Origin of the sequence: Salinarimonas sp. (assembly GCF_046292825.1) — a bacterium.
Classification (GTDB): Bacteria; Pseudomonadota; Alphaproteobacteria; order Rhizobiales; family Beijerinckiaceae; genus Salinarimonas.
The window spans coordinates 55,968-107,608 of record NZ_JBKBQG010000005.1 but is presented as its reverse complement, the minus strand read 5'-3'; the positions used below and the strand labels follow the sequence as shown (position 1 = coordinate 107,608).

Genomic DNA, 51,641 nt, shown 5'->3' with positions numbered 1-51,641 from the left:
GTTGAGCGTAGATGGGAAGCTCATGTCGTCCGCTGCGACCTTGCCCTCGATGAACCTCTCGATGGCAGCTTGATCGTAGCTCAGGCCGCATGCCTCCTCCGAGCCGAGCATGTTGCCCAGTTCGGTGGCGAGTTGCATCGATCGGAAATCGCTAGCGGCGGCTGGCGTCGCGATCGCGAGCGCTGCAGCAAGAACAAGACGCATTTCAAGCCCTCCCAAATTGCGTCTTCGATCAAGCCACATGAAGTCGCCTGCGGCAAGGCTCGTGTTCCAAGACACGGTGCCGAGAGCGGCTTTGCTCAAGGAGCCGACGATGATCCCGAACGAATGGATGCCTGCGGTCCCGATGGTCCGCATTCACTGGCATTGGACCGCCGGCAACCTCGTCCCGAGTGACGGCGACCGGCGCGCCTATCACTTCCTGATTGACGGGAGCGGCGCCGTCGTGCGGGGCGTGCCGTCGATCGCGGCGAACAGCGGCGCGCTCAAGGCCGGCTATGCGGCGCACACGCGCGCCGCGAACACGGGCGCGATCGGCGTCGCCGTATGCGGCATGGCCGGCGCCGTCGAGTCGCCCTTCAACGCCGGCCGCGCGCCGATCAACGCCGAGCAGATCGAGACGCTCATCGCCGTCTCGCGCGTCCTCGGCCAGCGATACCGCATCCCGGTCTCGCGCCGTACCATGCTCTCGCACGCCGAGGTGCAGCCGACCCTCGGCATCGCGCAGAGCGGCAAGTGGGATTTCACGCGGCTGCCGTCGCTCCCCGATCTGCGCGGCGCGCACGCGATCGGCGACTATCTGCGCGCGCGCATCGGAGAGACCGTCCCCATGACCGAGCCCGCCCCCCCGCTGCCGCCGCAGCCCGCTGCGCCCTTGCCCGTGCCCGCCGGCGCGAAGGGCGTCGTCAACGCGCCGTCGACCCTCAACGTCCGGCGCGAGCCGAACGTCAATTCCGAGCGGATCGGGGGCCTGCCGAACGGCACGCGCATCGAGATCATCGGCGCCCAGGCACCCTGGCTGCAGATGCGCTCGCCGGCCGGCCACGTCGGATGGGTCCACGGGACCTATGTCGACATCGTCGACGGGCCTCCGGCGACCGAGCCGACGACGCCGAGCCCCCTGCGCGCGGCGGCGCAGCGCCTGCGCGATCTCGCCGACGAGCTCGAGGCGTCGATCGCCTGATGCCGCCTCACCTGGCCTTCGTCCTGTTCTGGCCTGCGGTCCTCGCCGGCACCGCCCGCCTGCTTCTCTCGCCGGCGTCATGGAGGCTCACATGCCCGCCGCCCTCTTCGCCGCCCTCGCTCCCGCGATCCTCGGCGCCCTCGCGTTCCTCGCCCTCGTCGTGATCGCGCTGGTCTCTCTGCTGGCGCCGGCGCTCGCGCAGGACGGGACGACCGTCGACCTGTCGCCCCTGATCCTCGGCCTGATGCCCTATGTGTCGGAGGTCGTGATCGCGCTCGTCGGCCTCGTCGTCGTGCCCCTGCTCCTGCGCGCCCTGCGCTGGGTCGGTCTCGAGATAGACCGCGAGCGCCGCGACGCCCTCAACGCCGCGCTCGAGCGCGCGGTCGCGTTCGGCATGTCGAAGGCCGAGGAGCACGCCCTGCGCATGGGCGGCCGCGCCGTCGACGTGAAGCATCACGCGGCGGCGGCCGCGCTCCGCTACGCGATGGACTCGACGCCGGCGGCGATCGCGCATTTCGGCCTCACGCCCGAGCGCCTGCGCGAAATGATCGAGGCGCGCTTCGCCCTGACGCCCTTCGAGAAGCAGCTCGTCGAGGAGACGCGCGAGGAGCGGCGGGCGTGACGGTCTGGGGCGAGATCCTGGCGCTGATCGCGGCCGCCGTCCGCGACTTCTTCCTCCGCCGAGGCGAGCAGGATCAGCGCCGGGCTGACGCACAGGATCTCGGCGCAGCCCGCGCCGAGATCGCGACCCGGAAGACGATCAAGGAGACCCGCGATGCCGTCGAGGCCGCTCGCAATCGTGACCGCATTGACGACGCTGATCTTGCTCTCCGCATGCGGGAGCGTGCACGTCTCGCCGAGGCCCGTCGTCTCGGGGGAGGGGGCTGAGATCGCCCGCGCCCTCGCGCGCGTCTGCCCGGCGACGACGGACGCCGTCCGCACGCCGGCCGACATCGAGGACGCGGCCGTCGCGATCGAGACGATCGCCCATCCCGGCGTCCGCGTCCTCGCGCAGGAGGTGGACCGCTTCAACGACGAGAGCGACGCCTGTCGCGGAAGGGCAGCGCGTAGATGACCGTTCCGGGGGTACTGCAGTCGGAGCCGGTGACCTGGGGTATGGTGTCCCTCGTCGTCGGCATCATTACGATCGCGATCGCGATAGTGCTCTACATCGTGCGCATGCGCGATCTCGAGCGGACCGCGCGGACCGCCGACGTCGCCGCCCTGCGCACCGAGCTGATGGTCGAACTCGGGAAGGCGAAGACGGCGGCCTATGGGGCTCGGGACGACCTGCGAGCGTTCGAGCTGCGCGTCGCGCAGCAATATGTGTCCCACGAGCTGCTGACGAGCGTCCGCGGGGACATCGGAACTGTGCGAGAGGAGGTGCGAGGCGTGCGGGACCTTCTTGTAGAGGTGATCCGCGAGCAGAGGCCCGCGCCGCGGGCGGGAGGCCGCCGCGAGGCAGGATGAGGCCGGCGAAAAAGCCCGCCGGGTTCTACCCGGCGGGCAAGTCCGGGGTTTTCACAGCACCAAGCCAAGGTGCGCCTGCCAATTAGAGCTGCCTGGTTAATGGCGAATGAATCACGACACACGCAATCGTGCACCTGACGCATATCAGCCGCTGTGATCTGCGCCGCCTTCTCTTGTTCGGAGGGCCTGAGTGTCTCTGCGGCGCCCTTTGCGGCTGAGCCCCTGCGCGAAAGAGACAGCTGCAATCGGGTTCGAAAAAGTCAACGGTGTGGACCGAGCACCGCCGACGACACGGCGAACCTGCCACCTTCCATTCTTGGGCTTCACTAAGATGCATCTACGCATGTAAAGCCCCGCTCGGCTATGGGGGCAATAACCTAGTTCTTGCGGAGGCTGTTCCCAGGGCAAACATCGAGGTCATGGTCTCAAACTCGTCTGAGGACGGCTGCATCAGCCCTTCCGCATCAGTCGACGTAGAAGATCGCGTCGCGGTCCCTCTTGTGCTGGTCAGCCAGCTAGACGAGTGCCGCCAGCGCTGCCCGCCGTGCCTCGCTCGGCAGATCGGCGAGGATCGACGAGGCGAGGGCGATCTCGTCGAAAGCCGTCCTCTGCTCTCGATCGAGCGGCTGCGTCCGCAGCTCGGCGAACGCGTCGAAGAGCATGAGGTCGATGTTGCGGGAGCGGATCATGAGCATGCGCGACGTTGCAGCTCGTCCACTCAAGCCGCGCGGAAACGCAGCGCGAACAAAGCCCCATCGTGTGTGGGGGATCGGCTGTATCGGGCCTCCGCTACCACCGAAAACCCACTCTCGCATGTCCTGACGTCGCGCGCCGACGGCGCCCGCGCTCCAGCGTCAGGGCCGTTCCGTCTCCCGCGGCGAGGCGGACGCCTCCTCGTCCGCGAGGCTGCGCCGAACGTGTTCGGCATAGCTCGGGATGGCGACGATCTCGACGATGATCGCCGCGAAGACGAGGAGTGCGATCGGATCCATGACGGTCTCCGGGGTTGGGGGCTGCCTGCCGGTCTCCTTGGCCGGGCCGGTCTCCTGGGCCGGGCGAGAAGCGCGGAGAACGCCGAACGGCCGCAGACGTTCACCTGCGGAAGCGGCCACCCCCTGCCGCAGCGTCGCACGGGCGATCGCTTTACCCCGTCGGCTCCCGCGACTAAGCTTCCCCCGTCTTGCGCAGAAAGGCGGATCGGCATGTCTTGGATCGCGTCGTCGCATATGGCCCGCAGGGGCGTGGCCGGAGGTAAGCCGAACGATTGCCACAGGCTCGGCGAGGCCGATCAGGGCACCTTCCACTACGTCTACGGGCCCTATTCCACGCCGGTGCTGCGCGTGCGCCCGGGCGACGTGATCGAGGTCGAGACGCTCGACGCCTTCGGCGGCGCGGTGAAGACGGAGAGCGATCTGCCCTCCAAGGTCCTGAACATGCCCTACGTCAACCCGCAGAACGGGCCGATCGCGGTCGAAGGCGCGCAGAAGGGCGACGTGCTCTGCGTGCACCTCCGCTCGATCCTGCCGCGCGGGCCGCAGCCGGCGGGCACCACCGCGCTCATCCCCGAATTCGGCGGCCTCGTCGCCACCCCGCAGACGGCGATGCTCAACAAGCCGATCCCCGAGCGCGTGAAGAAGATGGAGGTGACGCCCGAGGGCGTGCGCTTCTCCGACACGATCACGCTGCCCTACGAGCCCTTCGTCGGCACGATCGGCGTGAGCCCCGAGATCGAGGCGGTGTCCTCCCTGCAGCCCGATTACTGGGGCGGCAACATGGACCTGCCGGACGCCGCGCCCGGCGCGGTGCTCTACTTCCCCGTCCAGCGCGAGGGCGCGCATCTCTTCATCGGCGATTGCCACGGCCGCCAGGGCGATGGCGAATTGTGCGGCGTCGCCGTCGAGATGCCCGCGACCGTCGTCTTCCAGGTGGATCTGATCAAAGGCTGGTCGATCCCCGGCGTGCGCCTCGAGACGGACGACTTCATCATGGCGATCGGCAGTGCCCGCCCGATGGAGGACGCCGCGCGCATGGCCTATCGCGACCTCATCCGCTGGATGGTGGAGGATTACGGCTTCGAGGAATCGGAGGCCTATTTCCTCTGCACCCAGGCCGGCCGGGTGCGCGTCGGCAACATGGTCGATCCGAAATACACGCTCGGCGCCTCCATGCGGAAGGCGTGGCTCGGCTGAGCGCGGCACGTCGAGGGGGAATTCGCGATGGATCTCGGTCTTGCGGGCCTGAAGGCCCTCGTCACCGGCGGCACGAAGGGCATCGGGCGCCAATGCGCGGAGATCCTCGCGGCGGAGGGCGCGCACGTGGCCGTGTGCGCGCGCACGCAAGCGGGCGTCGACGAGACGGTGGCGAGCCTCGAGGCGAAGGGTGTCACCGCCTTCGGCCGCGCCTTCGACGTCGCCGACAAGGACGCGCTCGAGGCCTGGGTCGCCGATGCGGCGCAGGCGCTCGGCGGCGTCGACATCGTGATCGGCAACGTCTCGGCGCTCGACGTCGGCGAGGGCGAGAGCTCGTGGGAGGCGGAGTTCCGCACCGACATGATGCACTCCGTGCGTCTCGTGAACGCCGCGCTGCCGCATCTCGAGCGATCGAGCGCCGCCTCGATCACGCTGATCTCCAGCGTCTCGGGGCGCGAGGTGGATTTCACGGGGGCCGCCTACGGCGTGTTCAAGGCGGCGCTCGTGCGCTACGCCCAGGACCTCGCCTTCAAGCTCGCGCCGAAGGCGATCCGCGCCAACACCGTCTCGCCCGGCAACACCTATTTCGAGGGCGGCATCTGGCAGTGGATCGAGACGAACAATGCCGAGCTCTTCGCCAAGGCGCTCGCGCTCAACCCGACGGGGCGGATGGCCAAGCCCGAGGAGATCGCCCGCGGCGTCGTCTTCCTCGCGAGCCCGGCCTCGAGCTTCACGACGGGCACCAACCTCGTCATCGACGGCGCCCTCACCCGCGGCGTCCAGCTCTGAGCGCCTGTAAAGTCATCTCCTCTTCCTCGACGCCGTCATTCCGGGGCGCGAAGCGAGCCCGGAACCCAGACTCCCGACGTCGGACGAGCAGCCTGTAGGCTGCGTCCCGATGCATATCCATTGCCCTGACCGGCCGAGCGAGCGCGCATGCGCGCTCGACCAACCGTTGGGGTTCTGGATTCCGGGCTCGCTGCGCGCCCCGGAATGACGGGGCGGGGATGGACCGATCTCCTCCGAGCGCCGCTCGGACTAGGCTCACCCCGTCCCGTCGCCGCGCAGGAAATCCGCGAAGGCCGCTTCGTAATCCGGGTGCCAGCGCGACAGAGCCGGTCGGTTCTCGACGATGTCGCCCGCGGCCCAGGCGATCCGCTTCTCGTCGAGGGCGCGATCGACCTCGTTGTCGGGGCACAGAACGTAGAAATCCCCCGCCGCGATCCGCTCGATCATGAAGGCGACCGTCTCCTCGGGCGTCCAGGCGCCTGCGGGCTTCTCGGTGCGTCCGCGCGCGGTCAGATCGGTGAACACGAAGCCGGGGACGAGGAGATGCGCGCCGATGCGGCAGCCGGGCGTCCGCCGCAGCTCGTGCGCGAGCTGCTCCGCGAAGACCTTCACCCCCGCCTTCGAGATGTTGTAGGCGGGGTCGCCCGGGGGCGTGGTGATGCCCTGCTTCGAGCCCGTGACGACGATCAGGCCGTCGCGACCGCCCGCGATCATCGCCGGCGCGAAGGCCCTCACCGTGTCGATCACGCCCCAGAGGTTCACCGCGAGAACCCGCTCCCAGGCCGCGCGATCGCCGAACAGCGCGCTCCCCGGCTGAATGCCGGCATTGGCCATGAGGAGATCGACCCCGCCGAAGCGGCGTCCCACCTCCTGCGCCAGCGCGTCGAGATCGGCCGGGCGGGTCACGTCGAGAACGCGGGCGAGCACGTCTCCGGGTTCGCGGGCCGCCTCCCGCAGGGCCGCCTCGGCCGCGGCGATCTTGTCCGCATCGGCATCGACGATCGCGACGCGCATCCCGCTCTGCGCGAAGGCGCGCGCGGCGGCGAGGCCGATGCCGCCCGCACCGCCGGTCACGAGGGCGACGCGGCCTTGCGTCATCACGGGATGGGTCATGCGCCTGTCCTCCTCGAGCGCCGATCGCGATCGCCGCTCAGTCTGGCGCGGACGGTGGCGACATCAAGGCCCGCCCGCTTTCGCCCCGCCGCCCTTTCCCCGCCGCGCCCGGTCGCATAAATCACGGGGCATGAGCGACGAGCCGCGAATCGCAGACCAGCCCGAGCCCGACACCGCCCCCGGCTTCGCCGAGGATTCGGAGGGCACGCGCGCCGCCTTCGATTTCGAGACGCCGGCGGAACTCGCGGCGGGGATGGGCGTGATCCGCCGGTTCTGGCAGACGCTTCCGGGCGCGCCGGGCGTCTACCGGATGATCGATGCCGCCGGCGAGGTGCTCTATGTCGGCAAGGCGAAGAACCTCAAGAGCCGGGTCGGCTCCTACGCCCGCGGCTACGCGCATTCGAACCGCATCGCGCGGATGATCGCCGAGACGGCGGCGATGGAATTCGTCACGACGCAGACCGAGACCGAGGCGCTGCTGCTCGAGACGAACCTGATCAAGCAGCTCAAGCCGCGCTACAACGTGCTTTTGCGCGACGACAAGTCGCTTCCCTACATCCTGGTGACCGAGGACGCCGCGCGTGCGCCCCAGCTCGTCAAGCATCGCGGCGCGCGCAACCGCAAGGGCGCCTATTTCGGCCCCTTCGCGAGCGTCTGGGCCGTCAACCGCACCATGACGGCGCTCCAGCGCGCCTTCCTCTTGCGCACCTGCTCGGACAGCTATTTCGACAACCGCACGCGGCCCTGCCTGCTCTTCCAGATCAAGCGCTGCGCCGGCCCCTGCACCGGCGAGATCGCGGCCGACGCCTATGCCGCGCTCGCGCGCGAGGCGAGCGATTTCCTCGCCGGGCGCTCGGTCGCGGTGAAGGAGCGGCTCGCGGCCGAGATGCAGGATGCGGCGGCGGCCTGGGAGTTCGAGCGCGCCGCGCGCTATCGCGACCGCCTGGCCGCGCTCTCGGCCATCCAGGGCGCGCAGGGCATCAACGTGCAGGGCGTCGAGGAAGCGGACGTCATCGCCATCGACGAGCAGGCGGGCGCCTTCTGCGTGGAGGTGTTCTTCTTCCGCAATTTCCAGAACTGGGGCAACCGCGCCTATTTCCCCAAGGCCGACCGGTCGATCTCGGTGCCGGACGTGCTCGCCTCCTTCGTGACCCTGTTCTACGCCGACAAGCCGCCGCCGCGCCTCCTCCTCCTCTCGCACGAGATCGAGGAGGCGGACCTCGTCGCCAAGGCGCTGAGCATTCGCGCCGGCCACAAGGTCGAGGTGCTCGCGCCCAAGCGCGGCGAGAAGCGCGCCATGGTCGAGAGCGCCTTGCGCAACGCCCGCGAGGCGCTCGGCCGGCGCCTCGCCGAACGCTCGTCGCAGACGAAGCTGATGGACGCGCTCGCCCAGGGCTTCGGGCTCGCGAAGAGCCCGCGGCGGGTCGAGGTCTACGACAATTCGCACATCATGGGCACGAACGCGGTCGGCGCGATGATCGTGGCGGGCCTCTCGGGCTTCATGCGCCAGCACTACCGCACCTTCAACATCAAGTCCGAGGAGCTGACGCCGGGCGACGATTTCGGGATGATGAAGGAGGTCTTGGGCCGCCGCTTCGCCCGCCTCGTCAAGGAGCACCCGGACCGCGCCGCGCGCCAAGTGCCCGCGGCCGACGCGGAGATCCCCGCGGCCGCGCAGGAGATCGAGGACGCGCATCTCGCCGACGAGCCGGACACCGACGAGGCGGAGGAGGCCGTGCTGGAGGCCGCCGCGGCGGACGAGGAATTCCCCGCCTGGCCCGATCTCGTGCTGATCGACGGCGGCCAGGGCCAGGTCGCGGCCGCGCGCGCGGCGCTCGCGGAGATCGGCGTCACCGACGTGCCGGTGGTCGGCATCGCCAAGGGGCGCGATCGCGACGCGGGGCGCGAGACCTTCTTCGTCGAGGGCCGCGCGCCCTTCAAGCTGCCGCCGCGCGACCCGGCGCTCTATTTCATCCAGCGGCTGCGCGACGAGGCCCACCGCTTCGCCATCGGCGCCCACCGCGCCAAGCGCAAGCGCGCGATGGCGGCGAACCCCCTCGACGAGATCGCCGGCATCGGCCCCGCCCGCAAACGCGCCCTCCTCCACCATTTCGGCACCGTGAAGGCGATCTCGCGCGCCGCGCTCGAGGATCTGATGAAGACGCCCGGAGTGAACGCCGCGACCGCGAAGGCGGTGTACGACCATTTTCAGGGCGGGGGGTGAGGGTGATCACGACGGCGCCGCATTCGCACGTGCATTGACGCGCCCGCACCGGACGTGCTCTCTCCACCGCAGGAGACCCCCGCGGCAGGCTTCATGGCTCGATCGAATTTCTACTCCTTCCCGAACCTCCTGACCTACGGGCGCTGCCTTGCGGTGCCGCTCGTCGTCGTGCTCCTGTTCTGGCCGGACGAGCACTGGGCGCGCTGGTGGGCGCTCGGGATCTATGTGGCGGCGGCGATCACGGATTATTTCGACGGCTATCTCGCCCGCGCCTGGGATCAGCAATCCGCGCTCGGGCGCATGCTCGATCCGATCGCCGACAAGCTCCTCGTCGCCGCCGTGCTCCTGATGCTGGTCGCGGACGCGACGATCTACGGCTGGCACATCTGGGCGGCGATCATCATCTTGCTGCGCGAGATCCTGGTCTCGGGCCTGCGCGAGTTCCTGGCCGAGCTGAAGGTCTCGGTTCCGGTCTCGAAAGTGGCCAAATACAAGACGACGCTGCAGCTCGTGGCGCTCGGCTTCCTGGTCGCGGGGCCGGCGGGGAACGTGGTGTTCCCGTGGACGACGCTCGTCGGGCTCGTTCTGTTGTGGATCGCGGCGGTGCTGACGCTCTACACGGGCTACGACTACATGCGCGCAGGCATGCGCTATCTCGTCGACGAGGAATGAGGCCATGGCGGTGCGGCTCGTCTATTTCGCCTGGGTGCGCGAGCGGATCGGCAAGACCGACGAGACGGTGGACCTGCCCGGCGACGTGCGCACGGTGGCCGACCTCATCGCCCATCTGAAGACGCGCGGCGAGGAATACGCCTACGCCTTCGAGAACGCGCGCGTGATCCGCGTCGCGATCGACCAGGTCCACGTCAAGCACGAGGCCGAGATCGGGGACGCGCGCGAGATCGCCTTCTTCCCGCCGATGACGGGGGGCTGAGCGATGGCGGTCGCTCCGGTGGTGCGCATCCAGGCGCAAGCCTTCGACCTCGCGGCGGAGATCCGCGCGATGGCGGAGGGCCGGCGCGACATCGGCGGGATCGTCTCCTTCACCGGCCTGTGCCGCGACGAGGGCGGGCGGCTCGCGGCGCTCGAGCTCGAGCATTATCCCGGCATGGCCGAGCGCGAGATCGGCCGCGTCGCGGAGGAGGCCGCCGCGCGCTGGCCGCTGATGGGGCTCCTCGCGATCCACCGTTACGGCCTGATCCGCCCGGGCGAGGACATCGTCCTCGTGATCGCCGCCGCCGCCCATCGCCGCGCGGCCTTCGAGGCGGCGGACTACCTCATGGACTTCCTCAAGACCCGCGCCCCCTTCTGGAAGCGCGAGCACCTCGCCGACGGGACGATCGGCGGCTGGGTCGAGGCGAAGGCGCAGGACGACGCCGACGCCGCCCGCTGGGGGTGACCGGGCGGACCCTCGGCGCAGAGGCTCCCGTGTCGCGATGTCCTCAGAACGGCAGCCGCTCGCGGCCGCCCCCCTCCTCGACGAGGACCAACCGCTCGCCGATCGCGAGGGCGCCCGGCGCCTCGACCTCGGCATAGATCCCGCAATCGGAATGGCCGTAGGCCTGGAGGAGCGTCTTCGGGATGGCGAGGTCGCGCTGCCCCGTATCCGGATCGACATTGGTCGCGGCACACCGCACCGTGCGCTCGCGGATGCGCAGGCGCAGGCCGGACGGCGCCTCGAGCGCCCTGCCGACCAGATCGAGCTCGGCGAAAGGGGCGAGCCCGTCGAGCTCCACGTTCATGCGAAAGCGCCGCGGATCGACCGGCGCGCCGAGCCGTTCTTCGAGCGCCGCGAGGCTCGCGCGGTTGAGAATCGAGACGTAGGGGTGCGGCGCGTCCGTGAAGCGGAAGCCCTCCGGCGCGACGAGCACGCGCGGCGGCCCGCGCAGCGCGTCGCCGAGGAAGCCGATCAGAAAGCCTTCGATCTCGGCCCGGCCCTCGGGGGTCGCGAGATCGCCCTCGGCCACGACGCGCCCGCCCTCCGACAGGACGAGCGTTCCGGTCTCGTCGTCGTAGCGCGTCGCGAGGCGCGCCAGGGCCTCGATGCGGGCGAGCGTGAGATAGACGACCTTCGGCCGATGGACCGGCGCGGCCGGATCGAAGCCCGTCGGCCCGTTCTCGACGGCGAACAGCCGATCGCCCGGGAAATAGGCGCCCGCCGCGAGGTCGACGCGCTGGAGCGGCTCCGGGGTGAAGCTCTTGACCGGGTGGCGGTTGAGGGCGGCGACGCGCATCGGGGCCTCGGCGAGTGCGGGAGGATGTCTTCGTAAAGAGTGGTTACCCTCCTGTCGCAAGAGCCGCCCCGCTCCGCAAGGGGGCGGCGGCGATCGAGGCCGAACCGGCGCCCTCAGCGCGCGAACGGCGCCCGCCCCTCGGCGAAACCCGGATCGACGAGATCGAGCCGCCGCTCGACCCGATCGAGCCGCTGGTCCATGCGGTCGAGTTTCTGGAGCACGACGGCGTTCTGTTGCTCGATGACGCCGATCCGCTGCTCGATGACGCCCACGCGCCCGGTGAGCTCGTCCAAACGCGCGCCGATCCTGTCGACGCGCTCGTCGAATTGGCGCAGATAGCGAAGCACCGGATTGTCCGGCTCGTTCATCGCTCGTCTCCCCGGTAGGAAGCCCGCCCCTCGGCGAAACCGGGATCGACGAGATCGAGCCGCCGCTCGACCCGGTCGAGCCGACCATCCATCCGGTCGAGCTTCTGGAGCACGACGGCGTTCTGCTGCTCGATGACGCCGATCCGCTGCTCGAGCACGCCGACGCGCCCGGTGAGCTCGCTCACGCGCTCGCCGATCACGCGGACCTCGCCGCGGATCTCGCGCAGCATCGGGATGATCAGGCTCTGAACTTCGCTCACATGCGCTCCCCCCGCTCGGCGGCCCGGGGAGAACGTTAGCGGAACTGCGTCGCCTTGTCGACGAAAAAGAGCGCGGACATTGACGTCCGCGCTCCATAGAACTCACAGATGTGCGGGCCGATCAGGCCGCCTGGGCCTGCTGCTGCTCCGCCGGGAGCGCCGCCTTGGCCTTCTCGACGAGGGCCGCGAAGGCCGCGGGCTCGTGGATGGCGATGTCGGACAAAACCTTGCGATCGACGACGATGCCGGCCTTGTTGAGGCCGTCGATGAAGCGCGAATAGGTCAGGCCGTGCTCGCGGACCGCGGCATTGAGCCGCTGGATCCAGAGCGCGCGGAAGGTGCGCTTCTTCGCCTTGCGATCGCGATAGGCGTATTGCATCGCGCGATCGACGGCCGCCTTGGCGGCGCGGATCGTGTTCTTGCGGCGGCCGTAGAAGCCCTTGGCGGCCTTCAGGACCTTCTTGTGCTTGGCGTGCGAGGTGACGCCGCGCTTGACGCGAGCCATGGTCTAGATCTCCGTGATTTCGGTACCGGCGAGCGCGACGGCTCAGGAATAGGGCAGGAAGTAGCGCTTGACGAACTTCGCATCGCCCTCGAACATCACGGCGGTGCCGCGCTGATTGCGGATCTGCTTGTTCGAACGCTTGATCATCCCGTGCTGCTTGCCCTGCTGCGTACGGATGACCTTGCCGGTCCCGGAGATCTTGAAGCGCTTCTTGGCGCCCGATTTGGTCTTCATCTTGGGCATTTCGCTCTTCTCCTGATCGCGCGTCGCCAGCGGAGGCTCTCGCCCCCCTGATGCACGCCTTGTTGCTGCTGCGAGCAAATCGACCCGCCACGGCAGCCCTTGAAAAGCCGGGCGGACCGGTCGAGGCCGGGCTTATGACAGAAGCCCGCCCGATTGGCAAGGCCGCGCGAGGGGCTCGGGAACCCGCGGGCGGGCCGTCTCCTTGACCTCGCAGCACCCACCACGCGAGGAGAACGCCGATGACAGACACCGATCGCGACCGCGAGCGCCCCGCCAAGGAGCCGACCCACGCCCCCGGCGAGGACGCCCTGCCGGGGCGCGGGCCGGGTCCCAAGCCCTATCCCGTGAACGATCCGCGCTTCGGCGATCCCGCCGCGCAGCCCGGCGCGGAGCCAGACCTCGTCCCCGGCAAGCCCGCGGGCAACCCGCCGACCTTCTGAGGCCGTTGCGCGCGCCTCCTCGCGATGGCATGCAGGCACGGCAGGCGAGGCATTGCAGGAGGCGCGCGTGACGAGACCCGCCCGGCCGGGGCGCGATGCGTTCGCGACCTTCCGGCCGATCCAGACCCGCTGGGCCGACAACGACGTCTACCGGCACGTCAACAACGTCGTCTATTACGGCTATTTCGACACGGCCGTGAACGGCTGGCTGATCGAGAAGGACCTGCTCGTGCCCGGCGAGAGCCCGGTCTACGGGATCGTCGTCGAGACCGGCTGCACCTTCTTCGAGAGCGTCGCCTTTCCGCAGGCGCTCGAGGCGGGCATCGCGGTCGCGCGGCTCGGCGAGACCTCCGTCACCTACGCGATCGGGATCTTTCGCGCGGGCGGGGCGCTCGCCTGCGCGGCCGGGCGCTTCACGCACGTCTATGTCGACGGCGCGACGCAGCGCCCGACGCGCATTCCCGAGCCGGTGCGCGCGGCGCTCGAGGGGCTCGCCGTTCCCTGATCAGCGCTCGTCCTCGGCGGCGCGCCGCGCCGCCTCGCGGATCTCGCGGGCGATCATCGCGGCGACGTTGCGGTCGAGCGGCGGGCGGTTCATGGAAGGCGTGCCCGACAGGCCCGGCGGCGGCATGCCGGGAAGGCCCGAGAGGCCGGAGATCATGCCGAGCGAGAGCGGCGAGAAGCTCGGCCGCTCGATGATCACCCCCTCCTCGAGCGCCGCCTCGCGCTCCCACTCGTCGAGGCACAGCCGGCACAGCTCGGCGAGCAGCATCATGTCCTCGTTCGAGAGGTCGGACAGGTTCAGCCGCTGCATGATGTGATCCATCATGCCGGCGAGCTTCTGGTCCTCGGTGAGGTCCGCGCGCGGGGCGTAGAGCGCCTCCGCCTCGTGCATGACGACGTTCAGCGTCCCTTCCTCGACGCCGAGCCGGCTCGCGGTCTCCGTCAGGAGACGGTCGAATTCCGAGCCCGGCCCGCGCGTCGAAGCGCCGCCGCCATGCGCGTTCCCGCCGACCTGCCCGACGCCGTGCGCGTGATTGTGGCCGTGACCGTGTCCGATGCCGTTCGCCATGGCTCGTCTCTCCTTCTCGTCTCGTCCGAAACTCAATCGCGCGCGCGCGCGCCGCAGCAGCTCCCCGCGGGCCGCGCGGTCCGCTCCTCCGAGGCGGGCTGCGGCGCCGAGCGCGCGTCGTTCGCGGCCGGCGCGAGGCCTGTGAGCATGTGGCTCTGCGCGCGCGCATGGAGCGCGGCCGCGTCCTCGACCGGCGCCTGCGCGGCCGATGCCAGGGCTCCCTCGTAGAGGGCTTCGAGCTCCGCGCGGTCGTAGCCGAAGATGCGGCGCAGAGACTCGTCGGCGATCTGGGGCCGATCGCGGATATGCGCGATGAGCCGACGCATGACCTTGGCCTTGATCCGATCACGAATGACCGGGTGCAGATCCTCGATCGTCTCCACGCGGATCATAGACGTCTCCATCGCGCGCCGTCCGCGCGCCCTCGCCGATGCATGGATGTAAGAGTTCCGGCGATGCGCCCTGGAGTCAAGCGCGGAGGCAATGCCTGGATGCAATAAACCGATCGTTAACCTTGACTCGGCAGCGACATGATATCGCACGTGCGCCTATTTCATGCACAAATGTCATCAAATCTTGGATCAAGACAACGTATCGATCAGCGCCGATATCAATGGCTCATCGGCAGGCGGCATCGGATATTCCCGGAGCGCCGTCGGCCGCACCCATTTGAGCGCCTGGTGCTCGCGGGCGTGCACGAAGCCTTCCCAGCGGCGGCAGATGTAGAGCGGCATCAGGAGGTGGAAGTCGGGATAGGCGTGGCTCGCGAAGGTGAGCGGCGCGAGGCAGGCTTCCTTCGTGACGATGCCGAGTTCCTCCTGCAATTCGCGGATGAGCGTCTCTTCCGGCCGCTCGCCGGGCTCGACCTTGCCGCCGGGGAATTCCCAAAGGCCGGCGAGCGCCTTGCCCTCGGGACGCTGGGCGATCAGGACGCGATGGTCGGCATCGACGAGGGCGACGGCGACGACGAGGAGGAGCTTCACGCGCGGCGACCTTTCGCGGGAGGGCGACACCCGCTCCATAGCCGAGACGCGCGCGCGCCTCAACGCGGCGCCGCGTTCCGCTGCGCGAGCTCGTCCCGCTGCGCGAGTTTGGCGATCTCGACCCGGGCGCGCAGCTCGATCTCGTCGAGGATGCCGTCGAGGCGGGGGTCGCCGCTACGCTCGCGCGCCTCGACGAGCCGGGCCTCGAGCGCGGCGAGCTCGCTCTGCGACACGCGCCCGGCGAGGAGGCCGGCCTTGAGCCGGTCGAGCCCGTCGAGCAGCGCGCGGCCGCGGGCGCTCGCGCGCCGGCGCCGCTCGCCGAGATCCGGCTCGCCCTGGAGCGCGAGGATGGCGTCGAGGCTCGCGGTCGGGGCCGAAGCGGCCGGGCGCGCCGTCGCTTCGCTGCGCGCCTCCTCGGCGACCGAGAAGCGCGTGTTGCCGCTCGTGCCGCGCGTGCGCGACGTCGAGGACGGTCCCGCGCCGGGGCGGCTTTCGATGCGCATGGAGTCCTCCCGGTTTCCCCGACTGGCCGCGAGGCTCGCCGATCATGGTTAACGAAGCGTGAAGAGCCCGGCACATCCTGCCGCGCCGGCGCGATCCTGCCGGGCGCGCGCGCCCTCCGATCGCGCCCCGCTCGGCCGCGCGCGCCGCGATCGGCGCGGCGAAAACCTTGCGAACCATGGCATGGCGACCCGCCGCGCGGCTCTGGCACGCCCTTCGCAACGGAGAGCGCGCGGCCCGGTCCGGTGCCCGCACGAGACGGAGACGACATCCCGATGCGCGCGGCCCTCCTGCAGCGACTTCTCGCCATCGCCCTCGCCATCGCCTGCGCGGTCGCGCCCCCGCTCGCGAGCGGTGCCGCCGCCGATGCCGCGCGGCCGACGACGGCGCTCTCGCGCATCAAGGATCTCGCCGACATCGAGGGCGTGCGTCAGAACCAGCTCGTCGGATACGGCCTCGTGGTCGGCCTTAACGGCACCGGCGACACGCTCAACAACTCGCCCTTCACGCGCCAGTCGCTCACCGCGATGCTCGAGCGGCTCGGCGTCAACACGCGCGGCGCCAATCTGCGCACGGCGAACGTCGCCGCGGTGATGGTGACGGCGAACCTGCCCGCCTTCTCGACGCAGGGCACGCGGCTCGACGTGACGGTGTCGGCGCTCGGCGATGCGTCCTCGCTGCAGGGCGGGACGCTCCTCGTCACGCCGCTGCTCGGCGCCGACGGCGAGGTCTATGCCGTGGCGCAGGGTCCGATCGCGATCGCGGGCTTCGCCGCCCAGGGTGCGGCGGCCTCGATCACGCAGGGCGTCCCGACGGTGGGACGGATCGCCAACGGGGCGCTCATCGAGCGCGAGATCGAGTTCCGGCTCGATCTCCAGCGGGGCCTGCGCCTCGCGCTCCGCAACCCCGATTTCACGACCGCGCGACGGATCGCGCTCGCCATCAACGAGTTCATGGGCGCGCCGATCGCCGAGCCGCTCAACCCCTCCGCGGTCGCGATCCGCGTGCCGGAGCGTCATCCAGGCAACATCGTCAGCCTGATCACGGACATCGAGCAATTGCGCGTCGAGCCGGACATCCCGGCGCGGGTGATCATCGACGAGCGCTCCGGCATCGTCGTGATGGGACGCGACGTGCGGGTCTCGACGGTCGCGGTCGCGCAGGGCAACCTCACCGTCACGATCGCCGAGCAGCCGATGGTCGCCCAGCCCGAGCCGCTGTCGCTCGGGGAGACCGCGGTCGTTCCGCGCACGACCGTGCAGGTCGACACCGAGGGCGAGCGGCGGCTCGCGCTCGTCGAGGCGGGCGTGTCCCTGCGCGAGCTCGTCGACGGGCTCAACGCGCTCGGGGTCGGCCCGCGCGACCTCATCGCCATCCTGCAGGCCATCAAGGCGGCGGGCGCGCTCCAGGCCGAGATCGAGGTGATGTGATGATGCCCGGCCTCTCCTCCTATTCCGCCATCGCCCGCCAGAACCTCGCGCCCGCGCAGGAGAGCCTCGCCGGGATCGGCGGCCGCGCCCCGCGCGACGAGGCGCGCGCCCGCGAGACCGCGCAGAGCTTCGAGACCATGGTGCTCGAGGACATGCTCGGGCGCGTCTTCGAGGCGGCCGGCGAGGGCGGCTTCTTCGGCGAGGCGGGCCCGGGTTCCTCGATCTACCGTTCGATGCTCGTCAAGGAATATGCGGGCATGATCGCGCAGAGCGGCGGAATCGGCCTCGCCGATCAGGTCTATTCCGAGATCCTCAAGCTCCAGGAGGGCGGCTGACATGTGGGCCGACGAGACGATCGCGAAGCCGGCGGCACGGGTCGCGACCCGGGAGGGCGCGCTCGCCCTCGTCGCCGAGGTCGACGGCGTGATGGCCGAGCTCGGCAAGGTGCTCGAGGTGGAGACCGCCCGCGTGCGCGCGGGGCAGATCCGCGAGGGTCTCGCCGAGGAGGAGCGCAAATCCGCCCTCGCCTCGCGCTACATCCAGGGGCTCGAGGCGCTCAAGACGAACGCGGTCGCTCTCGCCCGCCTCGCGCCGGAGGCGCTCGAGCGCCTGAAGCAGCGCCACGAGGGCTTCGCGCAGACGCTCGAGACGAACCGGATCGTGCTCGCCACCGCGCGCGCCGTCTCCGAGCAGCTCGTGCGGACCCTGTCCGCCGAGCTCGATTCCGGCTCGCGCCCCTCTGGCTACGCCCCCTCCGGCTACGGACAGGCGCCGCGTCCCGCCGCCGGCTCGGCTTTGGTGGTGTCGAAGACGCTCTGAGCGGCGCCGCGTCGGGCGCTGCGGCAGGGCACGGGCGCGCGGGTTGCACCGCGGCCCGTTTACCGTTTTAAGAAAGGGTTTCTTCAGGCGCTTGCGTTACGACGATCCCATGACGCCGATTCTGTCCGAGGACGGGAGGTGAGCCATGGATTTCGGCAACGTCGCCAAGCCGCCGGTCGCGGTGCCCATCGCCACGGTCCAGCGCAACGAGCAGGCGGGCCCGAGCCGGCCGGTCTCCCAGACCGACCTCCCCTCGGCGGACGCCGTCACGCAGGTCCGCGAAAGCGCGTCCGTGCTCGTCGATCTGAGCGAGCGGGCGGAGCAGGAGCGGGCGATCGTCGAGGCGCAGCAGCAGCAGATCCGGCGCGAGACGGACATCGACGAGGCGACGCGCACGGTCGTCGTGCGCTCGCGCGATGCGGTGTCGGGCGAGGTCTTGGATCAGACGCCGCCCGAAGCGCTCCTCAATCTGCGCGCCTATCTGCGCGGCACCGAGCCCTCGCGCTGAGGGCGAGGGGCGATCTCAGGCCGCGCGGCCGCGCAGGCCGGCGGCGATGTCGGTGTTGATGGTCACGAGGATCGAGAGCCCCTCGGCCTTGCGCTCGACGATGACCTCGTCCATGCGCCGGAAGACGAACACGCCGAGGCTCGCGAGATTGCCCTTCAGCGCCGGCGGCAGCGGGTTCTCGGGATCGACGATGGCCGGCAGCATCACGGCCCAGACCCGCTTGTTGAACTCCAGCGCCGCCTCGAGCCGCTCGGTGTCGGCGACGTCCTGCGCGGCGTCCTGCAGCTTCGCGGCCGCGCGCATGAACAGGTCCGCCTCCAGCTCGCGCTGATCGAGGGTGACCGTCTTTGCGGTCTTGCCGTACGCTTGAGCGGCGTTTTGCATTGCACTCGTCTCCAGTTCGACGATGTATTCTCTGACGAGATTGTTTAATGGCGCGTTGTCGGCGGCGGTCGACTACGCCGCTTCGCTCGACATCTTGATCAACGACGCCTCGTATTCGATCAGCTTGCGGCCGACCTTGAGCGCCCGGTAATGGCTCTCCTGGGCGAAGCAGGCGGTCATCACTTCGAGGAAGCGCTTGGTGCTGGGCGCGGCGGCGACGATCTGCTCGGCGAGCGCGTGGAAGCGGTCGAGCGCGGCCTCGAAGGGGATCTCCTCGAGATACACGCGCTCCACGAGGAGGTAGAGCTGCTTGCAGGCGGTGTCCGCCTGTTCGGGCGTGATGATGTCCTTGCAGCGCAGGATCGGCGCCCGCCCCTCGACGGTGAAGCTCGTGCGGCTCGGCCCGTTGGTGAGCGCGATCCGTCCGATGATGATCCGCTCGTTGGGCTTGAGCTCGATGCGCAGCGCCATGATCCGTTCCTCCGCATCCCGATGTTTGAACGAGCTTGGTTAACGGGCGCTTAAACGCGCACGCGCCGCGCTCCGTAAAAGAGCGCGGCGCGCGTTTCGCGTCTCGAGGCTCGGTGGGAGCCTGCGAGCGATCAGAACAGACGCAGGACCGACTGGTCGCGCTGCGCGGCGAGCGCGAGCGCCGTCTGGGCGATCTGGTTGCGGGTGTTGAGCGCCGTGAGCGTCGCGCCTTCCTGGTTGAGGTCGGCGAGCGTCCAGTCGTCGGCGCCGGCGCGCAGCGTCGAGATCATCCGCTCCGTGAATTCCTGACGGGTCTGGATGATCGTGTTGTTGGCGCCGAGACGGCTCGCCTCGGCACGCAGGTTGCCGATGCCGGTGGAGAGCTGCGTGAGCGCCTGCTGGATGGCGGCGTTGCCGGAGGTGTCGCCACCGGTGCCGGCCGCGTTCGTCCACGAGTTCGTGTCGACCGCCGCGACGCCGATATTGGTCGCCGTCATCGCCGAGCCGTTGTTGCCGCGGATCGACAGCGAGGCCGCCGTGTTCTGCGGATCGAAGGCGACGCGCAGCTCCTGACCCTCGAGCAGGTTGACGCCGCCGTAGCCCGACGAGCGCATCAGCGTGTCGACCTGGGTGAGCACGTCGTTGAATTGCTGCGCGAGCGCCTGACGGGTCGTCGAGTTCTGCTCGGCGAGCGCCTGGTTGGCGAGACCCTGGGCGGTCTCGAACAGCTTGCGCATGCCCTCGATGCCGTCGCTCGCCGCGCGAACCGTGCGGGTCGCCTGCTGCATGCGATCCTGCAGGTTGGCGAGGTCGCCGGCGCGGTCGCGAAGGCTCGCCGCGGAGAAGAACGCGAGCGGGTTCTCGGAGGCCGAGCCGACGCGCAGGCCCGTGGCGAGCCGGCGCTCGGCCTGCTGCGACATGCGGGTGGTCTGCTGGATGGTGAGAAGCGTGTCGCGGATGCCCGCGGAGAGGGAGATGTTCATGGGTGTCGTCCTTCTGGGTCGTCGAGGCCTGTTCTCGGCCCTCGCGATCAGATTGACCGACACCCGTAAACGCCGGGTTGGCGAGCGTACCTAATCCTTCGTGAAAAGATGTTCGCGTACGCGCCCCGCGACGGCGGCGCGTCAGGGCGCGAAGCTCGTGCGCCGCATCGCCGCCGCGAGATCGACGACGAGATCGTCCTCGTGCCCGGCGCGCTCGCGCCCCCAGCCGAGGCCGACGAAGGCGGTGCGGCCGCGCCGCTCGCCGCCCCAGTCGGAGAGGCAGCACAAGGGGGCGCCGATGCGCTCGACGTCGAGCACGTTGAGATACATCGCGTAGACCCGGTCCTCGACGACGATGTCCACGCATCCGAGGGCCACCGACTCGATCAGAGCCGCCTCCATGCCCGCGAGCGACTCGAGTTCGGCGCGGGCGCTCGGCGCGAGCGGGTCCATGCCGTGGGCGCGGAGCCGGCGATAGATCAGCCAGGCCGTGTGCCACTTCCTCTGATCGATGCGGATGCGCATCGCGAAGGCGAGGCGATCGAGCACGATCTCCTCGAGGGCGCGCACCTCCGCGCTCCAATCGACGCCCGGCTCGCGCTCGCGGGCGGCGCCAAGCAGGAGCTCGAGCCCGCCGCGGAACGTGTCCCACCCGTCTGCGGTGACGACGCCGCCCTGGTGATGGCCGTGGCGCGTCGCATAGGCGACGATCGCATGCGGCGTCGGCACGAAGAGGACGCGCCCCATCGCGACGGCCCGGGCGAAGGCGCGGAAGAAGTAGTAGGCGGCCGGATCGGCCACGTCGAGGATCTCGGAGGCGAGGCTCGTGCGAACCGCGAACACTTCCGGGAAGATCCGTCGCGACAGGATCAGGCGCGCCGCCGCAGCGAAATCGCCGTGCGCGATCTCGATCTCCTCGGCGAGCTCGTAGGCCATCCCGGTGATCTCGTTGCGGCGGCTCTCGCTCATCAGGAACCAGGGCGCCTGGATCATGGCGAGCCCGGGATCGGCGCGGAAGCGTTCGAGATGGCTCGCCACGATCTCGGGGATCAGGAGATCGTCGTCGCCGACCGTCACGGTGATCGTGCCGCGCGCGTGGCGATGGCCGTAGAGGCTGTTGCCGAATCCGCCGAGGTTTCGCGGGTGGCGGACGGTGCGGATGCGCGGGCTCTGCGCCGCGAAGCGCTCGACCACCTCGCGCGTGGCCTCGTCCGCGCCGTTGTCGCAGACCAGGATCTCGTAATCGATGCCCGCCTCGTCGAACGTGCGCAGATGGTGGCGCAGGCAGCGCTCGAGATAGACCGGCCGCTCGAAGGTCGGCACGAGGATCGTCACGTCCGGTGCCATGGCCCCATCCTTTCCAGAGCCGTCGTCACGCGCCGGCGCGGCGCGCGGGCTGTTCCTCCTGCGCGCCCTCGGCCTCGTTCAGCCGTTGGACCGCGAAGGAGAGCTTCGCGAGCTCGCAGGCGAGCCCATAGGCGTCCCAGCGGCGGAAATCGGCGAGGAGCCGCTCGCGCTCGGGCTGCAGCGGCGCGTGCGGCGGCTCGCCCCGCCGGGCGCGGGAATGCCGGTCGAGCTCGATCACGAGGTCCGTCAGCTCGGATGCGAGCCGCTCCGGCTCCCATTGCGAGAGCGCCGCGCGCAGCAGCATCTCGGTCTCGTCGACCATGGCGGGCCGCGTGCGCGTCGCGTCGTCGAGACCGGGCACGACGAATTCGGCGACGCCGATCGCGTCCTCGTGATAGCGCGCCCGAAGGCCTTCCTCCGTCACGCGGCGGAAGCGGAAATCGATGCCCGTGAAGGCCTCGAAGGCGCCGAGCGTGCGCGTCGAGCCGAGCCCGAACAGGTCGAGATCCGGCGGCAGGGCGTCGTCGGGCAGCTTGCCTTGCCCCGTCAGCTGTCCGTAGCGGAGGAGCGCCGCGCGCGTCCAGGCGCCGATGCGCTCCTCGAAGCGCGGATCGCGGCCCTCGCCGCGCTTGATCCGATTGTCGCGCTTGTACTGGTGCCAGAAAGGGCGGCGCGGGGCGGCGAACACGTCCCAGCCATGCGTGAAGGCCCGCAGCGCGTGGAGGATCTCCTCGGTCGCGAAGCAGCCATAGGGATCGTAGGGCACTTCCGCGATGAAGCGCGCGGGGGCGAACAGGCCGCCTGCCAGGAAATAGGGCATCGGCACCGCACGCTCGAGCGGCGCGGAGAGCCAGACGCCGCTCACGCGGATCGTGCCGTCCTCGATGAAGGCGTCGGGCCGAAGGATGCCGGGATAGAGGTCGCAGACGATGTCGCCCGGCGTCAGATAAGGCGGGGGCACGACGCCGATGATCGGCTTCTGCGAGGGCAGGCCGCGCAGGTCCTCCACGAGGATGCGGTCCCAGCCCTCCTCGAACTTCATGTGCGAATCGATCTGGAGGAAGTATTCCTCGCCCCGCCAGAGCGCCTGGGCGAGGAAGCGCGCCCAGGTGACGCCGAGGCCCTCGCGCCAATCGAAGCGCAGCTCCCGGATCTGGCCGCGCCGCGGCAAAGGCGGCTCGAGATAGGCCGCGTCGGCCTGCGCGTCGAGCTGCCAGATCAGACCGACATGGATGCGCTCGGGATGCGCGGCCTTCTCGAACAGCTCCGCGACCGTGCGATGGCATTCCGGATCGCGGAAGGCCGCCACCGACACGAAGATGCGGTCGCGACCCCAATCCTCGTCGCCGCCCGCCGCCGGATCGTCGGCGGCGCGCAGCGCCCGCGCCGCCTCGTAATGAGCCTGCAACGAGGCGTCGGCGAGAGGATGCGCGAGCGCGAGGGTCATGCCGCAGGCTCCGTGTCGTGGCGCGCCGCGCCGATCAGCTGAACAACCGCAGGACCGACTGGTCGCGCTGCGCCGCGAGGGCGAGCGCCGTCTGGGCGATCTGGTTGCGGGTGTTGAGCGAGGTCAGCTTGGCGCCTTCCTCGTTGAGGTCGGCCAGCGTCCAGTCGTCCGCGCCCGAGCGGAGCGTCGCGATCATGCGCTCGGTGAATTCCTGGCGCGTCTGGATCACGGTGTTGTTGGCGCCGAGTCGGCTCGCCTCGGCGCGCAGATTGCTGATGCCGGTGGAGAGCTGGGTGAGCGCCTGCTGGATCGCCACGTTGCCGGTGGTGTCGCCGCCGGTGCCGGCCGCGTTCGTCCAGGAGTTCGTGTCGACCGCCGCGACGCCGATATTGGTCGCGGTCATCGACGTGCCGTTGTTGCCGCGAATCGACAGGGTGGCCGCGGTGTTGTTCGGGTCGAAGCTGACGTTCAGCGTCTGGCCCTCGAGCAGGTTGACGCCGCCGTAGCCCGACGAGCGCATCAGCGTGTCGACCTGGGTGAGGATCTCGTTGAATTGCTGCGCGAGCGCCTGACGGGTCGTCGAGTTCTGCTCGGCGAGCGCCTGGTTGGCGAGGCCCTGCGCGGTCTCGAACAGCTTGCGCATGCCCTCGATGCCGTCGTTGGCGGCCTTCACCGTCCGCGTCGCCTGCTGCATGCGGTCCTGCAGGCCCGCGAGGTCGCCCGCGCGGTCGCGCAGGCCGGCGGCGGTGAAGAACGCGAGCGCGTTGTCGATCGCCGAATTGACTTTCAGGCCCGTCGAGAGGCGCTGTTCGGAACGGGTGGCGAGCCGCGTCGTCTGCTGAATCGTCAGCAGCGTATCGCGTATGCCCGCCGAGAGGGACACCTGAGACATCGTCGAACCCCAACAACGAGGAAAACCCGGCGTTAAGGTTGACGAAACTGGTGAAGATAGGGTTAAGGGCCGTCGAAAGCGGCGATCGGCGGGCGGAAAATCGCGCCGCCGCGGTGCTCGTCCCTCACAGAGCCGCCCGAATCGCCGCGACGATTCGGTCCTGCACCGCCTCGTCCAGATAGGCGTGCATCGGCAGGCTGACGACCTCCTCCGCGAGCCGCTCCGACACCGGCAAGCCGTTGCCGGCGCTCGGATAATGAGCATAGGCGGGCTGCCGGTTGAGCGGCTTCGGGTAGTGGATCGCGGTCGGCACCCCGGCCTGCTGGAGCGCGGTGCGGAAGGCATCGCGGCGGCCGTCGGGGATGCGGATGGTGTATTGTGCCCAAACGGAAGGCGCATCCGGGTCGATCGCGGGAGTGCGCACCGTTCCGGCGAGGAGCGCGTCGTAGCGCGCGGCGATGCGGCGGCGCGCGGCGATCTCCTCGCCGAAGACCTTCAGCTTCTCGACGAGGATCGCCGCCTGCATCGCGTCCATGCGGCCGTTCATGCCGATTCGCACGTGGTCGTAGCGCTCGCGGCCGGCCCCGTGCATGCGCAGCGAGATCATGGCCTCGGCGAGGGCGTCGTCCTCGGTGAACACGGCGCCGGCGTCCCCGTAGGCGCCGAGCGGCTTCGAGGGAAAGAAGCTCGTCGCGGTGGCGAGCCCGATCGTGCCGACGGCACGTCCCTTGTAGGAGGCGCCGAAGCTCTGGGCGGCGTCGGTGAGCATCCACAGGCCCTCGCGGGCGCAGATCGGCTCGATGCGATCGTAATCGACCGGCCGGCCGTAGAGATCGACCGGCATCACCGCGACGGGCTGGAGCCCGCGATCGCGGGCGGTGGCGATGCCCTGTTCGAGGCTCGCCGGGCAGAGGTTGAAGCTCTCCTCCTCGACGTCGACGAAGACCGGCGTCGCGCCGAGCCAGGCGACCACTTCCGCGGTCGCGCAGAAGGTGAAGGCGGGAACGAGCACCGCCTGGCCCGGCCGCACGCCCTTCGCCATCAGGACGAGAGCGAGCGCGTCGGTCCCGCTCGCGCACGAGATCGCGTGGCGGGCGCCGCAGAAGGCCTTCAGGTCCGCCTCGAGGCGATCGACCTCGGGGCCGAGGATGAAGCCGCAATGGTCCATCACGCGGGCCACCGCCGCATCGAGCGCGGGTCCGATGCGGCGACGCTGGGCGGCGAGATCGATGAAGGAGATCGGGTCCGACATGAGATCCTTCGGTGTGCTGGCGCGGCAGGGGCGATCGTCGGGCGAGGGCGTTCGGGCGATGGGCGCTTCGGCTGAAGGGCGCGCGTCAGGCGGAGGCGCGTTTGGGCGCGCGCGCCTCGGCCTCGTCGCTCATGGCGCGCGCGGCGCGGGCGAGGACGTCCATCACCGCGAGCGCCTCCAGCGTGCCGGTGATCGGCTCGCGCTTCTCGCGGATGCAGTCGAGGAAATGGGCGCATTCCGCCATCAGGGGTTCGGCCTGCTCGATCTCGACCGGAACGGGCTCCGCCCGCACCACGGTCGGCGCGCCGCCGTCGAGGCTGACCTGATGGGGGTAGATCTGCACCTTGCGGTCCCAGGGCAGGCAATCGTCGAACACGGCCATCGCCTTCGAGCCGATCACGGTCAGCCGGTGCTCCTTGAACGGGTGCAGCCAGGAGACGTGGATCACCGCCTGCGCGCCGCCGGGAAAGCCGAGCCGCATGGTGACGGCGTCCGCCGTCTCGCGGCGCAGATGACCCTCGCCGAAGGCCTCGACCCGCTCGGGCGCGCCGCTCATCAGAGCCAGCGTCATCGAGACGTCGTGGGGCGCGAGGCACCACAGCGCGTCCTCCTCGCGGCGCACCGCGCCGAGATTGAGCCGGGTCGCGTGGATGCGCCGCACCTCGCCGAGCCGTCCCTCCGCGACGAGGATCTTGAGCGCGCGAAAGCCGTTGTGGAATTGGAGGATGTGCCCCGTCATCAGGACGCGGCCCGCGGCCCGTCCCGCTTCGGCGACCGCGAGCGCATCGGGATAATCGAGGGTCAGCGGCTTCTCGACATAGACGTGCTTGCCCGCCGCGAAGGCCGCCTCGGCGACCTGCCGGTGCAGGGAGGGCGGGGTCGCGACCGCCACCGCTTCGATCGCGGGATCGGCGAGCACCTCGTCGAGGCTCGCCGCGCGGCAGCCGAACAGGGCGACCAGGCTGTCGAGGACCTGGGGATTGGGATCGACGACGGCGTCGAGCACGCCGAGGGTCGCGAAGCAGCGCGCGAGGTTGCGTCCCCAGGCTCCGCAGCCGATGACGGCGACGCGCGGCTTCGTGGCGAGTTCGTTCATGGTACCTTTCCACACCGCGCCGACGGGGAGCCCCGCCGACGTGACGACAGACGCCTTTAGCGCATCTTCACCGCCGGTGCCATAGGGGCGGCCCGCGCGCTTCCGAAGCGCCGCAGCCCGTCGGCGTCGCGGCAAAAGAAGAAGCCCCGCGGGCGGGAGCGCGCGGGGCTCGGCGATCGTGGCGACCGACCGGGCTCGGCTTGCGCTCAGCCCTCGTCGTCGTCGCTCGCGACGGGAGGCTGCAGGCCCTCGAGGCCGCGCAGGAGGTCCTCCTCGCTCATCCGGTCGAACTGGATCTCGCCGTCGTCCGAGCCGCCCTCGGGCGCGGGCGCGCCGATCATCGGCACGGTCTCGGCCTCGGGCTCGTCGACCTCGACGTAGCGCTGCATCGAGTGGATGAGCTGCTCGCGCAGATCATCGGGGCGGACCGTCTCGTCGGCGATCTCGCGCAAGGCCACGACCGGGTTCTTGTCGCGGTCGCGGTCGACGGTCAGCGGGGCGCCGGACGAGATCATGCGCGCGCGGTGGCTCGCGAGCAGCACGAGCTCGAAGCGGTTGTCGACCTTGTCGATGCAGTCCTCGACGGTGACGCGAGCCATGGGCGGCTCCCTTCGGCTGGATCATGGACGGAGAACGGTGAGCGCGGAGCCTTACAGCCTCCGGGCCCGCGGCGCAAGAGGGTCGGCGGCGCGGGAAAACCGCGAGCGAGACCCGCGAATCCGCGGCGAGGGCCTTCGCGCATGGCCGAATCGCCGCTATCAAGGATCGCCTGCATCTCAGGGGGGTGGCGCAATGCTCGATCAGCTGACCTACGAGGATTTCAAGGACGAGAAGGGCAAGACCTTCGTGCTCGAGGGCATCGGCGGACGGGTCGAGATGACGCTGCTCGACGCGCGGCTCTCGCCCTATCCGGCCATGCCGGCGCGTCGGCGCGGCTTCGCGATCCTGTTCGTGGCGCCCAAGGACCCCTCGCTCGCCAACCAGATGTACAACATCCGCCACCCCAAGAAGGGGCTGATGGAGGGGGTGTTCATCACGCCCGTCGTGCCTCCCGCGCAGGATCTCGACAAGCTCAAGGAGGTGCGCATCTACGAGGCGGTGTTCAATTGAGGCCGTCGCCGCGGCCCTGCTTGAGCTCGGCGCGCAGGGCGGCGATCTCCTCGCGCAGAGCCGAGATCTCCCGCGAGCCGCCGACCTCGCCCTCCGGATCGCTGGCTTCCTGGCCGATGAAGAAGCTCGCGAAGCTCGCGGTGATGTAGCCGAAGATCGCGAAGCCGTAGAGCGACAGGAGGAGCGCGAGCGCCCGGCCCTCCGGCGTCGCCGGCCAGAAGCCCGAGCCCATCGTGGTGACGATCATCGCCGTCCACCAGAGCGCGTCCCAATAGCCCGTGAAGCCGCCCTCGACCTCGCGGGCGGGCTCGAAGGCGAGCATGCCGCCGGCGCCCAGGAGCACGACGAGGGTCGTCGCGACGAGCACGTAGCCGAGGCCCCGTCGCTCGAAGGAATGGCGCAGGGCGGTCAGCCCGCGATTGGCCGTGCCGACGATGCGCACGAGCCGCACGAAGCGCAGGCCCCGCGCGAGCCTCAGGAAGCGCAGCGCGTGCAGGAAGCGGAAGGCGGGGGCCGCGAGCGCGACGATGGTGATCGGGTTGCGCCGCAGGAAACGTCCCTTGCGCGGGGCGAGCGCGAAGCGCAGGGCGAACTCGAGCACGAACACGATCCAGATCAGCGTGCCGAGGAACTCGAACACCCCCGACGTCGTCCAGATCAGCTCGACGAGGACGAGGCACAGCCACAGGAAGGAGAGCACGAGCATCGGCCGCTCGAGCCATTCCTCGAGCTGGCCGAGCACCCGCCAGCGCTCTTCCTCGTCGGGCTCCTCCTCGAGCTCGTCGTCCGGGATCTCCCGCTCGCGCTCCGCCATGGGACCCTCCTCAACCCGCCCTCAACCCGGTCGCATCACGAAGGAGAGCGACCCGTCCGTCTCGAGCACCACGCAGGCGACGCGCGCGATGTCCTCGTGGCCGTGCTGGCGCAGGGACGCGGCGATCTCCTCGCGCGTCACCCGCTGCCGGCGCATCGCCGCGTCGAGATAGCGGCCGTCGTGGACGAGGAGCGTCGGCTCGCTCTTGAGCAGCGCCTGCACGCGCGGGAAGCGCACGGCGGCCCAGGTGATCGCGTATTGCAGGTAGACGAGGAGCGCGAGCGCCGCGACCCCGTCGGCGAGCGGCACGTCGCGATCGACGATCACCGCCGCGAGGGTCGAGCCGAGCGCGACCGTCACGATGAAGTCGAAGGCGTTCATCTTCGACAGGGTGCGCTTGCCGGAGGCGCGCAGCATGACGACGAGCGCCACATAGGCGCAGGTGCCGACGATCGCGATGCGCACGAGGCTCGCGATGCTGTCGAACAGGATGGGCTCCTCGAAGGACACGGGCGGCTCTCCTCGTGGTCTCGCCCGCGATCAACGGAGAGGCTTGGCGGCCGTTCCGAAGCGCGGCGTGCCGCGCCGACGCGCCCCGGGATCAGAGCACGCCCAGGACGGCGAGGAGGACGAGCGTCGCGATCGCCGAGACGACGATCGAGCCGAGGCAGCCGAGGCGGCTGGAGAAGAAGACGAACACGGGATCGGGGCACCTCCTCGGTGAGTCGAACGGGCCCGGCGCTCCCCGGTTCCGCGCTCCGACGCCGCTCGCCCAGGCCGGGCGAGGCTTGAATCGCGCAGCGCGGGCACCCATCGTCCAGAGCCAGAGGCCAGCCGGAGCGCGCGCGTGACCCCCGCCATCCCCTTCGACAATTCCTATGCCCGCCTGCCCGAGCGCTTCTTCGCCCGCGTGCCGCCGACGCCGGTGCGCGCGCCGCGGCTGATCCGCCTCAACCGGCCGCTCGCGGAAGCGCTCGGCCTCGACCCGGACGCGCTCGCGGGGGAGGCGGGCGCGGCGCTCTTTTCCGGCAACGCGCTGCCCGAGGGCGCCGAGCCGATCGCGACCGCCTATGCCGGCCACCAGTTCGGCGGCTTCGTCCCGCAATTGGGCGACGGGCGCGCGATCCTCCTCGGCGAGGTCGTCGGTCGCGACGGCGTGCGCCGCGACATCCAATTGAAGGGCGCCGGCCGCACGCCCTTCTCGCGGCGCGGGGACGGACGCGCGGCGGTGGGACCCGTGATCCGCGAATATCTGGTCAGCGAAGCCATGGCGGCGCTCGGCGTGCCGACGACCCGCGCGCTCGCCGCCGCCTTCACCGGCGAGCCCGTCCATCGCGAGACGGTCCTGCCCGGCGCCGTGCTGGCGCGCGTCGCGCAGAGCCACATCCGCGTCGGCACCTTCCAGTATTTCGCCGCGCGCGAGGACGTGGACGGGGTGCGAACGCTCGCCGACCACGTGATCGCGCGCCATTATCCCGATCTCGCGGGGCCCGAGCGCCCCTACGCCGCGCTCCTCGAAGAGATCGCCCGCCGTCAGGCGCGCCTCGTCGCGCGCTGGCTCGGCATCGGCTTCATCCACGGCGTGATGAACACCGACAACACCTCGATCGTGGGCGAGACCATCGATTACGGCCCCTGCGCCTTCATGGATGCCTACGACCCCGCGACCGTGTTCTCCTCGATCGACGCGCACGGCCGCTACGCCTACGCGAACCAGCCGCGCATCGCCTTGTGGAACCTCACCCGCCTTGCGGAAGCCATGCTGCCGCTCCTCGGCGACGGCGAGGAGGCGCAGGTCGCCGCCGCGGAGGAGGCGCTCGCGGTCTACGGGCCGGCCTTCAACGAGGCGTATTTGCGCGAATTGCGCGGTAAGCTCGGGCTCGCGCGCGCGCAGGAGGACGATCTCGCGCTCGCCCAGGGGCTGCTGACGGCGATGGTGCGGGGAGGGGCGGATTTCACCAACACCTTCCGCGCCTTGTGCGCGCTCGCCGAGGATCCGAGCCGCGAGGAAGCGCTGACGACGCTCTTTTCCGATACGACGGCGCTCTTCGAATGGCTGCCCCTCTGGCGCGCGCGGCTCGAGGCCGAGGGCGGCGATCCGGCGGCGCGGGCGGCGGCGATGCGCGCCGTCAATCCAGCCCTCATCCCGCGCAACCACCGCGTCGAGGCGGCGATCGCGGCGATCGTCGAGCGCGGCGATCTCGGCCCCTTCGAGGAACTCCACGCCGCGCTGGAGAATCCCTACGAGGACGATCCCCGCTTCGCGCACCTGACGGCCCCGCCGCAGCCCGAGGAGCGGGTGCTGCAGACCTTCTGCGGGACGTGAGGCGGCACGCCACCAGGCTTGGCAAGCCCCCGTCTCCCGGCCTATATCCGAGCCCGACATCACGCGACCCATTCGCGCGCGGAGCGCCGCCCTCGCTTTCCCTCGCGCGCGCCGCAGGACGGAGCCCTCGATGGCCGGACACAGTCAGTTCAAGAACATCATGCACCGCAAGGGGCGGCAGGACGCGCAGCGCTCGAAGCTGTTCTCCAAGCTCGCCCGCGAGATCACCGTCTCGGCCAAGATGGGCGTGCCCGACCCGGCGATGAACCCGCGCCTGCGCGCCGCGATCCTCGCCGCCCGCGCCGAGAACATGCCGAAAGACAACATCGAGCGGGCGATCAAGAAGTCGCAGGGCGGCGACGCGGAGAACTACGAGGAGATCCGCTACGAGGGCTACGGCCCCGGCGGCGCCGCGATCATCATCGAGGCGATGACCGACAACCGCAACCGCACGGCCTCCGACATCCGCTCCTTCTTCACCAAGGCCGGCGGCAACCTCGCCGAGACGGGGGCGGTCGCCTTCATGTTCGATCGGCTCGGCCTCGTCGAGTACGACGCGTCCGCGGCCGATGCCGACGCGATGCTCGAGGGCGCGATCGAGGCGGGCGCCGACGACGTGGTCTCCTCGGAGAGCGGCCACGAGGTCTATTGCGCCGACACCGCGCTCGCGGAAGTGACGAAGGCGCTCGAGGAGCGCTTCGGCGAGGCGCGCAAGTCCGCCCTCGTCTGGAAGGCGCAGACGCCGGTCGCCGTCGACGACGAGACCGGCGAGAAGCTGATGAAGCTGATGGAGACGCTCGAGGACCACGACGACGTGCAGAACGTCTACGCCAATTTCGAATTGTCCGACGAGCTGATGCAGCGCCTCGCTTCGTGAGGCGCCGGCGGCGATCGCGTCAGAGAGGCGGGTAGACCTGAGGCATCGAGAGCGGCGGGACCGCGATCGGCGCGACGGTCACGCTCGGCAGCGCGAGGCAGGCGGAGGCGTCCATCTGCAGCACGATCGCGGGCGCGCAGCGGAACGAGGCGCTCGCCGCGATGGCGTCGACCGTCACCACGATCCCCGCCGACAGAGCGAGGACCGCGAGCACGATCGCGTGGAGGCAGAAGCGGGAAGCGTCCGGTTGCATGGCCGTGCTGCGAATCACCCGAGTGGACCTAGTACCACTCAGCGCAAGCGCCGCGGCCCTGCGAGGGCGGAAAAGCGGCGGAATTGGGGCCCGGGTCACGAAAATGCGAGAGCGGGCGGGCGGCACGCGCCCGACCACGCGCCGGCCGATGCGCTAGGGCGCGAGGGCGAGCTGCTCGGACGTCTCCTCCGGCAGGGAGGCGTCGACGCGCGCCTGCGGTCGCTCGCGCATCCAGCGTTCGAGCTTCGTCGCGCGCAGGGACAGCCCGAGCTTGCGATCGGCGAGGCGGCGCAGGGGTTGGCTCGCGGCGCCGGAGGCGTCGAGCTCCTCGAGCCGGCCGCGGCCGTCGAAGACGAGCACGCCGTCCGTCGTCGCGACGAGGTCGCCGCGCCGCAGCGTCACGTCGGCGGCGAGCGCCGCGAGGCGGGCCGCTCTCGGATCGGGCGCCTGGCAGGTGCAGTCGGGCACCCGCTCCCGGCGATTGCGGAACGCGTTTTCGAGCGCCGCGTAGGGCGTGCCGTCGTCGAAGGCGCGCGCCTGGGTGAAGCCGCCGGCCTGGTTCCCGACGAAGAGCCGCGTCGCCGCGCCCGGACAGGCCGCGACGCAGGCGGCGCGATGGGCGCTCGCGTCCGCGCGGCTGCGCAGGGCGCCGACGGGAAAGCCGAAGCCGTCGCAGGTGCGCACGCAGAAGGCGAGCCCGATTGCGCCGCCGCCGCCGCCGGCACTCTGCGCCGGGGCCGCGGGCTGGCGCGCCGCGGGTGCGGCGGGCGCGGCCGGTCGCGGATCGGAGCGGGTGGCGGGGCGGGCCGGACGGGGCGCTTCGACGACGGGCGCCTCGGTGGCTCGGCCGCGCGCGCCGCCGAACAGGAATTCGATGAAGCCGCCGCCGAGATCCGCGACCCGCACCGGCTCGTCCGCCGCGGTCGCGGCGCCGCTCGCGGAGACGCCCGCCGACAGCCCTATGGCGAGCGCGAGCCCGAGCACGCGCCCGCGATGCGACCTGCGGCCGACGCGCGCGTCCGCGCCCGTGGCCTGCGTCACGATCCGTCCCGTCATGTCCCCGTCACCCGTGATCGGTCGCGTCGTCCGCGACGGGCGATCGATTCCATGCCGACGGTTGCGCGGCTGTTTCCGAGAGGGGGGGCAGGCGCTCGATTCGCGCGGTAACCTCAACGGATCATTGCGCTTTTCGGTTAACGGGGCCGGGCTTGATCTCCCTCAAGGACAGAAGAGCCGGTCCCCCGCCATTGAGGAGCTCGACGCAATGCTCCCGTGCCAGGAGGCCGACGTGCTCAAATATGCCGCCATCGTCTTCGTCTTCGTCGCGCCGGTGATCGCCGGGACGCTCGTCCTCGCGATCCTCGTGGCCGACATGGCGATCTACACGGCGACGCCGCTCGTCGCCGCGTTCTTCGTCGGGCTGGTTCTCGCGATCCCCGCGAGCTGGCTGATCGCGCGCGCGATGATCGCCAACGGCCGCCGCAAGCGCGCGGCCTGAGGGCGCGGCCCCGCGTTGTCCCGTCGTGCGCGGCGCAGCCTCACGGCACGCCGGAGAGATCGGGAATCGTCGCGCGCGGGGGGAGATCGGGATATTCGTCGGGGAGCCCCGCGCGGTTCACCCAGGCGCAGGCGAGGCCGAAGGCGGTCGCCCCCGCGACGTCCCACCGGTTCGAGGACACGAACAGGACGTCGCCGGGCGCGCAGGCGAAGCGACGCAGGATCGGCGCATAGGCGTCCGGATGCGTCTTGAAGGTCCCCGCCTCCTCCACCGAGATCACGGCGTCGAGCGAAGCGGCGAGGCCGGCCGCCTCGACGGCGTCGGCGAGCATGGCCGGATCGCCGTTCGAGAGGATCGCGGTGCGTGCCCCGCGCGCGGAGAGGCGCGCGAGCGTCGCCGGCACGTCCGGATAGGCTTCGAGGCGGCGATAGGCGGCGAGCAGGTCCGGCCGAAGCGCCGCGTCGACCTGCGGACAGCGCGCGAGCGCATGATCGAGCGCCGCCTCGGTGAGGTGCCAGAACGGCGCGGTGCGGCCCATCAGCGCGCGCGTCCACGAATATTCGAGCTGCTTCGCGCGCCAGATCTCCGACAGCCGTGCCGCTTCGGGGCCAACGCGGTCGGCGAGGCGGGCCACGGCGGAATGGACGTCGAGCAGCGTGCCGAACGCGTCGAACACGACGATCGGCGCGCGCGGCAGCGACATGGCGGCTTCCTCCCCTCCGCTCGCCTCGCGAGGCGTCGCGATCAGGCTGCACCGGGATGCATCGGGTCGTCCAGCGGGAAGTCCATCTCGAAGGCGACGCCCTCGCGCGGGGCGAAGGCGATGCGGGCGCCGAGCTGGACCGCGAGGCTGTCGACGAGCTTCATGCCGAACCCGTCCGGGCGCGGGCGATCCCGCCCGGAGCCGCATGCGAGCGTGAGCACCGCGCGCCCCTCGACGCGCCGCAGGCCGATCGCGAGCCGCCCCTCCTGCCCCGCCTGCGGGAGCGCCGCGGTGACGACCTCGGTGAGGATCAGGGCGAAGGGCATCGCGCGGTCGAGCGTCACGGCCACGTGGTCGAGATCGAGGTCGAACCCGTTGCGCTGGTCGCTCGCGAGCGCGAGCGTCTCGCACAGGCGCCGCGCATAGGCGCCGAGATTGACGCTCGCGAACTCGCCGTGGCTGTAGACGAGGTCGTGGACGAGCGCCATCGCCTGGACCCGGCGCACCGTGTCCTCGGTCGAGCCGCCGAGCCGCTCCTGCATGCGGATCAGGCTCGAGACGATCTGCATGTTGTTCTTGACGCGGTGGTGGACCTCCTTGAGGAGCTGGTCCTTCTCCGCGACGGCCTGGGAGAGCGCGTTCGTGCGCAGCGCCACCGTCTCCTCGAGCTCGCGATGGCTGCGCCAGGCGAGCGAGCCGAGCAGGAGCAGCGCCACGAAGGCGGGCACGAAATAGGCCGCGAAGCCGAGCGCGCGCCGCTGCCAGACGGTGTCGATCTCCGTCCGGCTCGCCGCCACGGCCGCGATCAGGGGCAGGTCCGCGAGCCGGGTGAAGGCGTGGATGCGCGAGACGCCGTCGAAGCCGCTCTTGCCTTCGAAGACGAGGCTGTCGTGCATGCGCGCGAGCGCGAGCCCCGGCGAGGTCGCCTCGATCCGCTCCGGCAGGCCCGCCTCCGGCGGATAGGCGACGAGCACCGCGCCGTCCTCGTGGACGATCGCGATGAGGTCGTCGTCGGGATACGCGCTGGCGTAGAAATCGGTGAAATAGGCCGGCGAGATGGAGATGCGCACGACGCCGTCGAACGGCGCGTCGGCGGGCGCCCGCGGCAGCGTCACGCTGAAGAAGACGTCGTCGTGGATGACCCCGCGCTGCACCGCGCCGATCACGACGGGCGGCCCCGCCTCGCGGGCGCGGACGAACCAGGGCCTCTCGGAGAGATCCATGCCGATTCCGCTGCCGCGGCTCGAGGCGCGCAGGGTGCCCTGCCCGTCAACGAGCCAGATCGCGTGGACCTCGGGGAAACCCTGCTCGATGCGGCCGAGGAATGCCTGGAGGTCGGACGAGGCGGCGATCTCGTCCCAATCCATCGCGGCGATGCGGTCCTGGATCGCGAAGGCGACGAAGCGATGAGCCTGGAAGACGCGCTCGGCGTGCTCGGCGACGGCGTCGCGCATCAGGACGAGGCGATCGCGCGCCTCAGCCTCGACGGCGCTGCGATCCCCCGCGACGGCGAGCGCGAAGACGGCGATCGGAACGAGGATCGCGGCGAGGATGAAGTAAGGCAGCGCGACGCGCTCGCCGGCGCGCCCGATGAACGGCCCGAGCACGCGCGAGAAGATCGACCGCCGGTTGCCGGTCGCCAGGGCACTCTCGTCGAGACGTCTCAGCATACTCCGTGTCGCCACCGCGCGGTTGCTTCGACCGAGCGGGGCCTCGAAAGCCGCAAGCCGGCCGCGGCCGCCGCGCACAGGCGCACGGAGCCGCTCGGATAAACGCGCGTCATCCGCTCCGGTTCCGGAAGAGCGTTGTGCGTCAGTGATTTGCGCCGGTCGGCGGCACCTGTCGTCGCGGATTTCGCGATCGGCGATCGTATCCGAGTGAAAAGCGTGACCATAGCACGTGGTCGCCAGCGCGATGACGCCTGGACAGCCGCGCGCGAGGCTGGTTATGTCTAGATATATCGAGACGGGAGGGCACGCCATGGCGCCGGATGCGACACGCGAGGAGGACCCCTCCGAGGTCCGCCTCTTCGTCGAGGCGAGGCTCGCGACGCTCGCAGGCGAGGGCGGTCTCGTGGAGGACGGCGTCGTCGCGGCACGCGCCGGGCGCATCCTCTTCGCCGGTCCGCGCGCGGCGCTTCCCGCGGCGCTGCGCGGGGGGCGCACGATCCCCCTCGGCGGGCGGCTGGTGACGCCCGGCCTCGTCGATTGCCACACCCATATCGTCCATGGCGGCAACCGCGCGCGGGAGTTCGAGCTGCGGCTCGAGGGCGCGAGCTACGAGGAGATCGCCCGCGCCGGCGGCGGCATCGTCTCGACGGTCGCCGCCACGCGGGCGGCGAGCGAGGACGACCTCGTCGCCTCCGCCCTGAAGCGGCTCGACGCGCTCCTCGCCGAAGGCGTCACCACGATCGAGGTGAAATCCGGCTACGGGCTCGACCACGATACGGAGCGCACGATGCTGCGCGCCGCGCGTCGGCTCGGGGCGATGCGCGACGTGCGGGTCGTCACCTCCTTCCTCGGGGCGCACGCGCTGCCGCCGGAGGCGCGGGACGACCGCGAGGGCTATCTGCGGCGCCTGTGCGAGGAGACCATTCCCGCCGTCGCGGCCGAGGGGCTCGCCGATGCCGTCGACGGCTTCTGCGAGGGCATCGCCTTCTCGCCCGAGGAGATCGCCCGCGTCTTCCAGGCAGCGACCGCGCACGGGCTGCCGGTGAAGCTGCACGCCGACCAGCTCTCCGACCTCGGCGGCGCCGCGCTCGCCGCCCGTTACGGCGCGCTGTCGGCCGATCATCTCGAATATGCGAGCGAGGCGGGAATTGCGGCGATGGCGCGCGCCGGCACCGTCGCGGTGCTCCTGCCGGGCGCTTTCTACACCCTGCGCGAGCGCCAGGCGCCTCCCGTCGCGGCTCTGCGCGCGCACGGCGTCCCCATCGCGCTCGCGACCGATTGCAATCCCGGCTCCTCGCCGATGACCTCGCTGCTGCTCGCCATGAACATGGGCGCGACCCTCTTCCGCCTCACGGTGGCCGAATGCCTCGCGGGCGTGACGCGGGAGGCGGCCCGCGCGCTCGGGCGTCTCGACGAGATCGGCACGTTGGAAGCGGGCAAGGCCTGCGACCTCGCGATCTGGGACGTCGGGAGCCCGGCCGAGCTCGTCTACCGCATCGGCTTCAATCCGCTTCACGCCCGCGTCCGCGCAGGGAAGATCGTACCCCCGAACGAGAAGAAGGCCTGACCCATGGCGCAGACCGACACGATCGCGATCGCGCCCGGCCGCACGTCCCTCTCCGAATGGCGCGCGGTGTATCGCGGCGCCGCCGCTCGGCTCGCGCCCGGATACGAGGCCGACGTCGAGGCGAGCGCGGCGACGGTTGCCGCGATCCTCGCGAAAGGCGAGCCCGTCTACGGGATCAATACCGGCTTCGGCAAGCTCGCGAGCGTGCGCATCGAGCCCGACAATCTGGAGCGCCTGCAGCGCAACCTCGTCCTCTCCCATTGCGCGGGCGTGGGCGATCCGCTGCCGGACGCCGTCGTGCGGCTCGCGCTGGCGCTCAAGCTCGCGAGCCTCGCGCAGGGGCGCTCGGGCGTGCGCGCCACGATCCTTGCGGCGCTCGAGGCGTGTCTCGCCCACGACGCGCTCCCCGTGATCCCGGGCCAGGGCTCCGTCGGCGCCTCGGGCGATCTCGCGCCGCTCGCGCATCTCACCGCCGCGCTGATGGGCGAGGGCGCGATGCGTCTTTCCGGGGAGACGCTTCCCGCCCGCGAGGCGCTCGCGCGGATCGGGCTCGAGCCGCTGGTGCTCGCGGCGAAGGAGGGGCTCGCGCTCCTCAACGGCACGCAGATCTCGACCGCGCTCGCGCTCGCCGGCCTCTTCGAGGCCGAGCGCGTGTTCCAGTCGGCGCTCGTGACGGGCGCGCTCGCGACCGATGCGGCCAAGGGCTCGGACGGGCCGTTCGATCCGCGCATCCACGCGGTGCGCCGCCATCGCGGGCAGATCGAGAGCGCCCGCGCGCTCGCCGCCCTGATGGAGGGCTCCGCGATCCGCGCCTCGCATCGCGTCGCCGACGATCGCGTGCAGGACCCCTATTGCCTGCGCTGCCAGCCGCAGGTGATGGGCGCCTGTCTCGATCTCCTGCGCCAGGCGGGCGCGACGCTGGAGACCGAGGCGAACGGCGTCTCCGACAACCCGCTCGTCTTCGCGGAGACGAGCGAGGTGATCTCCGGCGGCAATTTCCACGCCGAGCCCGTCGCCTTCGCCGCCGACATGATCGCGATGGCTCTGTGCGAGATCGGCTCCCTCTGCGAGCGCCGCATCGCCATGCTGATCGACCCTGCGCTCTCGGGGCTGCCGGCCTTCCTCACCGACGATCCGGGGCTCAATTCCGGCTTCATGATCCCGCAGGTCACCGCCGCCGCCCTCGTCTCCGAGAACAAGCAGCGCGCGATGCCCGCGAGCGTCGATTCGATCCCGACCTCCGCCAATCAGGAGGATCACGTCTCGATGGCGACCCACGGGGCGCGCCGCCTTCTCGCGATGGCGCAGAACACGGCCGGCGTCGTCGCGATCGAGTGGCTCGTCGCCGCGCAGGGCTGCGACTACCACGCGCCGCTCGCCTCGAGCCCGCCGCTGGAGGCCGCCCGCGCCGCTCTGCGCGCCCGCGTGCCGCGCCTCGCCGAAGACCGCCTGATGGCGCCCGACATCGCCAGCGCGCGCGACCTCCTCGACGCCGGCGCGCTCGTCGACGCGAGCGCGCCCATCCGCCTCCCCGCCATCGCCGACGATCGAGACCCCGAGGAAGAGACCCGATGAACCGCCTCGACAATTCCCGCATCATCCGCGCCGCGCACGGCACCGAGCTCTCCGCCCGCTCCTGGGCGACGGAGGCCCCCTTGCGCATGCTCATGAACAATCTCGATCCGGACGTCGCCGAGCGGCCCGAGGAGCTCGTCGTCTATGGCGGCATCGGGCGCGCGGCCCGCGATTGGGAGAGCTTCGACCGCATCGTCGCCGTGCTCAAGCGGCTTTCCGAGGACGAGACGCTCCTCGTCCAGTCGGGCAAGCCCGTCGGCGTCTTCAAGACGCATGCGGACGCCCCGCGCGTGCTGATCGCCAATTCGAACCTCGTGCCCGCCTATGCGACCTGGGAGCATTTCAACGCGCTCGATCGCGTCGGGCTGATGATGTACGGCCAGATGACCGCGGGCTCGTGGATCTATATCGGCACGCAGGGCATCGTACAGGGCACCTACGAGACCTTCGCGGAAGTCGGCCGCCAGCATTACGGGGGCGATCTCTCCGGGCGCTGGATCCTCACCGCGGGCCTGGGCGGCATGGGCGGCGCGCAGCCCCTCGCGGCGACCATGGCGGGTGCCTCCTGCCTCGCGATCGAGTGCTAGCCGAGCCGCATCGCCTTCCGCCTGCGCACCGGCTATCTCGACGAGGAGGCGCGCGATCTCGACGACGCGCTCGCCCGCATCGAGAAGGCCTGCGCCGAGAAGCGGGCGGTCTCGATCGGGCTCCTCGGCAACGCGGCCGAGATCTTCCCCGAGCTCGTGCGCCGCGGCGTGCGCCCGGACGCCGTCACCGACCAGACCTCCGCCCACGATCCGCTCAACGGCTATCTGCCCAAGGGTTGGAGCCTCGACGAGTGGGCGCGCCGCAAGGAGACGGACCCCGTCGGCACCGCCAAGGCGGCGCGGCGCTCGATGGTCGATCACGTCGAGGCGATGCTCGCCTTCCACCGCATGGGCGTGCCGACCCTCGATTACGGCAACAACATCCGCCAGATGGCGAAGGAGGAGGGCCTCGCCGACGCCTTCGCCTTCCCCGGCTTCGTGCCGGCCTATATCCGCCCGCTCTTCTGCCGCGGAATCGGGCCCTTCCGCTGGTGCGCGCTCTCGGGCGACCCCGAAGACATCTACCGCACCGACGCCAAGGTGAAGGAGCTGATCCCGGACGATCCGCACCTGCACAATTGGCTCGACATGGCCCGCGCGCGGATCAAGTTCCAAGGCCTCCCGGCGCGCATCTGCTGGGTCGGCCTCGGCGATCGCCATCGGCTCGGCCTCGCCTTCAACGAGATGGTGGCGCGCGGCGAATTGAAGGCCCCCGTCGTGATCGGGCGCGACCATCTCGATTCGGGCTCCGTCGCCTCGCCCAATCGCGAGACGGAGGCGATGCTCGACGGGTCGGACGCGGTGTCGGACTGGCCGCTCCTGAACGCGCTCCTCAATTGCGCGTCCGGCGCGACCTGGGTGTCGCTGCATCACGGCGGCGGCGTTGGCATGGGCTGGTCGCAGCATTCGGGCATGGTGATCGTCTGCGACGGCACGGAAGCTGCTTCGCGCCGCATCGAGCGGGTGCTCTGGAACGACCCGGCGACCGGCGTGATGCGCCACGCCGATGCCGGCTACGAGATCGCCAAGACCTGTGCGCGCGAAATGGGCCTCGATCTGCCCTCGCTCGCCGAATAAGCACGAGACTGCCGTAAAGGCAGCGGGAAGAGACTCGACCGAACCAACGAAGACCGGAGACGGGAACATGAAGAGACGCGATTTCCTCAAGAGCGCCGGCCTCGCCGCAGCCGCGGGCGCCGCCACCACCGGGCTCGCCGCCCCCGCCATCGCGCAGGGCGTGCGCCAGTGGAACATGGTCACGGCCTGGCCGCGCAACCTGCCGGGCCCCGGCGTCGCCGCGCAGATGCTCGCGGACCGCATCGAGGCGCTCTCGGGCGGGCGCATCACCGTGCGGCTGCACGCGGCGGGCGAGCTCGTCCCCGGTCGCGGCGTGTTCGACGCGGTCTCCGAGGGCACGGCCGAGCTCTACCACGCGGTGCCGGCCTATTGGGGCTCGAAGTCGCGCGGCATCGAATTGTTCGGCTCGCAGCCCTTCGGCCTCCTCGCCGACGAGCAGGTCGGCTGGCTCGCGCATGGCGGCGGGCAGGAGCTCTACGACGAGATCTACGCCCGGTTCGGCCTGAAACCCTTCCTGTGCGGCAATTCCGGTCCGCAATTCGCCGGCTGGTTCCGCAACGAGATCAACTCGGTCGACGACCTGCGGGGGCTGCGCTACCGCACCACGGGCATCGCCTCGGCGATGGCCTCGCGGATCGGCATGGCGGTGCAGGCGATGAGCGGGCCGGAAATGTTCCAGGCGCTGCAGGCGGGCACGCTCGATGCGGGCGAGTTCATCGGACCGTGGTCGGATTCGGCGCTCGGCGTGCAGCAGGTCGCCAAGAACTATTACTGGCCCGGCGTCGGCGAGCCCTCCTCGGCGGAGGAATGCGCCATCAACATGGCCGTCTACGAGGATCTGCCCGACGACCTCAAGCAGGCCGTCGCCTATGCCTGCGAGTCGCTCTACAATCCGGTCTGGACCGAATACACGACGAAGCACGCGATGGCTTTGCGCGAGCTCGTCTCCCAGCACGGCGTCGTCGTCCGCCAGCTGCCGGAGGACGTCATCGTCGCGATGGGCAACGCGGCGGGCGAGGTGATTGCCGAGCTGCGCGAGGATTCGGACGAGCTCGTGCGCCGCATCGTCGAGAGCTATCTCGCCTATCGCAACCTGATGGTCGAGTACAAGACCTATGCCGACAACGGCATGATGAACGCCCGCGCGCTCGATTACTCGTACCCGAGCTGATTTCGGGGGTTATTCCCCTCCCCCCGCGTAGCGGCGGGGAGGGGTTAGGGGTGGGGCGCGGTGGGGCTTGTGGATCGGGTGGGTGGAGAACTCCGGCGGATGTGCCGAGCACGCCTCTCCACCCGCTCCACACGCCCGACCACCCCCCACCCATACCCTCCCCGCCGCTGCGCGGGGGGAGGGGGGCTTCGGCGTCGCATCTCTCCTTGCACCCGAACACTCTCGCCCGGCATTTGTGAGATCGTGTGAAACAGGAGCCCGCCACCATGCCCTTCGCCGCGATCGTCCACGGGCTCGAGAGCGTCAACGCCCTCGTCGGGCGGCTCGTGCGCCATCTCGTGATGGCGATGGTGCTCCTGCAATTCGTCGTGGTTCTGCTGCGCTATCTCTTCGGCTTCAGCCACATGATGCTCGTCGAGGGCGTGCTCTACATGCACGCCTTCCTGTTCATGCTGGCGGCGGGCTACACGCTCCTCCTCGATCGGCACGTGCGGGTGGACGTCTTCTACGGACGCCTCGGCCCGCGCGGGCGCGCGGCGATCGATCTGTTCGGCGGGATCGTGCTCCTCCTGCCGCCGATGATCGTGCTCGCCTGGTATTCCTGGCCGAGCGTGCGCAATTCCTGGGCGATCCTGGAGGGCGCCATCTCGGTCGGCGGCATCCCGGCCTCCTTCGTCCTCAAGACGCTCGTGCCCGCCTTCTGCCTGCTCGTCGGCCTCCAGGGCATCGCCCTCGTGCTGCGCTCGGCCTATACGCTCGCGCGCGGCACACCCATTCCCGAGAGAACGCGTCCGTGATCGCCCAGAACCTCGACATCCTGCTCTTCGCGGCGCTCTGCGGCGCGATCCTGATCGGCTTTCCCGTCGCCTTCACGCTGGCCGGCGTCGCCGTCGTGTTCGCCTATCTCGGCTATGCGATGGGCGCGTTCGATCCGGGCCTGTTCCGGGCGCTGGCGCAGCGCATCTTCGGGATCATGACGAACCAGACGCTCATCGCCATCCCGCTCTTCGTGGCGATGGGGGTGATCCTCGAGAAGTCGAAGCTCGCCGAGGACCTGCTCGTCGAGATGGGCCGCCTGTTCGGGCATCTGCGCGGGGGGCTCCCCGTCTCGGTGATGAGCGTCGGCGCGCTGCTCGCGGCCTCGACCGGCATCGTCGGGGCGACCGTCGTCGCGATGGCGCTGATCGCGCTGCCCGCGATGCTCAAGAACCGCTACGACGCCGCCTTCTCGGCGGGCACCGTCTGCACGGCCGGCACGCTCGGGCAGATCATCCCGCCCTCCACCATGCTGATCATCCTCTCGGAGGTGATGTCCTCGGCCTATCAGCAGGCGCAGTTCCGGATGGGGCGCTTCTCGGTGGAGACGATCAGCGTCGGCGAGACCTTCGCGGCGGCGCTCCTGCCGGGCCTGATGCTCGTCGTCCTCTACCTCGCCTACATCCTGCTGCGGGCCCAGCTCCAGCCCTCGATCGCGCCCGCGATGCCGCGCGAGGCCGACGTGCCGATCGAATGGGGCCGCGTCGTCGCGGTGCTCGTGATGCCGATCGCGCTCATCGTCGCCGTGCTCGGCTCGATCCTGGGCGGCATCGCGACGCCGACGGAGGCCGCGGCGGTGGGGGCGATCGGGGCGCTGCTGCTTGCCGCGATCAAGCTCTCGAAGCCCGGTCGGCGGCTGCCCTTCTACGTGGGTATCGGGGCGCTGCTCGCCCTCGTTGTCCTCGTCTCGAACGTCACGATCCGCCCGCAGCGCTCGGACGCGACCGCTTTCGACCTCGCGCTCGCGGGCGTCGCGGCGGCGCTCGCGCTCGTGGCGCTCGGTGGCATCCTCTTGGCGATCGTGCGCCTCTCGCGCGCGGGCGTCGTGCGCGAGATCGCGACGGGATCGACCACCGTCACCGCGATGATCTTCGCCACCCTCATCGGCGCGACGATCTTCACCCTCGTCTTCCGCGGGCTCGGCGGGGATCTGCGGGTGGAGGCGATCCTCGACGCGATGCCCGGCGGCGCGCAGGGCGCGCTGCTCTTCACGATGGTGGTGATCTTCCTGCTCGGCTTCTTCCTCGACTTCGTCGAGATCTCGGTGATCATCCTGCCGATCGTCGCGCCGGCGCTCCTCTTGATGGGGCTCGATCCGATCTGGCTCTCGGTCCTGATCGCGATCAACCTGCAGACCTCGTTCCTCACCCCGCCCTTCGGCTTCTCGTTGTTCTACCTGCGCGGGGCCGCGCCGCCCGAGATCTCTACGATGGCGATCTATCGCGGCGTCGCCCCCTATATCGGCCTGCAGGCGGTCGCCATCGCCATCGTCTGGTTCGTGCCGGCGATCGCGACCGCGCTGCCGGGGGCGTTGTTCCGGTAGGGCGCTGCGCTCTCAGCGCACGACCTTCAGATCCTCGCGCAGGCGCTGCGCGCGAATGATGGTGCGGGCGTATTGCTCCCAGGCCGAGCGGATCGTGATGACGTTCGCGGCCAGGGCGCCGGCGGCGTCCTCGAGATCCTCGAGCGCGGAGAGGCTCTTGCCGAATTGCGCGGCGAGATCGCCGTTCACCTCGCCGGCCTTGGTGGCCTCGATCTGGATCTTCAGCGCGGCGCCGGTCTCCTGCACCTCCGGGAGGAGGCGGGCGAGCCGCTCGTAGAGCCGGTCGCGCTCCGCCTCGGCCGCGGCGAGAAGCGGGCGCTGCTGCTCGAGAACGCGCACGATCATCGCCCATTCGTGGGCGCGCTGGGCGAGATCCTGCGAGACGCCGTCGAAACCGCCCGGGATCCGGCGCGGCAGACGGATGCCCTCGACCGGGGCGTCCTGGGAGGCGACGAGCGTCGCGCTCGGAGCGGGAGCGTCCTGCGGGACGCTGCGCGCCACTTCCGAGCGGACGATCTCGCTCATCCCCGCGCTGATGTCCTCCACCGTCGCATTCGCCATCTGTTGTCTCCACTGTGGGGGTCGTTGTTCATTGGTGGGACGAGGTTTAGCACCCAACGTAAAGACAATCGATACGAAAACTAACCGATAGTTAACGTGGGTACTTATAATACGGAGTCCTACGCGTCGTCGGTTGCTTCGCTCTGCGGCGCGCGCGCGACGATGAGTCGTTTCCGTTGCGTCGGTGGGGAGATATCCCCAAGAAATCGCGCCCCGAGAGGGGCTCGCTGCTTCGCTGGAGGGGGCGCCTGTGCTACAGGATCGACCCGCCGGACGGGCCGAGCCTCGATCGACAGGGGCGCTCCCGGCGGCCGTCAGGGGGGGGCGCATGAGGGCGAACGAGACACGAGCGGCCACGGCGAGCGGCCTTGCGGCCCGCGCCGCGATCATGGACCGCTCCGCCCGCAGCCTCTGGGCGCTCGCCCTCGATTGCGACCGGTGGGGCCTCGTCAGCGACGGGCACAGCGCCCGCCGCGCGTCCCGCAACGCCGCCGTCCGCTCCCTCGTGCTCGCAGCCCGCGCGGCGGCGCTCGACGCCCGCGCCGGCGACATCGCATAGCGCCTCCCGGCGCTCAGCGGCCGTCCGACATCGCGGCCGTCGGCTCGACCGGCTCCGGCAGCGCGACCGTGCCGACGACCGGCAGGTGATCCGAGCCGATGTCGTCTCCGACGCTGCGCGTCCCCGGCCGCCCGCTGCCGCCGACGAGGACATGGTCGATGGGCGCGCCGAACCAGGTGGGCCAGCCGAATTCCCGCATGAAGCGCGTCGGCACGATCTGCGCGGCACCCCCCGTCGGCGCGAGGCCGGTGCGCGCCAGGAACGCGCGCAGTTCCTGCGACCAGACCGGCGCATTGAAATCGCCGCCGACGACGAGGAGCCGATGCGGCGCCTCCGCCTCGATCGCCTCCGCGAGTTCGGCGAGCGCCGCATTGCGGTCCCGGAAATCGTGCTTCGACATCCGAGGGCTCTCCGGGTGGACCGAATAGAGGACCGCCGAGACCACGCCCGTCCCCTCGCGCAGGCACAGGGCGACGCGCAGGATGCGGCGCCCGAGCCGCTCGGCCTCCGCCGTCGGCATATCCGGGCAGGCGGAGGGCGCGGCGAGGCGATCGGGGGCGACGAGAATGGCGGTGGGGGTGCGCCGCGCGGTCCAAACCGGCCATCCGAGGGCTTCTCCGACGCGCTCGGAATAACGCGGCCGCGCCTCCTGCAGGAGGAGGATCTCGACGCCGTCTCGCGCCACCCGCTCGGCGATGCGCTCGGGCGGGATGGTGGAATGGAGGGTGTTGAGCGTCATCACCCGCAGCCGCGCCGAGGCGTCCGGCGCCGGGATCGCCACGAGCGGCGCGAGCGTGCCCCACAAAGCGGCGCCGATCAGAGCGGCCGCGAGGATCCGCCCCGGATCGCCCGGCCGCACGAGGACGGCGAGGCCGAGCGCGACGACGCACGCGGCGATCCACGGGCGGAAGAAGGCCGCGAGCTCCGCCGGATAGCTCTCGGGCGCGAGGAATTCCAGCGCCGCGAGAACGACGCAGGAGACGAGGGCGGCATGCAGCATCGTCCGACGAGGCCCCGGCGGGTGCGTGGCCGGGACCTTTCTGCCCGCGGCGTCTGGATGCGATAGCACGCCCGCGCGTTGGGGAGAAACCCCGCGGGTTCCCGGACCGCGCGCGCTTCAGGCGCCGCGGCGCTGGGCGGGGTGGAGCGCCTTGCCCAGGATGTGCGCGTCGCGGTGCACCACGTGTCCCGCCCGGCCGACGATCAGCGGATCGGGCGCATGCACGAGGCGCTCGTCCTTGCCCGGATAATCGAGGCTCGAGAGGAAGTGCAGCATGCATTCGAGGCGAGCCCGCTTCTTGTCGTCGGACTTGACGATGGTCCAGGGCGAATCGGCCGTGTCCGTGTAGAAGAACATCGCCTCCTTCGCCTCGGTGTAGTCATCCCAGCGCTCCAGGCTCGCGACGTCGATCGGGCTGAGCTTCCATTGCTTGAGCGGATCGGTCTCGCGCGCGGTGAAGCGCCGACGCTGCTCGTCCTGCGTGACCGAGAACCAATATTTGAACAGGCGGATGCCCGAGCGCACCAGCATCCGCTCGAGCTCCGGCGTCTGGCGCATGAATTCGAGATAATCGTTCGGCGAGCAGAAGCCCATCACCCGTTCGACGCCCGCGCGGTTGTACCAGGAGCGGTCGAACAGGACCATCTCGCCTGCGGTGGGGAGGTGGCCGATATAGCGCTGGAAATACCACTGCCCGCGCTCGACCTCGCTCGGCTTCTCGAGCGCCACCACGCGCGCGCCGCGGGGATTGAGGTGCTCCATGAAGCGCTTGATGGTGCCGCCCTTGCCGGCCGCGTCGCGCCCTTCGAAGATCAGAACGACTTTCTGCCCGCTCTCCTTGATCCACAATTGCGCCTTCAGGAGCTCGGCTTGGAGCTGGAGCTTCTTGCGCTCGTAGGGGCCGCGGGCGAGCCGAGTCGCGTACGGATAGGCGCCGCTCTCGAAGGTGCGGCGGATGGCGCCCGGGTCGGCGCGCAGCGCGGCGAGATAGGCCTAGCGCCGGCTCTTGCCGTCGGCCTCGCCTTGCTCCTGCGCGGTGTCCTCCGCCGCGACGACGTCGGCCGGCGGCTCCACCGGGGGAGGGGCCGGCTCCGCGATCTGTGTCTCGCGCGCAACCGTGTCGAGCGCGGCTGCATCGTCGTCCCGGGTCTCGAAGGTGATGGGCGTCTCGAAGGTCATGGGCGCTCTCCGTCATCGCAGCGTCATCTTCGCGCCCGATGGGGGACGCCCGCATTGATTCAGGACAACGATCCTCGCCTCGCGCGACGCGCTCAGTCCCCGCGCACGGCGCGCAGCGCCTCGGGCAGGGTGAGGCCGAAAGTGGCCATGTGGGCGAGCGCGTCGACGACGCAATACGGGCACCAGCGCTCGTCGACGTAAGGCATCTGGTGGAAGAGGTATTTGGCCGCGACCACCGCCTGCGCGCCGGCGAAGGCGCAGGCGACGACCGGGATCGCGGGCCGATCGTGCCAGCGCTCCGGCGGGCCGGCGGCGGCGAGCGCGAGGTTCGCGGCATGCATGCCGAGCGTGATCGGCCCGTCCGGCATGCCGTAGGAATAGGCCTCCTCGGAGGTGTTCACCTTCGCGGTGTCGAAGCGCGGGCGGCGCGTCGGCGGGTCGGGCAGCCGGCGCACGAGACCGGTCTGGAACAGAGCCACCGCCGCCATGCTCGCCATGCCGACGAGGGAGGCGCCGACGATCGCCCGGCGTCGACGCATCTCGGCCGAGCGGTCGGTGCGGATGCGCCGCTCGAGGCTGCGCGGGGTGTGGCCCGGGCTCGTGACCCGCATCAGGACCTGCTTCATGCGCGCTCTCCTCGACGGCTGCTCTCGGGGCTCTCTGCTCTCGTGCTCTCCTGGGGTCGGGAACGCGAAGACGCCGGAGAGGTTGCCGCGCGGTTCGTCGCGGGGGCGATGGGGCGCGGGGGCGGGGACCGCGAGACGCTCCGTTCTCCTTCCCCTGAGAGCCTGTGAATCTTGCGGAGGTTGTCATCCCGGGCCGCGAAGCGGACCCGGGACCCATAACCTCGACGACAAGCCCGAGCGCGCATGCCGCGCTCGTTCCGCTACCGTCGGGCAGCTTCCGTTGGAGAAACGCAGCCTACAGGCTGCGACTGAGACGTCGTGGATATGGGTCCCGGATCGCCTTCGGCGTCCGGGATGACACCGCAACGAAAGATCTTCAAATTCCGAGGGGAAGGACAGCGACGGCGCCTCTCGCTCTCGCGAGGTGATTCCGGCCGAGATCTCTGCTATCGCGTCGAGCGAGCCGAGGAGCGCCTTCCCATGAAACCCGCCGCCGACGACCCGCGCCCGATCCTCGCCCTCGTCGCCCACGACGAGAAGAAGGCCGATCTCGTCGCCTTCTGCGCGGCTCATCGCGCGGCGCTCGCGCGCTACCGCCTCGTGGCGACGGGGACGACCGGCGGGCGGATCGCCGAGGCGCTTCCCGAACTCGAGATCACGCGGCTCAAATCCGGCCCGCTCGGCGGCGATCAGCAGATCGGCGCGCTGATCGCCGAGGAGCGCGTCGGCGGGCTCGTCTTCTTCGTCGACGCGCTCACGCCCCACCCGCACGACGTGGACGTGAAAGCCTTGATGCGCCTCGCGATCCTCTACGACATCCCCTTCGCCCTCAACCGTGCCAGCGCGGAGCTCCTGCTGCGAGGCTGAGCCCCTCCGCGCGGCGCAGGTCGTTGTGCAGATCGGTCGCGGCGATCTCGCCCTGGGCCATGGCGACGCCGAGCTGGTTCAGCCCGGTGACGACGTCGCCGATCGCCCAGATGCCGGGGCGGCTCGTGCGCTGGTGATCGTCGGCGCGGATGCGCCCGTCCTCTGCGCGCGCGATCCCGAGCGGCGCGGCGAGATCCGCGCGCGGCCGCGAGCCCATCGCGGAATAGAGGACGTCGACGCGGATCTCCTCCCCGTCCGCGAGCCGCACGGCGACGCCGCCCTCGGCGCGCTCGATCGCCGCGATCGGCGCCTCGACGAGCCGCACGCCGGCCGCCTCCATGCGCTCGCGTCCCCGCGCGCCGCAGGCCAGCGGCGCGCCGTTGGTGAGGGCGACGAGATGCGGCGTGTAGGTGCGCAGGAACAGAGCCTCGCCGACGCAATGGTCGCCCCTCCCGATCACGGCGACGCGGCGATCGATGATCTCGTAGGCGTCGCAGATCGGGCATTGGCGCACGATCCCGCTCTTGACCGCCTCGAACGGGTCCTCGATCGGCGGCTCGAGGTCGACGACCCCCGTCGCGAGGACGATCGCGCGCGCCCGCAGCCGCGCGCCCGCGCGCGTCTCGAGGGAGAATCCTTCGCTCTCGGGGAGAATGCGGGCGACGGGATCGACGAGGGGCGCGATCCCGTAATGCGCCGCCTGCGCCCGCATCCGCGCGAGCAGCTCCTCGCCCGTCACGCCTTCCGGGAAGGCCGGGTGGTTGCGCGATCGCGGGATCCAGACCGCCCGGCTCTCGCCGCCGTCGAGGAGGGCGACGCGCCGTCGGAAGCGCGCGAGATAGATCGCCGCGGTGAGCCCGCCGGGCCCCGCGCCGACGACCGCGCAATCGAAAATGTCCTGCAAGAGGCTGCTCCTCGTCCGCCGATCCGCCCCAACGCGCCCGCCCGCTTCCGCGTTCGAAGTCACGAGACGGTCACGCGGGTGTTGCAATCCGCGCCTAACCGGTCTTCCCTGGCAGCCACGGTTCCCGAAAGGAACCCACAAGGGGAGGCTCTCTCATGACCACGATCGTCCGCAGGAGCGGCATCGACCGCCGCTCGCTTCTCGCCGGCGCCGCCGCGCTCGGCATCGCCGCGCCCTTCGTCTCGCGTCGCGCCCTCGCGCAGAGCGGCACCGTCAACATCTTCGCCTGGGCCGGCTATCTCAGCGACGAGATGCTCGCCGCCTTCGAAGCGCAGACCGGCATCCGCCCCGTCTACACGCCCTACGGCACCAACGACGAGCTCCTGAACCAGCTGCGCGCCGCGGGCGGGCGCGGCTTCGACGTGATCTGGCCGACCGTCGACCGCATCCCGAACTACGTCGAGCTCGGCCTCGTCCAGCCCATCGACGAGAACCGCGTCGAATGGGACCGCATCATCCCCTCCGCCGTCGAGGGCTCGGCCGAGATGGGCGCGGTGGTGGACGGCGTGCGCTACCAGGTGCCGAGCGATTGGGGCACCGAGGCGCTCGCCTTCGATCGCGATCAGGCGCCGCTCGAATACGGCAGCGCCTCCTACGGCGACATCTGGAAGCCGGAAATGGAAGGGCTCGCCACCGTGCGCGGCCATTCCGGCCTCGTCGGCATCGGGCTGTGGCTCGAGGGCGAGGGGCGCCTGCCGCGGCCGATGCGCGAGGCCTTCGCGAGCGAGGAGGCGATGCGCGAGGTCTACGACGTGATCCTCGCCGAGGCGATCGCCCGCAAGGCGAACATCGCCCAGTTCTGGTCGAACGAGAACGAGGCGCAGGGCGCCTTCCGCGTCAACGGCTGCGCCATCGGCCAGACCTGGGACTCGACCGCCGCCGGCCTCGCCCGCGAGGGCCTGCCGATCGGCTACATCGCCCCCAAGGAAGGCGCGCTCGCCTGGATGGAGGGCCTCGCGATCCCGTCGGGCGCCGAGAATCTCGACGCGGCCTACACCTTCATCAACTGGATGATGACGCCCGAGGCCGGTGCCATGTACGCCAACCACACCTCGATCAACACGACGGCGGCGGGCGCCGAGGAATTCCTGTCCGAGGAGAACAAGGCCTTCTTCGCCGCCGCCTATCCGGGCGACGCGCTCGACCGCCTGTGGTGGTGGCCGATCCAGGAGAGCTGGTTCGTCGCCCGCCGCAACGAGTACCAGGACCGCTTCCTGTCGGCGTGACGTATCGCCTGGGGCCGCCCGTCCCTCCCCGGAGGGGAGGGTGGCCCCTGGAGCGTGAGCGACAGGAATCGGGTGGGGCACGCGGGTCTCAGCACGATCTCCACCCGGGCCCCACCCGGCCTTTCTCGCTTGCGCTCGCAAGTCCACCCTCCCCTTTGGGGCTACGCGATTCACACCTCGTGATATGCGCGCAGCAAGACAAAGGACACGGCGCCGCCGCTCTCCTTCCCCTCAGGGGAAGGTGGCCCGGCGGCGAAGCCGACGGGTCGGATGGGGTTATTCGCAGCGAAGCTGCGAAGGGGCGTTGTCATAGAGCGCCTTACGTACGGCGGCTCCCAACGCCCCTTCGACCCTTCGGGTCGAAAGACCCCATCCGTCTCGGGATGCTGTTCGCATCCCGAGCCACCTTCCCCTGAGGGGAAGGAGAGGGAGCGTCTTGTATGCCTCGAAGGCATGCAGGAGTAACGACGTGTGCACTCCGTAACCCCGTACGGGAGGGATGGAGCGCCTTTCGATCTCGTGGGAGAACCGCACAGCATGTCCCATTCCGTCGCGCTCGAGCGCGTCTCCATGGTCTTCGGCAGAGGCTCCGGCAGGACGCGTGCGGTCGACGCCGTCTCGCTCGAGATCGAGCCCGGCGAGTTCTTCTCGATCCTGGGTCCGTCGGGCTGCGGCAAGACGACGATCCTGCGGCTCGTCGCCGGATTCCTCGAGCCGACGGAGGGGCGCGTCCTGATCGGCGGGCGCGACATGCGGGGCCTGTCCGCCGATCGCCGGCCGACCGCGATGATCTTCCAGTCGCTCGCGCTCTTCCCCTTGATGCCGGTGTGGGAGAACATCGCCTTCGGGCTCGAGGCGCGCGGCGTCGA

The 51,641-nt window shown here is 70.5% G+C and carries 63 protein-coding genes and 2 pseudogenes (2 of these 65 cut by a window edge); 31 read left to right on the top strand and 34 right to left on the bottom strand.

All coding sequences use genetic code 11. The annotated features are described in order from the left end of the window. Window positions 1-357 carry the 5' portion of a hypothetical protein gene (locus ACK4UM_RS04630; RefSeq protein ID WP_409796301.1) on the bottom strand. 114 nt of this gene lie to the left of the window's left edge, so only the first 357 of its 471 coding nucleotides appear in the window; its start codon is at window positions 355-357; the stop codon falls past the left edge of the window. On the opposite strand from ACK4UM_RS04630, the gene ACK4UM_RS04625 reads away from it, so the two are divergent. From ACK4UM_RS04625 to ACK4UM_RS04605, 5 genes are all read left to right on the top strand, one after another. Continuing rightward, complete coding sequence (locus tag ACK4UM_RS04625; protein WP_409796298.1) at window positions 347-1,183, top strand: SH3 domain-containing protein; 837 nt, start codon at window positions 347-349, stop codon at window positions 1,181-1,183. The genes ACK4UM_RS04630 and ACK4UM_RS04625 overlap by 11 nt on opposite strands. Window positions 1,184-1,274: 91 nt before the next feature. Continuing rightward, window positions 1,275-1,805 carry a hypothetical protein gene (locus tag ACK4UM_RS04620; RefSeq protein ID WP_409796295.1) on the top strand — a complete coding sequence of 177 codons (531 nt, stop codon included), beginning with the start codon at window positions 1,275-1,277 and terminating at the stop codon, window positions 1,803-1,805. Beyond that, entirely contained in the window at window positions 1,802-2,071 is a 270-nt protein-coding gene (locus ACK4UM_RS04615) for a hypothetical protein (RefSeq protein WP_409796292.1), read from the top strand. The genes ACK4UM_RS04620 and ACK4UM_RS04615 overlap by 4 nt, the downstream gene beginning before the upstream one ends. Continuing rightward, window positions 2,028-2,258: a hypothetical protein gene (locus ACK4UM_RS04610; protein WP_409796289.1), complete on the top strand. Its 231-nt coding sequence runs from the start codon at window positions 2,028-2,030 to the stop codon at window positions 2,256-2,258. Before ACK4UM_RS04615 ends, ACK4UM_RS04610 begins: the two co-directional genes overlap by 44 nt. Then, window positions 2,255-2,653, top strand: a complete 399-nt coding sequence (locus tag ACK4UM_RS04605; protein WP_409796286.1) for a hypothetical protein — start codon at window positions 2,255-2,257, stop codon at window positions 2,651-2,653. Before ACK4UM_RS04610 ends, ACK4UM_RS04605 begins: the two co-directional genes overlap by 4 nt. 515 nt (window positions 2,654-3,168) lie before the next feature. On the opposite strand, the gene ACK4UM_RS04600 is transcribed toward ACK4UM_RS04605, so the two are convergent. Together ACK4UM_RS04600 and ACK4UM_RS04595 are read right to left on the bottom strand one after the other, a co-directional pair. After that, entirely contained in the window at window positions 3,169-3,348 is a 180-nt protein-coding gene (locus ACK4UM_RS04600) for a hypothetical protein (protein ID WP_409796284.1), read from the bottom strand. A gap of 159 nt (window positions 3,349-3,507) precedes the next feature. Then, window positions 3,508-3,645 (bottom strand): hypothetical protein, encoded by a 138-nt coding sequence (locus ACK4UM_RS04595; RefSeq protein ID WP_409796281.1) that lies wholly within the window; start codon window positions 3,643-3,645, stop codon window positions 3,508-3,510. Between the two features lie 210 nt (window positions 3,646-3,855). On the opposite strand from ACK4UM_RS04595, the gene ACK4UM_RS04590 reads away from it, so the two are divergent. Together ACK4UM_RS04590 and ACK4UM_RS04585 are read left to right on the top strand one after the other, a co-directional pair. Then, entirely contained in the window at window positions 3,856-4,842 is a 987-nt protein-coding gene (locus ACK4UM_RS04590) for an acetamidase/formamidase family protein (RefSeq protein ID WP_409796279.1), read from the top strand. 27 nt (window positions 4,843-4,869) lie between these two features. Next, a complete protein-coding gene (locus ACK4UM_RS04585) occupies window positions 4,870-5,631 on the top strand; it encodes an SDR family NAD(P)-dependent oxidoreductase (protein ID WP_409796276.1) in 762 nt (253 codons plus the stop codon). A gap of 255 nt (window positions 5,632-5,886) precedes the next feature. Here ACK4UM_RS04585 and ACK4UM_RS04580 read toward each other — a convergent pair whose 3' ends face one another. Then, window positions 5,887-6,744 (bottom strand): SDR family NAD(P)-dependent oxidoreductase, encoded by an 858-nt coding sequence (locus tag ACK4UM_RS04580; protein ID WP_409796273.1) that lies wholly within the window; start codon window positions 6,742-6,744, stop codon window positions 5,887-5,889. Window positions 6,745-6,874: 130 nt separating this feature from the next. On the opposite strand from ACK4UM_RS04580, the gene uvrC reads away from it, so the two are divergent. The 4 genes from uvrC (at window position 6,875) to ACK4UM_RS04560 (ending at window position 10,367) form a co-directional block, all read left to right on the top strand. Further along, window positions 6,875-8,968: an excinuclease ABC subunit UvrC gene (gene uvrC, locus ACK4UM_RS04575; RefSeq protein ID WP_409796270.1), complete on the top strand. Its 2,094-nt coding sequence runs from the start codon at window positions 6,875-6,877 to the stop codon at window positions 8,966-8,968. A 93-nt stretch (window positions 8,969-9,061) separates the two neighbouring features. Further along, entirely contained in the window at window positions 9,062-9,640 is a 579-nt protein-coding gene (gene pgsA / locus ACK4UM_RS04570) for a CDP-diacylglycerol--glycerol-3-phosphate 3-phosphatidyltransferase (protein WP_409796267.1), read from the top strand. Between the two features lie 4 nt (window positions 9,641-9,644). Further along, entirely contained in the window at window positions 9,645-9,902 is a 258-nt protein-coding gene (moaD, locus tag ACK4UM_RS04565) for a molybdopterin converting factor subunit 1 (RefSeq protein WP_409796264.1), read from the top strand. Between the two features lie 3 nt (window positions 9,903-9,905). Then, on the top strand, window positions 9,906-10,367 hold the full coding sequence (locus tag ACK4UM_RS04560; RefSeq protein WP_409796261.1) for a molybdenum cofactor biosynthesis protein MoaE: 462 nt from the start codon (window positions 9,906-9,908) through the stop codon (window positions 10,365-10,367). A gap of 43 nt (window positions 10,368-10,410) precedes the next feature. On the opposite strand, the gene ACK4UM_RS04555 is transcribed toward ACK4UM_RS04560, so the two are convergent. The 5 genes from ACK4UM_RS04555 to rpmI form a co-directional block, all read right to left on the bottom strand. Continuing rightward, window positions 10,411-11,202: an MOSC domain-containing protein gene (locus tag ACK4UM_RS04555; protein WP_409796258.1), complete on the bottom strand. Its 792-nt coding sequence runs from the start codon at window positions 11,200-11,202 to the stop codon at window positions 10,411-10,413. Between the two features lie 113 nt (window positions 11,203-11,315). Beyond that, window positions 11,316-11,570, bottom strand: a complete 255-nt coding sequence (locus ACK4UM_RS04550; RefSeq protein ID WP_409796255.1) for a hypothetical protein — start codon at window positions 11,568-11,570, stop codon at window positions 11,316-11,318. After that, window positions 11,567-11,830 carry a hypothetical protein gene (locus tag ACK4UM_RS04545; protein WP_409796252.1) on the bottom strand — a complete coding sequence of 88 codons (264 nt, stop codon included), beginning with the start codon at window positions 11,828-11,830 and terminating at the stop codon, window positions 11,567-11,569. The genes ACK4UM_RS04550 and ACK4UM_RS04545 overlap by 4 nt, the downstream gene beginning before the upstream one ends. A 121-nt stretch (window positions 11,831-11,951) precedes the next feature. Further along, entirely contained in the window at window positions 11,952-12,335 is a 384-nt protein-coding gene (gene rplT, locus ACK4UM_RS04540; protein ID WP_409796249.1) for a 50S ribosomal protein L20, read from the bottom strand. A 42-nt stretch (window positions 12,336-12,377) separates the two neighbouring features. After that, window positions 12,378-12,578, bottom strand: a complete 201-nt coding sequence (gene rpmI / locus ACK4UM_RS04535; RefSeq protein WP_409796246.1) for a 50S ribosomal protein L35 — start codon at window positions 12,576-12,578, stop codon at window positions 12,378-12,380. Between the two features lie 239 nt (window positions 12,579-12,817). Here rpmI and ACK4UM_RS04530 point away from each other — a divergent pair, with 239 nt between their 5' ends. Beyond that, window positions 12,818-13,018, top strand: coding sequence for a hypothetical protein (locus tag ACK4UM_RS04530; RefSeq protein WP_409796243.1), 201 nt, complete (start codon window positions 12,818-12,820; stop codon window positions 13,016-13,018). 67 nt (window positions 13,019-13,085) lie between these two features. Continuing rightward, the gene (locus tag ACK4UM_RS04525) at window positions 13,086-13,523 is read left to right on the top strand and encodes an acyl-CoA thioesterase (RefSeq protein WP_409796240.1); all 438 of its coding nucleotides are present in this window, start codon (window positions 13,086-13,088) and stop codon (window positions 13,521-13,523) included. Here the strand turns inward: ACK4UM_RS04525 and ACK4UM_RS04520 are convergent, their stop codons facing one another. The 4 genes from ACK4UM_RS04520 to ACK4UM_RS04505 all read right to left on the bottom strand — a co-directional run bounded on the left by ACK4UM_RS04520 (window position 13,524) and on the right by ACK4UM_RS04505 (window position 15,576). After that, on the bottom strand, window positions 13,524-14,090 hold the full coding sequence (locus ACK4UM_RS04520) for a DUF1244 domain-containing protein (protein ID WP_409796237.1): 567 nt from the start codon (window positions 14,088-14,090) through the stop codon (window positions 13,524-13,526). Window positions 14,091-14,122: 32 nt separating this feature from the next. Further along, window positions 14,123-14,482: a hypothetical protein gene (locus tag ACK4UM_RS04515; RefSeq protein ID WP_409796234.1), complete on the bottom strand. Its 360-nt coding sequence runs from the start codon at window positions 14,480-14,482 to the stop codon at window positions 14,123-14,125. Between the two features lie 189 nt (window positions 14,483-14,671). Next, window positions 14,672-15,112: an 8-oxo-dGTP diphosphatase MutT gene (gene mutT / locus ACK4UM_RS04510; RefSeq protein WP_409796434.1), complete on the bottom strand. Its 441-nt coding sequence runs from the start codon at window positions 15,110-15,112 to the stop codon at window positions 14,672-14,674. 20 nt (window positions 15,113-15,132) lie between these two features. Continuing rightward, window positions 15,133-15,576 carry a flagellar assembly protein FliX gene (locus ACK4UM_RS04505; RefSeq protein ID WP_409796232.1) on the bottom strand — a complete coding sequence of 148 codons (444 nt, stop codon included), beginning with the start codon at window positions 15,574-15,576 and terminating at the stop codon, window positions 15,133-15,135. Between the two features lie 267 nt (window positions 15,577-15,843). Here ACK4UM_RS04505 and ACK4UM_RS04500 point away from each other — a divergent pair, with 267 nt between their 5' ends. The 4 genes from ACK4UM_RS04500 to ACK4UM_RS04485 all read left to right on the top strand — a co-directional run bounded on the left by ACK4UM_RS04500 (window position 15,844) and on the right by ACK4UM_RS04485 (window position 18,331). Further along, window positions 15,844-17,004, top strand: coding sequence for a flagellar basal body P-ring protein FlgI (locus tag ACK4UM_RS04500; protein WP_409796432.1), 1,161 nt, complete (start codon window positions 15,844-15,846; stop codon window positions 17,002-17,004). Further along, window positions 17,004-17,339, top strand: a complete 336-nt coding sequence (locus tag ACK4UM_RS04495; RefSeq protein WP_409796229.1) for a rod-binding protein — start codon at window positions 17,004-17,006, stop codon at window positions 17,337-17,339. Before ACK4UM_RS04500 ends, ACK4UM_RS04495 begins: the two co-directional genes overlap by 1 nt. A gap of 1 nt (window position 17,340) precedes the next feature. Continuing rightward, window positions 17,341-17,823 (top strand): hypothetical protein, encoded by a 483-nt coding sequence (locus tag ACK4UM_RS04490; RefSeq protein WP_409796227.1) that lies wholly within the window; start codon window positions 17,341-17,343, stop codon window positions 17,821-17,823. Between the two features lie 145 nt (window positions 17,824-17,968). Further along, complete coding sequence (locus tag ACK4UM_RS04485; RefSeq protein ID WP_409796224.1) at window positions 17,969-18,331, top strand: hypothetical protein; 363 nt, start codon at window positions 17,969-17,971, stop codon at window positions 18,329-18,331. Window positions 18,332-18,346: 15 nt separating this feature from the next. Here ACK4UM_RS04485 and flaF read toward each other — a convergent pair whose 3' ends face one another. The 9 genes from flaF to rpoZ form a co-directional block, all read right to left on the bottom strand. After that, window positions 18,347-18,715, bottom strand: coding sequence for a flagellar biosynthesis regulator FlaF (flaF, locus tag ACK4UM_RS04480; RefSeq protein WP_409796221.1), 369 nt, complete (start codon window positions 18,713-18,715; stop codon window positions 18,347-18,349). Between the two features lie 72 nt (window positions 18,716-18,787). Then, the gene (locus ACK4UM_RS04475) at window positions 18,788-19,186 is read right to left on the bottom strand and encodes a flagellar biosynthesis repressor FlbT (RefSeq protein ID WP_409796218.1); all 399 of its coding nucleotides are present in this window, start codon (window positions 19,184-19,186) and stop codon (window positions 18,788-18,790) included. Window positions 19,187-19,317: 131 nt separating this feature from the next. Then, on the bottom strand, window positions 19,318-20,169 hold the full coding sequence (locus ACK4UM_RS04470) for a flagellin (RefSeq protein ID WP_409796215.1): 852 nt from the start codon (window positions 20,167-20,169) through the stop codon (window positions 19,318-19,320). 141 nt (window positions 20,170-20,310) lie between these two features. Beyond that, the gene (locus ACK4UM_RS04465) at window positions 20,311-21,516 is read right to left on the bottom strand and encodes a glycosyltransferase family 2 protein (RefSeq protein ID WP_409796212.1); all 1,206 of its coding nucleotides are present in this window, start codon (window positions 21,514-21,516) and stop codon (window positions 20,311-20,313) included. Window positions 21,517-21,541: 25 nt separating this feature from the next. Continuing rightward, complete coding sequence (locus ACK4UM_RS04460) at window positions 21,542-22,963, bottom strand: GlcNAc-transferase family protein (protein ID WP_409796209.1); 1,422 nt, start codon at window positions 22,961-22,963, stop codon at window positions 21,542-21,544. A gap of 34 nt (window positions 22,964-22,997) precedes the next feature. Further along, window positions 22,998-23,855: a flagellin gene (locus ACK4UM_RS04455; RefSeq protein WP_409796206.1), complete on the bottom strand. Its 858-nt coding sequence runs from the start codon at window positions 23,853-23,855 to the stop codon at window positions 22,998-23,000. Between the two features lie 124 nt (window positions 23,856-23,979). Further along, window positions 23,980-25,107 carry a DegT/DnrJ/EryC1/StrS family aminotransferase gene (locus ACK4UM_RS04450; RefSeq protein ID WP_409796203.1) on the bottom strand — a complete coding sequence of 376 codons (1,128 nt, stop codon included), beginning with the start codon at window positions 25,105-25,107 and terminating at the stop codon, window positions 23,980-23,982. An 85-nt stretch (window positions 25,108-25,192) separates the two neighbouring features. Beyond that, the gene (locus ACK4UM_RS04445) at window positions 25,193-26,203 is read right to left on the bottom strand and encodes a Gfo/Idh/MocA family protein (RefSeq protein WP_409796200.1); all 1,011 of its coding nucleotides are present in this window, start codon (window positions 26,201-26,203) and stop codon (window positions 25,193-25,195) included. A 206-nt stretch (window positions 26,204-26,409) separates the two neighbouring features. Then, the gene (rpoZ, locus tag ACK4UM_RS04440; RefSeq protein WP_409796197.1) at window positions 26,410-26,802 is read right to left on the bottom strand and encodes a DNA-directed RNA polymerase subunit omega; all 393 of its coding nucleotides are present in this window, start codon (window positions 26,800-26,802) and stop codon (window positions 26,410-26,412) included. Between the two features lie 193 nt (window positions 26,803-26,995). On the opposite strand from rpoZ, the gene ACK4UM_RS04435 reads away from it, so the two are divergent. Next, window positions 26,996-27,313: a DUF6916 family protein gene (locus ACK4UM_RS04435; RefSeq protein ID WP_409796194.1), complete on the top strand. Its 318-nt coding sequence runs from the start codon at window positions 26,996-26,998 to the stop codon at window positions 27,311-27,313. On the opposite strand, the gene ACK4UM_RS04430 is transcribed toward ACK4UM_RS04435, so the two are convergent. Both ACK4UM_RS04430 and ACK4UM_RS04425 read right to left on the bottom strand, forming a co-directional pair. Further along, a complete protein-coding gene (locus tag ACK4UM_RS04430) occupies window positions 27,306-28,127 on the bottom strand; it encodes an ion transporter (protein WP_409796191.1) in 822 nt (273 codons plus the stop codon). The two genes, ACK4UM_RS04435 and ACK4UM_RS04430, sit on opposite strands and share 8 nt — an antisense overlap. A gap of 21 nt (window positions 28,128-28,148) precedes the next feature. Beyond that, the gene (locus tag ACK4UM_RS04425) at window positions 28,149-28,619 is read right to left on the bottom strand and encodes a DUF421 domain-containing protein (RefSeq protein ID WP_409796430.1); all 471 of its coding nucleotides are present in this window, start codon (window positions 28,617-28,619) and stop codon (window positions 28,149-28,151) included. Window positions 28,620-28,974: 355 nt separating this feature from the next. On the opposite strand from ACK4UM_RS04425, the gene ACK4UM_RS04420 reads away from it, so the two are divergent. Together ACK4UM_RS04420 and ACK4UM_RS04415 are read left to right on the top strand one after the other, a co-directional pair. Next, window positions 28,975-30,453 (top strand): protein adenylyltransferase SelO, encoded by a 1,479-nt coding sequence (locus ACK4UM_RS04420; RefSeq protein WP_409796189.1) that lies wholly within the window; start codon window positions 28,975-28,977, stop codon window positions 30,451-30,453. A 130-nt stretch (window positions 30,454-30,583) separates the two neighbouring features. Further along, window positions 30,584-31,330 (top strand): YebC/PmpR family DNA-binding transcriptional regulator, encoded by a 747-nt coding sequence (locus ACK4UM_RS04415; RefSeq protein WP_409796187.1) that lies wholly within the window; start codon window positions 30,584-30,586, stop codon window positions 31,328-31,330. A 19-nt stretch (window positions 31,331-31,349) separates the two neighbouring features. Here the strand turns inward: ACK4UM_RS04415 and ACK4UM_RS04410 are convergent, their stop codons facing one another. Both ACK4UM_RS04410 and ACK4UM_RS04405 read right to left on the bottom strand, forming a co-directional pair. After that, window positions 31,350-31,583: a hypothetical protein gene (locus ACK4UM_RS04410; protein WP_409796184.1), complete on the bottom strand. Its 234-nt coding sequence runs from the start codon at window positions 31,581-31,583 to the stop codon at window positions 31,350-31,352. Window positions 31,584-31,736: 153 nt separating this feature from the next. Further along, window positions 31,737-32,639, bottom strand: a complete 903-nt coding sequence (locus ACK4UM_RS04405; RefSeq protein WP_409796182.1) for a DUF2865 domain-containing protein — start codon at window positions 32,637-32,639, stop codon at window positions 31,737-31,739. Window positions 32,640-32,847: 208 nt separating this feature from the next. On the opposite strand from ACK4UM_RS04405, the gene ACK4UM_RS04400 reads away from it, so the two are divergent. Next, the gene (locus tag ACK4UM_RS04400; protein ID WP_409796179.1) at window positions 32,848-33,081 is read left to right on the top strand and encodes a hypothetical protein; all 234 of its coding nucleotides are present in this window, start codon (window positions 32,848-32,850) and stop codon (window positions 33,079-33,081) included. Between the two features lie 40 nt (window positions 33,082-33,121). Here ACK4UM_RS04400 and ACK4UM_RS04395 read toward each other — a convergent pair whose 3' ends face one another. Further along, the gene (locus tag ACK4UM_RS04395; protein ID WP_409796176.1) at window positions 33,122-33,784 is read right to left on the bottom strand and encodes a haloacid dehalogenase type II; all 663 of its coding nucleotides are present in this window, start codon (window positions 33,782-33,784) and stop codon (window positions 33,122-33,124) included. Between the two features lie 41 nt (window positions 33,785-33,825). Further along, a complete protein-coding gene (locus tag ACK4UM_RS04390) occupies window positions 33,826-35,454 on the bottom strand; it encodes a sensor histidine kinase (RefSeq protein ID WP_409796173.1) in 1,629 nt (542 codons plus the stop codon). A gap of 310 nt (window positions 35,455-35,764) precedes the next feature. Here ACK4UM_RS04390 and hutI point away from each other — a divergent pair, with 310 nt between their 5' ends. The 6 genes and pseudogenes from hutI (at window position 35,765) to ACK4UM_RS04360 (ending at window position 43,790) form a co-directional block, all read left to right on the top strand. Beyond that, window positions 35,765-37,021 (top strand): imidazolonepropionase, encoded by a 1,257-nt coding sequence (gene hutI / locus ACK4UM_RS04385; RefSeq protein ID WP_409796171.1) that lies wholly within the window; start codon window positions 35,765-35,767, stop codon window positions 37,019-37,021. Window positions 37,022-37,024: 3 nt separating this feature from the next. Beyond that, window positions 37,025-38,596 (top strand): histidine ammonia-lyase, encoded by a 1,572-nt coding sequence (hutH, locus tag ACK4UM_RS04380; RefSeq protein WP_409796168.1) that lies wholly within the window; start codon window positions 37,025-37,027, stop codon window positions 38,594-38,596. Next, a pseudogene (gene hutU / locus ACK4UM_RS04375) lies at window positions 38,593-40,260 on the top strand (urocanate hydratase). Before hutH ends, hutU begins: the two are co-directional and overlap by 4 nt. 67 nt (window positions 40,261-40,327) lie before the next feature. After that, window positions 40,328-41,431 carry a TRAP transporter substrate-binding protein gene (locus ACK4UM_RS04370; RefSeq protein ID WP_409796165.1) on the top strand — a complete coding sequence of 368 codons (1,104 nt, stop codon included), beginning with the start codon at window positions 40,328-40,330 and terminating at the stop codon, window positions 41,429-41,431. Window positions 41,432-41,697: 266 nt separating this feature from the next. Then, window positions 41,698-42,228: a TRAP transporter small permease subunit gene (locus tag ACK4UM_RS04365; protein WP_409796162.1), complete on the top strand. Its 531-nt coding sequence runs from the start codon at window positions 41,698-41,700 to the stop codon at window positions 42,226-42,228. Beyond that, complete coding sequence (locus tag ACK4UM_RS04360) at window positions 42,228-43,790, top strand: TRAP transporter large permease subunit (RefSeq protein WP_409796428.1); 1,563 nt, start codon at window positions 42,228-42,230, stop codon at window positions 43,788-43,790. The genes ACK4UM_RS04365 and ACK4UM_RS04360 overlap by 1 nt, the downstream gene beginning before the upstream one ends. Before the next feature lie 12 nt (window positions 43,791-43,802). Here ACK4UM_RS04360 and ACK4UM_RS04355 read toward each other — a convergent pair whose 3' ends face one another. Continuing rightward, on the bottom strand, window positions 43,803-44,351 hold the full coding sequence (locus tag ACK4UM_RS04355; protein WP_409796160.1) for a hypothetical protein: 549 nt from the start codon (window positions 44,349-44,351) through the stop codon (window positions 43,803-43,805). Window positions 44,352-44,679: 328 nt separating this feature from the next. On the opposite strand from ACK4UM_RS04355, the gene ACK4UM_RS04350 reads away from it, so the two are divergent. Beyond that, window positions 44,680-44,910 (top strand): hypothetical protein, encoded by a 231-nt coding sequence (locus ACK4UM_RS04350; RefSeq protein ID WP_409796157.1) that lies wholly within the window; start codon window positions 44,680-44,682, stop codon window positions 44,908-44,910. A gap of 13 nt (window positions 44,911-44,923) precedes the next feature. Here ACK4UM_RS04350 and ACK4UM_RS04345 read toward each other — a convergent pair whose 3' ends face one another. From ACK4UM_RS04345 to ACK4UM_RS04330, 4 genes and pseudogenes are all read right to left on the bottom strand, one after another. Beyond that, window positions 44,924-45,910 (bottom strand): endonuclease/exonuclease/phosphatase family protein, encoded by a 987-nt coding sequence (locus ACK4UM_RS04345; RefSeq protein ID WP_409796154.1) that lies wholly within the window; start codon window positions 45,908-45,910, stop codon window positions 44,924-44,926. A 117-nt stretch (window positions 45,911-46,027) separates the two neighbouring features. Further along, window positions 46,028-46,888: pseudogene (gene ppk2, locus ACK4UM_RS04340) on the bottom strand (polyphosphate kinase 2); the annotation flags it as partial. A gap of 15 nt (window positions 46,889-46,903) precedes the next feature. Beyond that, window positions 46,904-47,089: a hypothetical protein gene (locus ACK4UM_RS04335; RefSeq protein WP_409796151.1), complete on the bottom strand. Its 186-nt coding sequence runs from the start codon at window positions 47,087-47,089 to the stop codon at window positions 46,904-46,906. A gap of 92 nt (window positions 47,090-47,181) precedes the next feature. Beyond that, window positions 47,182-47,715: a vitamin K epoxide reductase family protein gene (locus ACK4UM_RS04330; protein WP_409796148.1), complete on the bottom strand. Its 534-nt coding sequence runs from the start codon at window positions 47,713-47,715 to the stop codon at window positions 47,182-47,184. Between the two features lie 480 nt (window positions 47,716-48,195). On the opposite strand from ACK4UM_RS04330, the gene ACK4UM_RS04325 reads away from it, so the two are divergent. Beyond that, window positions 48,196-48,582, top strand: a complete 387-nt coding sequence (locus tag ACK4UM_RS04325; RefSeq protein ID WP_409796144.1) for a methylglyoxal synthase — start codon at window positions 48,196-48,198, stop codon at window positions 48,580-48,582. Here the strand turns inward: ACK4UM_RS04325 and ACK4UM_RS04320 are convergent. Further along, on the bottom strand, window positions 48,545-49,486 hold the full coding sequence (locus ACK4UM_RS04320; protein WP_409796142.1) for an NAD(P)/FAD-dependent oxidoreductase: 942 nt from the start codon (window positions 49,484-49,486) through the stop codon (window positions 48,545-48,547). The genes ACK4UM_RS04325 and ACK4UM_RS04320 overlap by 38 nt on opposite strands. Before the next feature lie 155 nt (window positions 49,487-49,641). Between ACK4UM_RS04320 and ACK4UM_RS04315 the strand changes: the two genes are divergently transcribed. Next, a complete protein-coding gene (locus tag ACK4UM_RS04315; protein ID WP_409796139.1) occupies window positions 49,642-50,772 on the top strand; it encodes an extracellular solute-binding protein in 1,131 nt (376 codons plus the stop codon). 537 nt (window positions 50,773-51,309) lie between these two features. Beyond that, window positions 51,310-51,641, top strand: the 5' end (the start) of a protein-coding gene (locus tag ACK4UM_RS04310) for an ABC transporter ATP-binding protein (protein WP_409796137.1). Its footprint extends 754 nt past the window's final position; only the first 332 of its 1,086 coding nucleotides appear in the window; its start codon is at window positions 51,310-51,312; its stop codon lies off the right edge, out of view.

Bases quoted from the DNA above. Each gene is read 5' to 3' on its own strand.
- ACK4UM_RS04625 (WP_409796298.1), top strand. From the start codon at position 347: ATGGTCCGCATTCACTGGCATTGGACCGCCGGCAACCTCGTCCCGAGT.
- ACK4UM_RS04620 (WP_409796295.1), top strand. From the start codon at position 1,275: ATGCCCGCCGCCCTCTTCGCCGCCCTCGCTCCCGCGATCCTCGGCGCC.
- ACK4UM_RS04605 (WP_409796286.1), top strand. From the start codon at position 2,255: ATGACCGTTCCGGGGGTACTGCAGTCGGAGCCGGTGACCTGGGGTATG.
- ACK4UM_RS04600 (WP_409796284.1), bottom strand. From the start codon at position 3,348: ATGCTCATGATCCGCTCCCGCAACATCGACCTCATGCTCTTCGACGCG.
- ACK4UM_RS04595 (WP_409796281.1), bottom strand. From the start codon at position 3,645: ATGGATCCGATCGCACTCCTCGTCTTCGCGGCGATCATCGTCGAGATC.
- ACK4UM_RS04590 (WP_409796279.1), top strand. From the start codon at position 3,856: ATGTCTTGGATCGCGTCGTCGCATATGGCCCGCAGGGGCGTGGCCGGA.
- ACK4UM_RS04585 (WP_409796276.1), top strand. From the start codon at position 4,870: ATGGATCTCGGTCTTGCGGGCCTGAAGGCCCTCGTCACCGGCGGCACG.
- ACK4UM_RS04580 (WP_409796273.1), bottom strand. From the start codon at position 6,744: ATGACCCATCCCGTGATGACGCAAGGCCGCGTCGCCCTCGTGACCGGC.
- uvrC (WP_409796270.1), top strand. From the start codon at position 6,875: ATGAGCGACGAGCCGCGAATCGCAGACCAGCCCGAGCCCGACACCGCC.
- pgsA (WP_409796267.1), top strand. From the start codon at position 9,062: ATGGCTCGATCGAATTTCTACTCCTTCCCGAACCTCCTGACCTACGGG.
- moaD (WP_409796264.1), top strand. From the start codon at position 9,645: ATGGCGGTGCGGCTCGTCTATTTCGCCTGGGTGCGCGAGCGGATCGGC.
- ACK4UM_RS04560 (WP_409796261.1), top strand. From the start codon at position 9,906: ATGGCGGTCGCTCCGGTGGTGCGCATCCAGGCGCAAGCCTTCGACCTC.
- ACK4UM_RS04555 (WP_409796258.1), bottom strand. From the start codon at position 11,202: ATGCGCGTCGCCGCCCTCAACCGCCACCCGGTCAAGAGCTTCACCCCG.
- ACK4UM_RS04550 (WP_409796255.1), bottom strand. From the start codon at position 11,570: ATGAACGAGCCGGACAATCCGGTGCTTCGCTATCTGCGCCAATTCGAC.
- rplT (WP_409796249.1), bottom strand. From the start codon at position 12,335: ATGGCTCGCGTCAAGCGCGGCGTCACCTCGCACGCCAAGCACAAGAAG.
- rpmI (WP_409796246.1), bottom strand. From the start codon at position 12,578: ATGCCCAAGATGAAGACCAAATCGGGCGCCAAGAAGCGCTTCAAGATC.
- ACK4UM_RS04530 (WP_409796243.1), top strand. From the start codon at position 12,818: ATGACAGACACCGATCGCGACCGCGAGCGCCCCGCCAAGGAGCCGACC.
- ACK4UM_RS04520 (WP_409796237.1), bottom strand. From the start codon at position 14,090: ATGGCGAACGGCATCGGACACGGTCACGGCCACAATCACGCGCACGGC.
- ACK4UM_RS04515 (WP_409796234.1), bottom strand. From the start codon at position 14,482: ATGATCCGCGTGGAGACGATCGAGGATCTGCACCCGGTCATTCGTGAT.
- mutT (WP_409796434.1), bottom strand. From the start codon at position 15,112: ATGGAGCGGGTGTCGCCCTCCCGCGAAAGGTCGCCGCGCGTGAAGCTC.
- ACK4UM_RS04505 (WP_409796232.1), bottom strand. From the start codon at position 15,576: ATGCGCATCGAAAGCCGCCCCGGCGCGGGACCGTCCTCGACGTCGCGC.
- ACK4UM_RS04495 (WP_409796229.1), top strand. From the start codon at position 17,004: ATGATGCCCGGCCTCTCCTCCTATTCCGCCATCGCCCGCCAGAACCTC.
- ACK4UM_RS04490 (WP_409796227.1), top strand. From the start codon at position 17,341: ATGTGGGCCGACGAGACGATCGCGAAGCCGGCGGCACGGGTCGCGACC.
- ACK4UM_RS04485 (WP_409796224.1), top strand. From the start codon at position 17,969: ATGGATTTCGGCAACGTCGCCAAGCCGCCGGTCGCGGTGCCCATCGCC.
- flaF (WP_409796221.1), bottom strand. From the start codon at position 18,715: ATGCAAAACGCCGCTCAAGCGTACGGCAAGACCGCAAAGACGGTCACC.
- ACK4UM_RS04475 (WP_409796218.1), bottom strand. From the start codon at position 19,186: ATGGCGCTGCGCATCGAGCTCAAGCCCAACGAGCGGATCATCATCGGA.
- ACK4UM_RS04470 (WP_409796215.1), bottom strand. From the start codon at position 20,169: ATGAACATCTCCCTCTCCGCGGGCATCCGCGACACGCTTCTCACCATC.
- ACK4UM_RS04465 (WP_409796212.1), bottom strand. From the start codon at position 21,516: ATGGCACCGGACGTGACGATCCTCGTGCCGACCTTCGAGCGGCCGGTC.
- ACK4UM_RS04460 (WP_409796209.1), bottom strand. From the start codon at position 22,963: ATGACCCTCGCGCTCGCGCATCCTCTCGCCGACGCCTCGTTGCAGGCT.
- ACK4UM_RS04455 (WP_409796206.1), bottom strand. From the start codon at position 23,855: ATGTCTCAGGTGTCCCTCTCGGCGGGCATACGCGATACGCTGCTGACG.
- ACK4UM_RS04450 (WP_409796203.1), bottom strand. From the start codon at position 25,107: ATGTCGGACCCGATCTCCTTCATCGATCTCGCCGCCCAGCGTCGCCGC.
- ACK4UM_RS04445 (WP_409796200.1), bottom strand. From the start codon at position 26,203: ATGAACGAACTCGCCACGAAGCCGCGCGTCGCCGTCATCGGCTGCGGA.
- rpoZ (WP_409796197.1), bottom strand. From the start codon at position 26,802: ATGGCTCGCGTCACCGTCGAGGACTGCATCGACAAGGTCGACAACCGC.
- ACK4UM_RS04435 (WP_409796194.1), top strand. From the start codon at position 26,996: ATGCTCGATCAGCTGACCTACGAGGATTTCAAGGACGAGAAGGGCAAG.
- ACK4UM_RS04430 (WP_409796191.1), bottom strand. From the start codon at position 28,127: ATGGCGGAGCGCGAGCGGGAGATCCCGGACGACGAGCTCGAGGAGGAG.
- ACK4UM_RS04415 (WP_409796187.1), top strand. From the start codon at position 30,584: ATGGCCGGACACAGTCAGTTCAAGAACATCATGCACCGCAAGGGGCGG.
- ACK4UM_RS04410 (WP_409796184.1), bottom strand. From the start codon at position 31,583: ATGCAACCGGACGCTTCCCGCTTCTGCCTCCACGCGATCGTGCTCGCG.
- ACK4UM_RS04405 (WP_409796182.1), bottom strand. From the start codon at position 32,639: ATGACGGGACGGATCGTGACGCAGGCCACGGGCGCGGACGCGCGCGTC.
- ACK4UM_RS04400 (WP_409796179.1), top strand. From the start codon at position 32,848: ATGCTCCCGTGCCAGGAGGCCGACGTGCTCAAATATGCCGCCATCGTC.
- ACK4UM_RS04395 (WP_409796176.1), bottom strand. From the start codon at position 33,784: ATGTCGCTGCCGCGCGCGCCGATCGTCGTGTTCGACGCGTTCGGCACG.
- ACK4UM_RS04390 (WP_409796173.1), bottom strand. From the start codon at position 35,454: ATGCTGAGACGTCTCGACGAGAGTGCCCTGGCGACCGGCAACCGGCGG.
- hutI (WP_409796171.1), top strand. From the start codon at position 35,765: ATGGCGCCGGATGCGACACGCGAGGAGGACCCCTCCGAGGTCCGCCTC.
- hutH (WP_409796168.1), top strand. From the start codon at position 37,025: ATGGCGCAGACCGACACGATCGCGATCGCGCCCGGCCGCACGTCCCTC.
- ACK4UM_RS04370 (WP_409796165.1), top strand. From the start codon at position 40,328: ATGAAGAGACGCGATTTCCTCAAGAGCGCCGGCCTCGCCGCAGCCGCG.
- ACK4UM_RS04365 (WP_409796162.1), top strand. From the start codon at position 41,698: ATGCCCTTCGCCGCGATCGTCCACGGGCTCGAGAGCGTCAACGCCCTC.
- ACK4UM_RS04355 (WP_409796160.1), bottom strand. From the start codon at position 44,351: ATGGCGAATGCGACGGTGGAGGACATCAGCGCGGGGATGAGCGAGATC.
- ACK4UM_RS04350 (WP_409796157.1), top strand. From the start codon at position 44,680: ATGAGGGCGAACGAGACACGAGCGGCCACGGCGAGCGGCCTTGCGGCC.
- ACK4UM_RS04345 (WP_409796154.1), bottom strand. From the start codon at position 45,910: ATGCTGCATGCCGCCCTCGTCTCCTGCGTCGTTCTCGCGGCGCTGGAA.
- ACK4UM_RS04335 (WP_409796151.1), bottom strand. From the start codon at position 47,089: ATGACCTTCGAGACGCCCATCACCTTCGAGACCCGGGACGACGATGCA.
- ACK4UM_RS04330 (WP_409796148.1), bottom strand. From the start codon at position 47,715: ATGAAGCAGGTCCTGATGCGGGTCACGAGCCCGGGCCACACCCCGCGC.
- ACK4UM_RS04325 (WP_409796144.1), top strand. From the start codon at position 48,196: ATGAAACCCGCCGCCGACGACCCGCGCCCGATCCTCGCCCTCGTCGCC.
- ACK4UM_RS04315 (WP_409796139.1), top strand. From the start codon at position 49,642: ATGACCACGATCGTCCGCAGGAGCGGCATCGACCGCCGCTCGCTTCTC.